At 66.2% G+C, this 57,348-nt stretch carries 53 protein-coding genes and 1 riboswitch (1 of these 54 running past the window's edge); of the genes, 27 read left to right on the forward strand and 26 right to left on the reverse strand.

The window, feature by feature from the left end:
* Nucleotides 1-35 precede the first annotated feature (35 nt).
* Nucleotides 36-506: a hypothetical protein gene (locus AC5W7N_RS23610; RefSeq protein ID WP_495922170.1), complete on the forward strand. Its 471-nt coding sequence runs from the start codon at nt 36-38 to the stop codon at nt 504-506.
* Here AC5W7N_RS23610 and AC5W7N_RS23615 read toward each other — a convergent pair.
* From AC5W7N_RS23615 to AC5W7N_RS23625, 3 genes are all read right to left on the reverse strand, one after another.
* A complete protein-coding gene (locus AC5W7N_RS23615; protein ID WP_462740846.1) occupies nt 503-1,039 on the reverse strand; it encodes an NUDIX domain-containing protein in 537 nt (178 codons plus the stop codon). The genes AC5W7N_RS23610 and AC5W7N_RS23615 overlap by 4 nt on opposite strands.
* 70 nt (nt 1,040-1,109) lie before the next feature.
* Nucleotides 1,110-2,345 carry a helix-turn-helix domain-containing protein gene (locus tag AC5W7N_RS23620; RefSeq protein ID WP_495922171.1) on the reverse strand — a complete coding sequence of 412 codons (1,236 nt, stop codon included), beginning with the start codon at nt 2,343-2,345 and terminating at the stop codon, nt 1,110-1,112.
* Nucleotides 2,346-2,852: 507 nt separating this feature from the next.
* Nucleotides 2,853-3,050 carry a hypothetical protein gene (locus AC5W7N_RS23625; RefSeq protein WP_495922172.1) on the reverse strand — a complete coding sequence of 66 codons (198 nt, stop codon included), beginning with the start codon at nt 3,048-3,050 and terminating at the stop codon, nt 2,853-2,855.
* On the opposite strand from AC5W7N_RS23625, the gene AC5W7N_RS23630 reads away from it, so the two are divergent.
* Both AC5W7N_RS23630 and AC5W7N_RS23635 read left to right on the forward strand, forming a co-directional pair.
* Complete coding sequence (locus AC5W7N_RS23630; protein ID WP_495922174.1) at nt 3,050-3,250, forward strand: hypothetical protein; 201 nt, start codon at nt 3,050-3,052, stop codon at nt 3,248-3,250. The two genes, AC5W7N_RS23625 and AC5W7N_RS23630, sit on opposite strands and share 1 nt — an antisense overlap.
* A gap of 170 nt (nt 3,251-3,420) precedes the next feature.
* Nucleotides 3,421-3,615 carry a hypothetical protein gene (locus AC5W7N_RS23635; RefSeq protein ID WP_495922175.1) on the forward strand — a complete coding sequence of 65 codons (195 nt, stop codon included), beginning with the start codon at nt 3,421-3,423 and terminating at the stop codon, nt 3,613-3,615.
* 209 nt (nt 3,616-3,824) lie between these two features.
* Here AC5W7N_RS23635 and AC5W7N_RS23640 read toward each other — a convergent pair whose 3' ends face one another.
* From AC5W7N_RS23640 to AC5W7N_RS23660, 5 genes are read right to left on the reverse strand one after another with little or no spacing between them, the layout of a single operon-like run.
* Nucleotides 3,825-5,375, reverse strand: a complete 1,551-nt coding sequence (locus AC5W7N_RS23640; RefSeq protein WP_495922177.1) for a serine/threonine-protein kinase — start codon at nt 5,373-5,375, stop codon at nt 3,825-3,827.
* 60 nt (nt 5,376-5,435) lie between these two features.
* Nucleotides 5,436-8,603, reverse strand: a complete 3,168-nt coding sequence (locus tag AC5W7N_RS23645) for a type I restriction endonuclease subunit R (protein WP_495922178.1) — start codon at nt 8,601-8,603, stop codon at nt 5,436-5,438.
* Between the two features lie 5 nt (nt 8,604-8,608).
* Nucleotides 8,609-9,853, reverse strand: a complete 1,245-nt coding sequence (locus AC5W7N_RS23650; RefSeq protein WP_495922180.1) for a restriction endonuclease subunit S domain-containing protein — start codon at nt 9,851-9,853, stop codon at nt 8,609-8,611.
* Nucleotides 9,850-11,841: a type I restriction-modification system subunit M gene (locus AC5W7N_RS23655; RefSeq protein ID WP_495922181.1), complete on the reverse strand. Its 1,992-nt coding sequence runs from the start codon at nt 11,839-11,841 to the stop codon at nt 9,850-9,852. The genes AC5W7N_RS23650 and AC5W7N_RS23655 overlap by 4 nt, the downstream gene beginning before the upstream one ends.
* Entirely contained in the window at nt 11,838-13,847 is a 2,010-nt protein-coding gene (locus AC5W7N_RS23660) for an N-6 DNA methylase (RefSeq protein ID WP_495922182.1), read from the reverse strand. Before AC5W7N_RS23660 ends, AC5W7N_RS23655 begins: the two co-directional genes overlap by 4 nt.
* 171 nt (nt 13,848-14,018) lie before the next feature.
* Here AC5W7N_RS23660 and AC5W7N_RS23665 point away from each other — a divergent pair, with 171 nt between their 5' ends.
* The 5 genes from AC5W7N_RS23665 (at nt 14,019) to AC5W7N_RS23685 (ending at nt 19,041) form a co-directional block, all read left to right on the forward strand.
* The gene (locus tag AC5W7N_RS23665) at nt 14,019-14,357 is read left to right on the forward strand and encodes a hypothetical protein (protein WP_495922184.1); all 339 of its coding nucleotides are present in this window, start codon (nt 14,019-14,021) and stop codon (nt 14,355-14,357) included.
* A gap of 485 nt (nt 14,358-14,842) precedes the next feature.
* On the forward strand, nt 14,843-15,217 hold the full coding sequence (locus AC5W7N_RS23670) for a DUF732 domain-containing protein (protein WP_495922186.1): 375 nt from the start codon (nt 14,843-14,845) through the stop codon (nt 15,215-15,217).
* Nucleotides 15,218-15,294: 77 nt separating this feature from the next.
* Nucleotides 15,295-15,918: a DUF4352 domain-containing protein gene (locus AC5W7N_RS23675; protein WP_163815692.1), complete on the forward strand. Its 624-nt coding sequence runs from the start codon at nt 15,295-15,297 to the stop codon at nt 15,916-15,918.
* Nucleotides 15,919-16,246: 328 nt separating this feature from the next.
* A complete protein-coding gene (locus tag AC5W7N_RS23680; protein WP_495922188.1) occupies nt 16,247-18,664 on the forward strand; it encodes an ATP-binding protein in 2,418 nt (805 codons plus the stop codon).
* Nucleotides 18,649-19,041 (forward strand): hypothetical protein, encoded by a 393-nt coding sequence (locus tag AC5W7N_RS23685; protein ID WP_495922190.1) that lies wholly within the window; start codon nt 18,649-18,651, stop codon nt 19,039-19,041. Before AC5W7N_RS23680 ends, AC5W7N_RS23685 begins: the two co-directional genes overlap by 16 nt.
* A 245-nt stretch (nt 19,042-19,286) precedes the next feature.
* Here AC5W7N_RS23685 and AC5W7N_RS23690 read toward each other — a convergent pair whose 3' ends face one another.
* Entirely contained in the window at nt 19,287-20,258 is a 972-nt protein-coding gene (locus tag AC5W7N_RS23690; RefSeq protein WP_495922192.1) for a restriction endonuclease subunit S, read from the reverse strand.
* Nucleotides 20,259-20,826: 568 nt separating this feature from the next.
* On the opposite strand from AC5W7N_RS23690, the gene AC5W7N_RS23695 reads away from it, so the two are divergent.
* From AC5W7N_RS23695 to AC5W7N_RS23725, 7 genes are all read left to right on the forward strand, one after another.
* The gene (locus AC5W7N_RS23695; RefSeq protein ID WP_194989745.1) at nt 20,827-21,408 is read left to right on the forward strand and encodes a dihydrofolate reductase family protein; all 582 of its coding nucleotides are present in this window, start codon (nt 20,827-20,829) and stop codon (nt 21,406-21,408) included.
* Nucleotides 21,405-21,818 (forward strand): VOC family protein, encoded by a 414-nt coding sequence (locus tag AC5W7N_RS23700; protein ID WP_194989746.1) that lies wholly within the window; start codon nt 21,405-21,407, stop codon nt 21,816-21,818. Before AC5W7N_RS23695 ends, AC5W7N_RS23700 begins: the two co-directional genes overlap by 4 nt.
* A gap of 194 nt (nt 21,819-22,012) precedes the next feature.
* On the forward strand, nt 22,013-22,495 hold the full coding sequence (locus tag AC5W7N_RS23705) for a hypothetical protein (RefSeq protein WP_194989747.1): 483 nt from the start codon (nt 22,013-22,015) through the stop codon (nt 22,493-22,495).
* A 45-nt stretch (nt 22,496-22,540) separates the two neighbouring features.
* Nucleotides 22,541-22,885 carry an LSm family protein gene (locus tag AC5W7N_RS23710; RefSeq protein WP_232052021.1) on the forward strand — a complete coding sequence of 115 codons (345 nt, stop codon included), beginning with the start codon at nt 22,541-22,543 and terminating at the stop codon, nt 22,883-22,885.
* Between the two features lie 143 nt (nt 22,886-23,028).
* A complete protein-coding gene (locus AC5W7N_RS23715) occupies nt 23,029-23,370 on the forward strand; it encodes a hypothetical protein (protein ID WP_194989748.1) in 342 nt (113 codons plus the stop codon).
* Nucleotides 23,371-23,714: 344 nt separating this feature from the next.
* Entirely contained in the window at nt 23,715-23,852 is a 138-nt protein-coding gene (locus AC5W7N_RS23720) for a hypothetical protein (RefSeq protein ID WP_411156436.1), read from the forward strand.
* Nucleotides 23,853-23,947: 95 nt separating this feature from the next.
* Complete coding sequence (locus tag AC5W7N_RS23725) at nt 23,948-25,615, forward strand: bifunctional metallophosphatase/5'-nucleotidase (RefSeq protein WP_228806058.1); 1,668 nt, start codon at nt 23,948-23,950, stop codon at nt 25,613-25,615.
* Nucleotides 25,616-25,743: 128 nt separating this feature from the next.
* Here the strand turns inward: AC5W7N_RS23725 and AC5W7N_RS23730 are convergent, their stop codons facing one another.
* Both AC5W7N_RS23730 and AC5W7N_RS23735 read right to left on the reverse strand, forming a co-directional pair.
* Nucleotides 25,744-26,451 (reverse strand): histidine phosphatase family protein, encoded by a 708-nt coding sequence (locus AC5W7N_RS23730; RefSeq protein ID WP_280499048.1) that lies wholly within the window; start codon nt 26,449-26,451, stop codon nt 25,744-25,746.
* A gap of 4 nt (nt 26,452-26,455) precedes the next feature.
* Nucleotides 26,456-28,801, reverse strand: coding sequence for a UvrD-helicase domain-containing protein (locus AC5W7N_RS23735; RefSeq protein WP_324191398.1), 2,346 nt, complete (start codon nt 28,799-28,801; stop codon nt 26,456-26,458).
* A 261-nt stretch (nt 28,802-29,062) separates the two neighbouring features.
* On the opposite strand from AC5W7N_RS23735, the gene AC5W7N_RS23740 reads away from it, so the two are divergent.
* From AC5W7N_RS23740 to AC5W7N_RS23755, 4 genes are all read left to right on the forward strand, one after another.
* Nucleotides 29,063-29,416, forward strand: coding sequence for an Rv3235 family protein (locus AC5W7N_RS23740; protein WP_195007264.1), 354 nt, complete (start codon nt 29,063-29,065; stop codon nt 29,414-29,416).
* A gap of 217 nt (nt 29,417-29,633) precedes the next feature.
* On the forward strand, nt 29,634-31,634 hold the full coding sequence (locus AC5W7N_RS23745; RefSeq protein WP_195007263.1) for a UvrD-helicase domain-containing protein: 2,001 nt from the start codon (nt 29,634-29,636) through the stop codon (nt 31,632-31,634).
* Between the two features lie 118 nt (nt 31,635-31,752).
* Nucleotides 31,753-33,915: an elongation factor G-like protein EF-G2 gene (locus AC5W7N_RS23750; protein WP_195007262.1), complete on the forward strand. Its 2,163-nt coding sequence runs from the start codon at nt 31,753-31,755 to the stop codon at nt 33,913-33,915.
* A gap of 172 nt (nt 33,916-34,087) precedes the next feature.
* Nucleotides 34,088-34,264: riboswitch (M-box (ykoK) riboswitch) on the forward strand.
* 184 nt (nt 34,265-34,448) lie between these two features.
* Complete coding sequence (locus tag AC5W7N_RS23755; protein WP_163815732.1) at nt 34,449-35,162, forward strand: MgtC/SapB family protein; 714 nt, start codon at nt 34,449-34,451, stop codon at nt 35,160-35,162.
* Nucleotides 35,163-35,207: 45 nt separating this feature from the next.
* Here AC5W7N_RS23755 and AC5W7N_RS23760 read toward each other — a convergent pair whose 3' ends face one another.
* Nucleotides 35,208-35,471: an ArsR/SmtB family transcription factor gene (locus AC5W7N_RS23760; protein ID WP_490725001.1), complete on the reverse strand. Its 264-nt coding sequence runs from the start codon at nt 35,469-35,471 to the stop codon at nt 35,208-35,210.
* A 122-nt stretch (nt 35,472-35,593) separates the two neighbouring features.
* Between AC5W7N_RS23760 and AC5W7N_RS23765 the strand changes: the two genes are divergently transcribed.
* The gene (locus AC5W7N_RS23765; protein ID WP_495922195.1) at nt 35,594-36,742 is read left to right on the forward strand and encodes an MFS transporter; all 1,149 of its coding nucleotides are present in this window, start codon (nt 35,594-35,596) and stop codon (nt 36,740-36,742) included.
* Nucleotides 36,743-36,965: 223 nt separating this feature from the next.
* On the opposite strand, the gene AC5W7N_RS23770 is transcribed toward AC5W7N_RS23765, so the two are convergent.
* From AC5W7N_RS23770 to AC5W7N_RS23780, 3 genes are read right to left on the reverse strand one after another with little or no spacing between them, the layout of a single operon-like run.
* On the reverse strand, nt 36,966-37,658 hold the full coding sequence (locus AC5W7N_RS23770) for an ABC transporter permease (RefSeq protein WP_163815739.1): 693 nt from the start codon (nt 37,656-37,658) through the stop codon (nt 36,966-36,968).
* Complete coding sequence (locus tag AC5W7N_RS23775) at nt 37,658-38,575, reverse strand: ABC transporter ATP-binding protein (protein ID WP_163815741.1); 918 nt, start codon at nt 38,573-38,575, stop codon at nt 37,658-37,660. The genes AC5W7N_RS23770 and AC5W7N_RS23775 overlap by 1 nt, the downstream gene beginning before the upstream one ends.
* A complete protein-coding gene (locus tag AC5W7N_RS23780) occupies nt 38,572-38,934 on the reverse strand; it encodes a GntR family transcriptional regulator (protein ID WP_036532330.1) in 363 nt (120 codons plus the stop codon). Before AC5W7N_RS23780 ends, AC5W7N_RS23775 begins: the two co-directional genes overlap by 4 nt.
* 144 nt (nt 38,935-39,078) lie before the next feature.
* Between AC5W7N_RS23780 and AC5W7N_RS23785 the strand changes: the two genes are divergently transcribed.
* Nucleotides 39,079-39,822, forward strand: a complete 744-nt coding sequence (locus AC5W7N_RS23785) for an SCO6745 family protein (protein ID WP_495924190.1) — start codon at nt 39,079-39,081, stop codon at nt 39,820-39,822.
* 170 nt (nt 39,823-39,992) lie between these two features.
* Here AC5W7N_RS23785 and AC5W7N_RS23790 read toward each other — a convergent pair whose 3' ends face one another.
* The 5 genes from AC5W7N_RS23790 to AC5W7N_RS23810 all read right to left on the reverse strand — a co-directional run bounded on the left by AC5W7N_RS23790 (nt 39,993) and on the right by AC5W7N_RS23810 (nt 44,519).
* Nucleotides 39,993-40,673 (reverse strand): class I SAM-dependent methyltransferase, encoded by a 681-nt coding sequence (locus AC5W7N_RS23790; protein ID WP_495922197.1) that lies wholly within the window; start codon nt 40,671-40,673, stop codon nt 39,993-39,995.
* Nucleotides 40,674-40,845: 172 nt separating this feature from the next.
* Nucleotides 40,846-43,320, reverse strand: coding sequence for a hypothetical protein (locus tag AC5W7N_RS23795; protein WP_495922199.1), 2,475 nt, complete (start codon nt 43,318-43,320; stop codon nt 40,846-40,848).
* Nucleotides 43,321-43,414: 94 nt separating this feature from the next.
* Complete coding sequence (locus tag AC5W7N_RS23800; RefSeq protein WP_163814213.1) at nt 43,415-43,738, reverse strand: hypothetical protein; 324 nt, start codon at nt 43,736-43,738, stop codon at nt 43,415-43,417.
* 65 nt (nt 43,739-43,803) lie between these two features.
* Entirely contained in the window at nt 43,804-44,145 is a 342-nt protein-coding gene (locus AC5W7N_RS23805; protein WP_163814212.1) for a hypothetical protein, read from the reverse strand.
* 20 nt (nt 44,146-44,165) lie between these two features.
* Nucleotides 44,166-44,519, reverse strand: coding sequence for a hypothetical protein (locus AC5W7N_RS23810; protein ID WP_280211896.1), 354 nt, complete (start codon nt 44,517-44,519; stop codon nt 44,166-44,168).
* 294 nt (nt 44,520-44,813) lie between these two features.
* On the opposite strand from AC5W7N_RS23810, the gene AC5W7N_RS23815 reads away from it, so the two are divergent.
* The gene (locus AC5W7N_RS23815) at nt 44,814-45,386 is read left to right on the forward strand and encodes a TetR/AcrR family transcriptional regulator (protein ID WP_195021129.1); all 573 of its coding nucleotides are present in this window, start codon (nt 44,814-44,816) and stop codon (nt 45,384-45,386) included.
* Here the strand turns inward: AC5W7N_RS23815 and AC5W7N_RS23820 are convergent.
* Nucleotides 45,345-45,635: a hypothetical protein gene (locus tag AC5W7N_RS23820; RefSeq protein ID WP_194991079.1), complete on the reverse strand. Its 291-nt coding sequence runs from the start codon at nt 45,633-45,635 to the stop codon at nt 45,345-45,347. The two genes, AC5W7N_RS23815 and AC5W7N_RS23820, sit on opposite strands and share 42 nt — an antisense overlap.
* A gap of 204 nt (nt 45,636-45,839) precedes the next feature.
* On the opposite strand from AC5W7N_RS23820, the gene AC5W7N_RS23825 reads away from it, so the two are divergent.
* Nucleotides 45,840-46,100, forward strand: a complete 261-nt coding sequence (locus tag AC5W7N_RS23825) for a hypothetical protein (RefSeq protein ID WP_495922202.1) — start codon at nt 45,840-45,842, stop codon at nt 46,098-46,100.
* A 7-nt stretch (nt 46,101-46,107) separates the two neighbouring features.
* On the opposite strand, the gene AC5W7N_RS23830 is transcribed toward AC5W7N_RS23825, so the two are convergent.
* Both AC5W7N_RS23830 and glnA read right to left on the reverse strand, forming a co-directional pair.
* The gene (locus tag AC5W7N_RS23830) at nt 46,108-46,575 is read right to left on the reverse strand and encodes a nitroreductase/quinone reductase family protein (protein ID WP_495922204.1); all 468 of its coding nucleotides are present in this window, start codon (nt 46,573-46,575) and stop codon (nt 46,108-46,110) included.
* Between the two features lie 254 nt (nt 46,576-46,829).
* Nucleotides 46,830-48,266 (reverse strand): type I glutamate--ammonia ligase, encoded by a 1,437-nt coding sequence (glnA, locus tag AC5W7N_RS23835; protein ID WP_163814206.1) that lies wholly within the window; start codon nt 48,264-48,266, stop codon nt 46,830-46,832.
* A gap of 252 nt (nt 48,267-48,518) precedes the next feature.
* Between glnA and AC5W7N_RS23840 the strand changes: the two genes are divergently transcribed.
* Nucleotides 48,519-49,049, forward strand: coding sequence for an RDD family protein (locus AC5W7N_RS23840; protein WP_163814205.1), 531 nt, complete (start codon nt 48,519-48,521; stop codon nt 49,047-49,049).
* A gap of 204 nt (nt 49,050-49,253) precedes the next feature.
* Here the strand turns inward: AC5W7N_RS23840 and AC5W7N_RS23845 are convergent, their stop codons facing one another.
* Nucleotides 49,254-49,988 (reverse strand): DUF4191 domain-containing protein, encoded by a 735-nt coding sequence (locus AC5W7N_RS23845; RefSeq protein WP_163814204.1) that lies wholly within the window; start codon nt 49,986-49,988, stop codon nt 49,254-49,256.
* A gap of 210 nt (nt 49,989-50,198) precedes the next feature.
* Between AC5W7N_RS23845 and AC5W7N_RS23850 the strand changes: the two genes are divergently transcribed.
* Complete coding sequence (locus AC5W7N_RS23850; RefSeq protein ID WP_495922206.1) at nt 50,199-51,845, forward strand: CocE/NonD family hydrolase; 1,647 nt, start codon at nt 50,199-50,201, stop codon at nt 51,843-51,845.
* A 200-nt stretch (nt 51,846-52,045) separates the two neighbouring features.
* On the forward strand, nt 52,046-53,482 hold the full coding sequence (locus AC5W7N_RS23855) for a M20 family peptidase (RefSeq protein WP_495922208.1): 1,437 nt from the start codon (nt 52,046-52,048) through the stop codon (nt 53,480-53,482).
* On the opposite strand, the gene AC5W7N_RS23860 is transcribed toward AC5W7N_RS23855, so the two are convergent.
* Nucleotides 53,415-54,278, reverse strand: a complete 864-nt coding sequence (locus AC5W7N_RS23860; protein ID WP_495922210.1) for a hypothetical protein — start codon at nt 54,276-54,278, stop codon at nt 53,415-53,417. The two genes, AC5W7N_RS23855 and AC5W7N_RS23860, sit on opposite strands and share 68 nt — an antisense overlap.
* A 511-nt stretch (nt 54,279-54,789) precedes the next feature.
* Here AC5W7N_RS23860 and AC5W7N_RS23865 point away from each other — a divergent pair.
* Nucleotides 54,790-55,860, forward strand: a complete 1,071-nt coding sequence (locus tag AC5W7N_RS23865) for an alpha/beta hydrolase (protein ID WP_495922212.1) — start codon at nt 54,790-54,792, stop codon at nt 55,858-55,860.
* Between the two features lie 69 nt (nt 55,861-55,929).
* Here the strand turns inward: AC5W7N_RS23865 and AC5W7N_RS23870 are convergent, their stop codons facing one another.
* A protein-coding gene (locus AC5W7N_RS23870; protein ID WP_195007260.1) for a neutral zinc metallopeptidase crosses the window boundary here: on the reverse strand, nt 55,930-57,348 show its 3' portion. It continues 21 nt past the right edge of the window; the window shows 1,419 of its 1,440 coding nt (coding positions 22-1,440); its start codon lies beyond the right edge, outside the window — the gene reads right to left on this strand; the stop codon is at nt 55,930-55,932.

The following is a 57,348-nucleotide window of genomic DNA, read 5'->3' on the forward strand; positions in this document are numbered from 1 at the left end:
ATCGCAGCGCCGAATCCGCCCTGCCCGCAGTAAGCATGCAATTCGAGTTCCGCAAGCGAATCTTCGTTATGCTGCATGCGGTCAGGAGAAGCCAACAGAGTCAAGGTCGTCAAGCCATGAAGCGTGCGTTGTGGGTCGTGCTGTTCCTGTTCGCATGGCCGTTTTTCATAGCCGTGTGGTGGTTGCGACCCGAAACGCGACCGGGCTGGGTCCGCCAGGTCGTCGGTTTCGCCCAGCAATATCCGAAACCTTGTGCATGGGCAGGTGTCGTCGTCGGCCTGATCGGCGGTATCGGCAACATCACCGCGAGCGTCGGCGCAACGCTCCTCGGTTTGGCGATCGCTGCCGGTTGCGGTTACTTGTTGCTGCGATGGCGGGCGCAGGAACGTGCCGCGGTTCATGCCGAAATCGCCTCGCGTGCAGACGCACAGCACCAGGCGTACCTCGCCGATGATGACTTCGGTCTGTACGGCACGCGGGATATGCCCCGTCTCGACAAGGACTAGCTGTGAGTGGGCCGGCCGTCGCGCAGATAGACAGCTTTGCCGGTTCGATCCGCGTGCAGTGCGGCCTCAACCCTCGTCCACAACGCGGTGCCGAGCCGCTGCCGAGCCTGACTTTCTGAGCAGAATTCGAACGCCGTAAGTTCTTCGTCCTCGATACGGAGGTCGGAAATCTGCGAATCCGTCAGGCGGAGGCCGCCGAAGACAAATTTCAGCCAGTCGTCCCACCTGCTATGTGGCGACACCCAGTCGATGCACAGTAAGTCCAGTTCGTCCGAGGATAGTTCGAGGCCCAGCTCCTCACGTAGTTCACGTAGCGCTCCGACGTCCGGCGGTTCGTTGGCCTCGACATTGCCGCCGGGCAGATCCCATCCGGGCTTGTAGTTCGGATCGACGAGCAGAATTCGCCCTTGCTGGTCGAACAGGAGTACATCAGCGCTGACCAGCTTCCGAGGCAGCATCGCGTTGCCTTCGGCGATATGGGCCGCGTAGGCATCGGGGTCACGTTCGTACAGGGGTTTCTCCACAGCACTCATGACATCATCTTCTTGCGCGACTCCGCTCAGTGATGCGATCGGAATTTCGCTAGTGCCGCCTTCGGCGGCACTACGCGCCTGCAAACCGGTCCGGTTGTTTGATCACCATCGCAGGTATCCAGGTGCGAGAACGGATGGTCTCGTGCAGATGCTCGAGAAAGGCCGACACCATCGGACTGGTGCGGTACGGCTGGAGGCTGTCGAGTAGGTCGCCGAGATGACGTACAACGACATGGGATGCCAGGTCGGAGGTTGCTGCGATAACGCCGTCCGCGATCATGCAGGCATGCTCCGGGTGCCCCTGGTCGGCGAGTACTGCCGCCAGCATGAGTTGAGAGAGCGCGCGGGAGCGCGCCCGATCGGGTGACCTCAGGTCGGTCGCCCGCTGCGCGCATTCGGCAGCACGGGCCTGATCACCGAGTTGCCTGGCGCATCGCGCAGCTTCGGCAGCGAGACTGCCGTGATCGAATCGGCTGACCCAAGGCGACAGTGGGTATGCGGCAGCGGCGTCCAGCGCGTCCGCCGCCCGCTGCAGGCATGCGCGGGTTTGGCGGGCTTCGCCCAGGGCCGCGAACCCGCGGGCCTGCATCGCGAACAACCGGGCTTTGAGTTCGGGGTTGGCCGGCGCTTTCGCCAGGAAGGACTCCGCCTCGTAGGCGTGCTGGATCGCGCGCTTCGGATTACCAAGATGCAGGTCGAGATGGCTGAGACTCGTGCGTATATGCACCGGCAACTGTCGATCGGGACCCAGCTTGGCGAACTCGCGGGCTCGCATGAACTGATGATGAGCCAGTTCGTCGTGTCCTGCGTCGTGCGCCATCCACCCGGACATCTCGATCAGTCCTGCGGCGACGACGAACAACGCGGGATCGGTATCGCCGAAAAACAAGCGCGGCCCGAGATCGGTCGTGAGGTAATGGGTCAGTTCGCGGTAGAGATGGCCACCGCCCATCCTGAGATCCGCTGACCGCAAGGAGTCGACGACGGCCATATCACGTTGCTCTGCCGGAAGACGAGCATCCAAGCGCAGCAGCCGAAACGAGCCTGCCGTCGGAGAATCCGTGGCAACGTACGGTGGCACGGACATCGAATGGGTGCGACCGGGCATCTGGAACCACAGCAGTTGATGTGGAATACCGAGCAAACCGGCCCAGTGGACGAGGCTGTCCATCTGCCGGATCGGCGGACCGTTCTCTATACGGCTGATTCGTACCTGGCTGATCCCGGCCCAGCGCGCAACGTCGGCTTGACGTACAGCGGACCCATGGTCGGGGTGGCGGCGGTAAGCCGCGATGACCTTGCCCATATGCCGTTCGGCAAGTGCCCGTTTGAGCGGTGGATGGTCCCAGAAGCCCGGTGAGAGCGTCGGCGGTTCTGACTTGCCGTCGCGGACCTTGGTCGTACAAGGACCGCAAAGCGCCGTGGAATTATCTGCGGCCAGCGGTCGACCGCACGAGCGACAGCGCCGTCGTCCGCTGCCCGATGTCGTTCCCAACATTCCCCCTGAATTCCGATGAACGTATGCGTGGGCTGCTCGTCCGCTGACTACAGCCCAGCCTACCGGCCTGAACTGGGGATATAACCCGATCCGCAACCCGCATAACCGTTTGGGCATACGGCAGCCGCGTCGAGGCGGTGAAGGTGAGAGCCATTCGACCGCAAAGGAGTACGAATGTACCTCTACCGACCGAGGCTGGCCGTTGCCCTGCTGCACAGCGAGCACAACTCGGCCGAAAACGAATCGATCACCCCACAGCGTCAAGAACGACCGAAGCTACCCACCCGGCGCGCACACAACCAGTCAATCGGCGCCCTACGACTCTGGCACACCTGCAATCTCGACCTTCTCGAACGCGTCGCCGCGGGCTTGCGCAAAATCGACGCCCCCGCGGCCTGCAGAAACACCGAACCCATTCGCGGGCGGGCACACGCCGTTCACCTGATGGCCGACCACACCAAGCACGACTGCGCCCGATTCCGGCTCGCCGCGCAGTACATCGAGGACCACCAATGACCTCACCTGGCATGTTCGGGCTGTCTATCACCGAACACCGCAGCGTGCCCACCATGACGATCGAACTCGCCCACGCGGTCATGCAGAAGCACATCGATTGCCCCATCTCGGTCTGCCCGATCAAACAGCAGGCCAAGGCACGCCTCGTCGAAGCACGTCGCATGGCGCCCGCCAACCGACCGCACATGGGCTACTGACCGGAGGAATACATGCTCGACGAAATTGCCACACAGACACCGCGCCGAGCCGAAGTCCCACCACCGAAGCACCGCCTGACGCAAGCGCCGACGCCAACCATCACGGAGCTGACTCGCTTCGCCGACGCCCTGCGCCAATGGCGACCTGCCTCCGATCGGCGGAGCCCACGATGACCGACGACAACCAATTCACCCCTGAACCCACCCGCCTGCGCTTCCTGATGGCCCGCGCCCACCGCGCCGGTTACCAGCTGATCGCCGAGGCGAGGGAGCCCGGTAGATGGGCGCTGGTCGACATCGAGGACGGCGAACGATTGTTCGAGGCAACATCGCTCGCCGAAGTCGAGCAGTTCTTGCGCGAGTGAGGTTTGCGCCGAAGTCGTACGGTTAACGCGCAAATCAAGCGCTCACGCCAATGAACCCCTCGGTCGGCCGAATCACTCGAACGGGTTAGGAGTTATCTGAGTGTGAAAACGTCGAGTCGCAGACTCCTGCGCTGGTCGTGAAGGATCTGAATTTGCCTTGTCCAACACAATTGCGGACCTACACGAGCCGACGCAGCACCGCCCACCGATCACAGCGCATCCAGCAGCTCCCCCACCTCGACCGTGAAGCTATCCTGCGGTCCTTTGATCATCCGCAGATCATCCAACAGCGCTTGCAGCATCGAGCGTGCGGCCGGCAGATCACCGATCTCGCGTTTCAGGTCGCCGATTTCGAAACGCAGGTCAAGGGCGAGGTCGGAGCCGTTGCCGTCGGCGTCGGTGACCTCGGCGAGGACCTGTTCGAGTTCGGCCAGGCCGTCCTCGATATCGCCGAGCGCCATGCGGCCGCGGGCGGCGCCGGCGCGGCATTCCAGAGCCGAGCGGCTGAAACGTCCCTCGGCGCGCTGGTAGGCCTGGGCCAGCAGGTCGAATTCGCGGCAGGCGCGGCGGTCCTCGCCGGCCAGCGCCCAGGCTGCGGCCACTTGTTTGCGCAGGGCGAGGACCTTGATGTTTTCCCGGCCGACTGCGGCGGCGGCGCTGTCGATCACGCTGCTCAGCGCGTCCGCGGCTTGGGCAAATCGTCCGCCGTCGAGCAGCTGCCAATAGCGATCCTCGGCGTCGGCGATCGCGGTCTGCATATGCCGCGCCGACATCGGCGCCGTGGGTGCCGATGGCTGTGGGCGGAGCCGGGTGGGCTCGATCTGGCCGGTCTCCAGCGGAGCGTTCGGCCGTCGGAATATCCGCGTCGGGTCGGGGAATCCGGGAAGGTACAGGTCGGTGGGGGGCACCGGCGTGCCGGGGCCGGGCAGGAACGGCAGAAGGCGTTCGTAGACCGAATAGGCATCGGCCGGGCGCGATTGCGGGTCCTTCTGCACCAGATCGAGCACGAGCCGTTCGAACTCCGCGGGAACATCGAGGCCGAGTTCCCGCAGCGGCATCGGCGGCTGTTCGGTGTGGGCGAGCATGATGGAGAATTCCGAATCAGCCTCGAACAGCGGTCGGCCGCTGATCATTTCGTGGATCAGGCAGCCGAGCGCATACAGGTCGCTGAGCGGGGTGACCCGGCGGCCGTGCACCCGCTCGGGTGCCATATAGCGCAGGGTGCCGATCTGCTGCCCGGTCACAGTCAGCCTCGGCGCCGAATTGTCGAGGATCGCCGCGATACCGAAGTCGATGACTTTCACCGCACCGTCGCGGGTGATCAGCACATTCCCGGGTTTGAGATCGCGATGCACCACGGGTAGCGCATGTGCGTAGGAGAGCACGGTAGCGATTTGGGCGGCCACCGACGCCACCCAGGACAGTGGTAGCGGATGGTCGGGATCGATGTAGTTCTGCAACGGAACGCCGTCGATGAGTTCCATCACCAGGTAAACCGTCTCGAACGACGCGTCCAGCACCGCATCGAACACCTGCGGCACACCGTGGTGGCGGATGCGGGCGGTGACGCGGGCTTCGCGGCGGAAGCGTTCGGTGAACTCCTCGGCCTGCTCGGCCGTCACCACCTGGTCGACGCGAATGGTCTTCACCGCGACTTCCCGGTCCAGCACGATGTCGTAGCCACGCCACACCGAGCCCATGCCGCCGGAGGAGATCTGTTCGGTGAGCTCGTATCGGTTATCGATCCGCCGCACCCGCATAGGTCGTTCCCCTGTTCCCCTACACCACGATCAGTACGCGCCGCCGCCCCGGACAACCGGTCACGCTACGCCGTCCAGACCGTGCTGTCGCCGGATCATCCGCCAGGCGGCGCGGCTGGCATGCCGGTTGAGCGTTTCCTTGAACGCCGGCTCGGAACTGCTGAAGTACTTGTTGCCGAGGTCGGCGACGGTGTCGAAATGTTCCATCATCTTGTCCTGGAACACCTCGACGAATTTGCCCTGGAATTCGTCTTCGCTGCGGTTGGCGACGGCGGCCAGCTGCACCCCGGGATCGGCCAGTGCCTCCTGGTACGGCTTGGCCAGGTCGCCTTCGTCGAATTCGGTGCCGAACCGTTCGTTGAGTTGCTCGATCAGCTCCGAGAGCAGCGATTTCTCCGGCTCCTTCGGCGCGGCAGCGTTCTCGCCGAACCCGGGCAGTGTGGCCGGACCTTCCGGTGCCAGCCCGAGATCGAGGTCCCCGATGTGCTGAACCCTGACGTGGCTGAGATCCACCTGCCCCACATCCACACCGCCGTCGGCGCGACGCGGCAGCACGTTCAGCAGATGCTTGCCGTACAGATGCAGCAGTTCGAGCTCGGCATCCTGATACGGCACGATCTGGGCGAGGAACCCGTACTTGCGCACGTAATCGCGCAGCTCGATCCGGAACTGTTCGGCCAGCTCCACATCCGATTCCTCATCGCTATGCAGCAGCGCGCTGAACCGGTCGACCGCGGGCTGAAGGTGCCGATACAGCTCCGCGTGCAGCTTCTGCCACTTGGCCTGCGATCCGGCCGCCTGCTGTTCGGCGACCAGGTATGCCTCCGCGAACGACCGCATCTCCGATTCGATCAGGATCGGTGCGGCCATCACCTTGGTCTGTGCCAGATACAGCAGGTTCGGGTCGGTCGGCATCGTCTCGGCCAGCTCGTAGTACGGCCGGAACGATTCCTGGATGTCCTCACCGTCATTGGCGAAATCGAGCACGGCGAGATCGGCCTGGGTTTTCAGCTCATGGGTGCGGTTGAGCCGCGACAAGGTCTGCACCGCGGCGATACCGTGCAGCTTCTTGTTCACGTACATGGTGGTGAGCAGCGGCTGATCGAAACCGGTCTGGTATTTCTCGGCGACCACCAGGATCCGGTACTCCTGCTGCCCGGCACCGCCCGAACGGGTGGCGAGGTCGTCGGCGCGGGTGTAGGCGAAGGCCTTCGGCAGCTGGGATTCCGGCAAACCGCCGTTCTCCTTGGATTCGGTGGTCTCCTCACCCTCGTAGTCGAGGGCACCCGAGAATGCCACCAGCACACCGATATCCGGATACTTCTTGTCGTAACCGATATCGGCCAGGTGTCGTTTGATCGCCCGCGCCATCGCGACGGCGCTCTTACGGGAATCGGTGACAACCATCGCCTTGGCCCGGCCGCCCAGCAGATCCCGGGTGTGTTCGACGAAGTGCTCCACGATCACCTGCGCTTGCTGCACAACCGTGGAGGGATGGGTGAGTGCGAACCGGGCCAGCATCGTCTTGGCCTTGGATTCGGGGACCTCACGGTCGGAGGGGTTCTCGTTGACGAGGCGGTAGAACGTCTTGTAGGTGACGTAGTTGCGCAGCGGGTCGAGGATGAAGCCTTCCTCGATGGCCTGGCGCATCGAATAGGTGTGGAAGGGGCGATACCGGTCGCCGTCCAAGGTGCCGAACGATTCGAGGGTCTTGGCCTTGGGCGTTGCCGTGAAGGCGAAGTACGACAGATTCGGCGCCTGCGCGCGTTCGGCCGCCTTACGGTCGAGACGCTGTTCCAGCTTCAGCTCCGTCGCGCCGTTGTCCTCGTCGTCGGCATCCAGGCCGAGATCGCGCAAGGCCGCGCGGACCGCGGTCGCGGCATCACCGGACTGTGACGAATGCGCCTCGTCCACGATGATCGCGAACTTCCCGCCACGCAGCTCGGTGGGATTGCGGCGCAGGAAATCCAGCAGCGCCGGGAAAGTGTGCAGGGTGACGGTGATGATCTTGCCGGATTCCTGGGTGAGCGCATTGGCCAGCTGCTCGGATTTCGCCCCCTGCTTATCGTCGATCTTGACGACCAGCCCATGCACCCGCTCGAAACTGCCGACGGTCTCGCGCAGCTGACTGTCCAGATTGCGCCGGTCGGTAATGATGATGATCTTGTCGAACACCGGAGTGCCAGGCTGCAGCCCGGCCGCCGGATCGAGCAGCGCAGGGTCAGCAGCGGTGTGCAGATCGGTGAGCCGGTGCGCGAGCCAGCCGATGGTGTTCGACTTACCCGAGCCGGCCGAGGCCATCACCAGATAGTTGTGCCCCGCACCATGTGTGGCCGCATGCGCGGTGAGCTTCTTGACCACATCCCACTGGTGGTAGCGCGGGAAGATGATCGTCCGGTTGCCCCGCCCGCCCGGGCCTTTCGACTCGTGCGTATGCACGAACCGTTCCAGCAGATCGAGCCAGTTGTCCGGATGCCAGATCTGATCCCACAGGTAGGCGGTCGCATGTTTGCCCTCGACCGTCGGCGCCGGATTGCCCGCACCGCCGGCTTTCCCCGGGCCCTCGGAACCGGTATTGAACGGCAGAAACCGCGTCTTCTTGCCTTTCAGCTGGGTCGCCACGAACACCAAGTGCGGATCGACCGCGAAGTTCGCGATCACCCGCCGGGTGAAGATCAGCTCACTGGGATCGCGTTCGTTGCGATACTGCTCTTTCGCATGCTCCACCGTCTGCCCGGTGAGCGGATTCTTCAACTCCGCCGTAGCCACCGGAATCCCATTGAGTAACAAGGCGAGATCGAGCCGATGCTTGGCATCGGCCTGCTTCGTCGCATACGGCAGCTCCCGCACCACGGTGAGCCGATTCTTGCTGTAGTCATGCAGATCATCCGCCGAAGTCACCAGATTCGGCTTGAAATACGCCAGCCTGATCCGCACCCCACGATCCTTCACCCCCGACCGCAGCGTCTCGATCAGCCCCTTCACCCCGATCTGCTGATCCACCGCCTTCGCGAACCCCAGCTCGGCGGCATGCTGGTCACCACCGTAGAAGGAGACCAACTCATCCCACTCCTGTTGCTGAGTCGCGCCGATGAAGGCGAGCAATTCGCCCAGATCCATGCCGAGCTCGGGCTTGTACTCGTGCGGATTGCCCTGGTACCAGCCGTTTTCGTGCATGGCTGCGACGATGGAATCGCCGAAGGTGAGTTCGTCATGGACTGGGCTCATTGCGGTTATACCCCCTGGGTTGTGTTTCGGCCGCTGGCGGTTGTTACGTCGAACTGGCCGGTTACGGCGGCGGTGATGAGGGCCTGGCGGCGTTCGGAGAGCAGCGCGTTAGATCGTTCGATCGCGCGGGATGTCCGGTGCGCGACCTCGGCTCTACGGCTCAGTTCGCCAGCAACAGACCGCTGAATGTTACTCGGCACCAATGGAACTTCAATCGCCAGAATGTCCTCCGATCGGAGCTTGATCGTCTGGCCTGACTGTCCTCGGAGAAGTAGCTGTACCTGCCCGCGTACCGGCCGACTAGCGAGGGCTGCCGTCACAAACTGAGGATCCCAGCGATGATCGAGGCGCAAACGGTATAACAGATCGCTGAGAAGAAGCTTCCGCCCGCCTGTCGCAGCGAGGGCAGCAACGCCAACATGCGCAGGCGACCCGCTGCCTCGTGTCAGGAGAATGTCGCCGTCCCTAACTTCATATCTGAGAGATGGCGAAATCCCGGCGGGTAGGCGCTTATGCTCCTCTGGCCTAAACCTTCCGGTGCTCACTGCACTGGTCTTGAGGACCGCCCATTCATCAATCTGAGCCTCTGCGTCGTCACACTGTGGGCTCCAACCCTGCTCAATCGATGCCGACACCCTTCGCAATGCAATACGGCCAAACTCGACAAACAACGCCTCAACTACATTTGCCAAGTCGGACTCGATCCGTTCCTGTACGCAATGCTTCTGCCGGTCCCTGGCGACCTGGAGTCGGTCGATGCGAGAGGTTTCGGCGTCGAGGAAGTCGGCGATGCGGCGCTGCTCAATTAAATCTGGAATGAGGGGAGCCAGCCGCAGCACATCTTCGGGAGCAACCCGCTGATGACTACGAGTTACCGACTGCACTTGCGAATCGAGCTCCTGCCGTACGGTTTCAGATTGCAAATAGTAGGCGAGGTAATCTGGGCAAAGGCCTGCTTGTGCGCGCAGCCCGATAAATTCTGTCGACGATACCATGGGGTATTCTGATTTCCGCACATGGACAACACGACTCTTCCGCGGGTTGAGCTTGCTGATCAGCACTTCTCCACCGTCAAGCAGGAGCTTGACAGAGCGGATCCCGTCCGAATTCTCCAGCTGCCCAGTACCAATCGAATCAATCGCTGGGATGCTGTAGTGCACGACCTTCGGCCCAAGGTCCGAGGGTTCAACGACGCGACGCACTTCGTTAGCGATGGACCATAGCGGCTTTCGTTGCCAAGATCGGTTCATTTGGTCACCTCCCCCAACAACTCCTGAATCTCCGCCTCCAACGCCTTCAACTCCGAGTCGATCTCTTCCAACGGCCTTGGCGGCGTGTACACGTAGAAGTGGCGGGTGAACGGGATCTCGTACCCGATCTTGGTCTTGCTGTGGTCGATCCACGCATCCGGCACGTGCGGGAGCACTTCGCGGGCGAGGTAGTCGTTGACGTCTTCTTCCAGCGGAACGTTCTCGTAATCCCGCAGTTCGGTGTCGGGTTCGGGGGAACCTTTGACGAGCTGGACCTCCCCTTCGGGATCGCGCACGCAGAGAGCGTCACGGAAGGCCTTGGCGAATGGGGCGCCAGTGGGCCAGGGTTCGCCGGCGCCCGCTACCGCGTCCTTGAGGGCGGTGATAGCGTCCGCCTTGGTTTTCCAGGTGGAGCCGACAAGGGGGCGGAGCAGATCACTGAAGACAGCGGTGTCGGCATACTGTTTGCGGACGGGAGCCGAGGCGGCGAGTTGGTCGAGAGCTTCCTCGGTGAGTTCGAAACGCACGCGCAGCGGGCGTTCGACGGTGATGCGCTGGTAGCCGAAATCACTGTTGGCGAAGACCTTCACCTTGCTGTGCAGGGGGTGGTCTGGGTCGGCGGCCACGTCGAGGGCGTCGCGGTAGAGGCGCGTGATCTCGGCGATCTGGTCTTTGCCGACGAGTTTGCGCTTATCGCCCAGGGATTTCCGCATCTTCTGCCAGTAATCGCGCGCATCCAGCAGCACCACCTTGCCTTGATGCTCGGGTGATTTGCGGTTGGTGAGGATCCAGAAGTAGGTGGAGATGCCAGTGTTGTAGAACAGCTGATCCGGCAGCGCGACGATCGCCTCGAGCCAGTCGTTTTCGATGATCCACCGGCGGATATTGGATTCGCCGGATTCGGCGGCGCCGGTGAACAGCGGCGAACCATTGAAGACGATGGCGATGCGGCTGCCGCCGCCATCGGGGCCGACGGGCTTCATCTTCGAGATCATGTGTTGCAGGAACAGCAGAGACCCGTCATTGATCCGGGGCAGGCCGGCACCGAAGCGGCCCGCATCGCCGAGGGTCTTGTGCTCCCATTCGACGGCGTCCTTGACCTTCTTCCACTCCACCCCGAACGGCGGATTGGCGAGCAGATAATCGGCGCGCAGATGCTTGTGCCCGTCGTCGCTGAACGAATTGCCGAAGACGATGTTATCGGGGTCCTGATCCTTGATCATCAGATCCGACCGGCAGATGGCCCACGATTCGGGGTTCAGCTCCTGGCCGTAAACCTCCACCCGCGCATGCGGATTCAGTTCCTTGATGTGTTCCTCGGCCGCGCTGAGCATGCCACCGGTACCGCAGGCGGGGTCGAGCACCTTGCGGGTGACACCGGGCGTACCCACCAGATCGATATCCGGTGCGATCAGCAGGTTCACCATGAGCTCGATGACCTCGCGCGGCGTGAAGTGCTCACCGGCGGTTTCATTCGACTGTTCCGCGAATCGCCGGATCAGCTCCTCGAACACATAACCCATATTGTGGTTGGACACCAACGCGGGACGCAGGTCCAGATCGGCGAACTTGCCAATCACCTGATACAGCAGACCGGCACCGTCGAGACGCTTGATCTGCTGCGCGAACTCGTACTTCTCCAGCACTTCCCGCGCGTTGTCGGAGAACCCGCCGACGTAGTTGGTCATGTTCTTCGCCACCTGCCCCGGATCGGACAGGATCGACTTCAAAGTCAGCGGCGTGACGTTGTAGAAGCGAACCCCCGACGCCTTCTTCAGGAACGGATCCAGGTCAAGGTCGCTACCCTTGCGCGCCTCCACCACCGCGAGCACCTTCTCCCGCGTCGGCTCCAGCACACACTCCAGCCTCCGCAGCACGGTGAACGGCAGGATCACCTTGCCGTAGTCGGACTGCTTGTAATCCCCACGCAGCAGATCAGCGACCGACCATGCGTGATTGGCCAGTTCGGTGTGCTTGTTGGTGTTCACTTCCTACCTTTCCGAGATGTCGGTTCCGCGGCGGCGGAGTGGTCGTGCGGTTCGAGCGCGCCGACGGTGAGGCCGGCGGTGACGAGTTCGGTCAGTCTGCCCGCGGTGTCGTCGGCGCGGCGGGCGGCTGTGCGTAAACGATGTAGCTGACGGAAGGCGGCACCGTAGCGCTGTTGCTGCTCGAGCGGCAGCAGCGGGATGCGCAGGCGGCTGGGGATCACGCGGATCGTGGTCGCGCCGACCATGGCCGCGGTGTTGTCGGGTCCGGTGGCGAATCCGGCGAGGAACCACGGGTCGACGCGGGTCGGGTCCGGGCGCAGCAGGAAGACACTCGGCCCGAGCACGGCGCCCGCGTCTGCGGTACCCGCGACCCTGGCGCCGAGCCGGCCATCGCGGGTGGCGCGCAATTGCGGGATCACCACATCGCCCGGTTCGATCACCACCACCGAACCGGCCCAGTCCGTATCGACCACTGCTGACGGGGCGGCACCGGTGGCCAGATCGCGGCCGGTGAGCACCGGCCTGCCGAGATCGGCTTCGGCCACCGGCTCGGCGTCCTCACGCGACCGGTAGGCGAGCACCCGCAGTGCGCCGCCCTTGTCGAGATCGGCAACGGTCGCGGTACGCCACGGCTTCTCTTCGGCAGCGGAGAGTTCGGGCAGCTCATCGAACGCACCACGCAGCGCCGAGATCTCACCCGACAGTTCGAGCACGGTGGATTCGACGGCATCCACCGTCCGGCCGGCGTCGACCGCGGCACGGACGTACCGCCCGGGAGTCAGGTCGACGTCTTCGTCGAGCACGTCCATCACACGCACCACAGCCGCTACATCGGCGGCAGCGGCGGATCTGATATCACCGCGATCGAAGGCGCGCCACGCCTCGAGGGTGGTGTCGGACAGATCCCGCCACGCGCTCGGATGCCCCACCGCGGCACCGCGCCCGGACACATCGATGAACAGCACGTCATCGGCACCGGAGCCGTCCGGGCCACGCAACACCCACAGTTGCAACCCCAGCTGCCGTGGCGGCGCAGCACCCGCCGGTAGTCCGATGACCGCGCGAAGCGCGCCCTGACGCAGCAGCTCACCCCGAATGCGGCGGCCCGTAGGGCGTGAGGCGACGGCGGGCGGCAGCAGCAGCACACCGGTCCCACCTGGCCGCAGGTGCGCCAAAGCGTGCTGCACCCATGCCAGCTCCGATTCCCCACGTGGTGGCACGCCGTACTTCCAGCGCGGGTCCAGAGCCAGCTCATCGGCACCCCAATCACGCTGCTGATAGGGCGGATTGCACAACACAGCGTCTACTTCGACTCCGGGGAACGCATCGCCGGTAAGGCTGTCGCCGGTGCGAACGGCGCTCTCGGTGTCCGGGGCGTTCACCAACAACAAGATCGCGGCTCGCTGCGCCTGGACGGGCAGTATGTCCTGGCCGAAGCAGGCGCGGGCCCCGGCGCGGGATGCCGCGACCAGCAGGCTGCCGCTCCCGCAGGCCGGATCCAGCACCCGGTCCATGGATGCCCCCGCCGAGGGACGGGCGAGCTCGGCCATGAGGTCGCCGACCCCGTCCGGAGTGAGGTAGACACCCGTCGTCGGGGCTTCCTCCAATCCGCGCTCGGCCAGCGCCTCCACCGTCTGCGCCACACCCGCATCGGCCACCGCCGCACGGATCGCCCGTACTACCTCGGAATCGGTGTTCCCGCGTGTCGAGGCGCCGGCTCTTGCCGTGGCAGCGAGCTCGTCCATGAGCCAGGGGATGTCCGACGGCGCGACCTGCGCGCGCAGCAGAGTGCGCAGTTCCCGAAGGGGTGACTCCGCGGACTCCACGCCGTGCTCACGCAACCAATCCCGGACATCACCGAGGTCGAACACCGGCCGCGATTCGCTACCGCCCGCGGGAGGCGGGAAGTCGGGGTGCCGCCGGCGCCAGTTGCTGACGGTCGCTCGGGTGACACCGGCCAGCCGGGATATCTCCGCGGCGGTGACCAGTGGGGCGGTCTCTGACATACGCCTCCTCTCGTGTGTGGATAGCTTTGCCTATCGTCACGTTAAAGTCAATCACGAAACTAATGATTGACAATGTTTTCACAGTCTGCGTATTGTTGCGTTGCGTCAGCGGGGACAGTCCGGTTTGTCACACCGTTCAGCCCGATCAGCTTGTGTCACAGGAGGTTTGCCATGCGTCATCACCGCGATCAGCTCACCGATCGTGCACACGGCCGGGGCGCACGGCGCCGGCTCACCACGCGCGGCCACCGGCCCCTGCGCCTGCGGCACGGAGACGACCTGCGCGATCTGCCTCCGCTACCGCGCCGATCCCGATGCGAGACGACCGGCAAGATCCGCTACTTCGACCCCGAGACCGCGGAGCTGGCGCTGGCCGGAATCGATCACCGCGATCCCCGGCGGCGCGAACGGCGCACCTATCGCTGCCACCACTGCGCTGGATGGCACCTGACCAGCCAGCCACTCGACAACAGCCATATCCCTACCGCCGGCGCGACGCCGGCGGACTGACCCAGGAGAACCCGTGTTCACTCGACTCACCGCCACCGCCCTCACCGCTTCCGCCGCAGCCGCCCTCGTCGCCGGTCTCGGCGCCGGCACCGCCTAGGCCGAAACGCATATCCGCCACTACTCCGGCTACGACGCCGAATGGGCGTGCAACGCCGATAAGGCTGCCCTGGGGAGCGTCCCCGGATCTGTGGTGTTGTGCGATCGGCTCAACGGCGGCCGGTACCGGCTCTCCGTCGTACCCCATGCCGAGATTCCGCTGCACATGCTGACGCTGATGGCGCCCGGCAGCTTCGACGGTCTCTCATGATCCGCTGACACGTCCCTGACGGCAAGCCGCCGCCAGACCGCCGACCGCAAACCCAGGATGGTTCGCGGTCCGATCACCACTGCCCAGATGAGGCAACCTTGCGCGCCGACCATCACCGGTCCGGGCGCGAAACCTTCTGACCGAAACCCTTTCCACTAGAATAGATTCGAGGTTCGCCATGCGCACACTCGCGCATTCCTTCGCCCTCCTGACCATCACCGCCGCCCTCGTCACGGGCGGCGCACAGGCTGCCACCGCCGCGCCCATCGACTCCGGCTCCGCCAGCGGTAGCGCCGGCTCCGGCAGCTCCGGCCCGCAGCGCAGCGCGGCCGACCGGCAGTTCCTGCGCGAAAGCTACTACGACGACGAGAGCTACAACGTCCAGGACGCCGCCATCGGCCTCGCGCACAGCCAGTGCGGATACCTGGACGCGTACGGAAATTCGGCGACCAACCGCATCTACCTGGCCGAAAGCTCCAGGGACGCCGTCGAATACCCCTACATCTTCCTGCATGCCGCGATCGACGCGTACTGCCCCTGGCACCGCATCTGACAGCTCGCCCGCTTCCCTGAACCACCGTCACCACGCGCCGGCAAACCCGCCGGGGCACACCCTCCCCAGGAGTCTCGATGACCTACCAGACCGGCCCCCAGCCCTACCCGCACCCGTTCCAGCCGCCGCAGCCGCCCAAGCGCAAGATGCCTGTCTGGCCGTGGATTCTGATCGGCGCCGTCATCCTGCTGTGCGGCGGATGTTTCGGAATCGTCGGCATCGCGGCGAACAACTCGTCCGATAGCGACGCGACCTTCACCACCGCCGCGAGCCCGGAACCGGGCAAACCCGCCGAAGCGAAGTCGGACACCGCACCCGCCGGCGCCTCGGTCCGCGACGGCAAGTTCGAATTCACCGTCACCGCAGTGGATCCTCCGGTATCGACCGTCGGCGACAACCCTTACATGCGAAAGACCGCACAGGGCGAATACATCCTCGTACACGTCACCGTGACGAACATCGGTGACCGGCCGCAAACCTACTTCAGCAGCAACCAGAAGCTGTTCGACGATCAGGGCCGCCGGTACGAGAACGACACCATGGCCGAAATCAACGTCAACGACCACCTCTCCACGCCGATCAACCCGGGCAATTCGGTCGAGGTCACCATCGTCTTCGACGTTCCTGTCGGGACAGTGCCCGCATCGCTCGAGCTGCACGATTCGATGTTCTCGGGTGGGGCGAAAGTCGCACTGCGATGACTCCGGATGGCCTGCCAGGCCACCCCCGCCTCGGGTAGCCCAGCTCCGACTGCAGACGGTTGTGCTCGTCGCTGAAGCCGCGGGCACACGGGTTGCCGGGTTGTCGCCAGAATCTTGTCGACAGCACGATTCAACTGTTTCGCCATATATATCACCCGGTCTATGCCACGGATGCCCTCGAAGTTGCCGCGAGCGGAATCTGTCTCGACGTTTGCCGAGACCACACACTCGGCTGGGAGATCCCGGTTAGGATCGGGGCGGCTCACGATTGACGCCTCTCTGGCCTCCAGCACGTCGAGGCCTTCTCACACGATCAGGGGGATCGTTGATGCAAGAACTGTCATCTGTCACCAGTACATCCGATTCGTCCACCCGACGTCTCACCGATCTCGTCGCCGCGGCGCTGGCAGCCGACACCACAGTGCCCGCCACGGTCGCAGAGACTGTCCTCGCGTCTTTCCCGGAGAGCGCCGGCCCCGCGACGAGCGGTACGGGTGACACGCTGGCCGGGATGTTCGTCCGATCGATCACGGTCAGCGGCTTTCGGGGGATCGGGCCACAAGCCCGGCTCCCCATTCAGCCCTCACTCGGCCTGACTCTCGTGGTAGGCCGAAATGGGTGTGGCAAGTCCAGTTTCGCGGAGGCTGCCGAGTTCGCGATCACCGGCGATAACAAGCGCTGGGCGAATAAATCCAAGATCTGGAAAGACGGCTGGCGCAACCTGCACGAAGGCACGACACCGTACATCGCTGTCGAGTTGCAGACCGAATGCCCGGACAACCCGCTGACCATCAGCGGAAGCTGGGGCCCAGGCACCGCCCTGGAGGCTGGTCAATGGATATCCCAGCGCAAGGCGGGTGATGCGGGCCCGCTGGACCGTTCGCGACTCGCGCAACCTCTCGAACTGTATCGCCCGTTCCTTTCCTACAGTGAGCTGGGATCTCTCATCGACGGGACACCGAGCAGCATGTACGACGCGCTGCACAGCCTGCTCGGCCTGGACGACCTCACGACCGCGTTGGCGACCTTGCAACGCAGACGCCTCGATCTCGACAAAGCGATCAAGGAAACCAAGCGCGGCAAGGAAACTCTGCTCGCGGAACTCTCGATCCTCGAGGACGAGCGCGCGCGAACGGTCGAACAACAGCTGCAGGCGCGCCAGGTCGATCTCGAGGCGCTCTCGCGTGTTGTGCTCGGGGCCGAGGAATCGTCGGGAGCGGGTGCATCGCTGTCAGCGGTAACCGCCGTCGAGCTGCCATCGGAAGAAACCGTCGAAGCTGCTCTCACCCGGCTCACCGCCGCGACCACCCACCTCCTCGGCGTCGCGACTGCCGATGCCGAAACAAGCTCGCGGATGCTCGACATCCTCATACTCGCATCCGAATTCGCCGAGGATGCCGACTGCCGGTGCCCGGTGTGCGGTGAGGGCGAACTCGACGAGCAGTGGCGGGACTCCACACGGCAGACGATCTCCGACATCCGCGCTCGCAGGATAGAGCTCGCCGAGGCGAAGAAGGAACACGAGGAGGCGTTAGCTCACGTCCGCGAGCTGATCCGACCGCTTCCCGCGCCCCTGTCGAACTGCCCGATAGACTCGACGGCCGCTGTCCTCGCGTGGCGGGAGTGGGCCGAGCTCGAGGGCAGCGAGCCCACCTCGCTGCCCTCCCGAATGCCCGCCCGCCATCGGCGGGCGCGTGCCGAGTTGGCCGCGCTACAGGCGCGCGCGCGGACCGAACTGGCCAGACTCGATGACGTCTGGGCACCGCTGGCCCGGCAGATCGCTGCCTGGGTCGAGATGGCGACGGCCTGTGCCGGCGCCCCTGACGAGCTGAGAACAGTCAAAGCCGCGGAGAGCTGGCTCAAGAACGCGGCCGGGACCCTGCGCAATGAGCGCATGCGGCCGCTGACCGAGCTCTCACAGCGGGTCTGGACAACACTGCGACAGCAGAGCAATGTTGAGCTCGGCGACGTGGTACTGGAGGGGACGGCGCAGACTCGGCGAGTCAATCTCGACGTCACCGTCGACGGCGTTGCCGGCGCGGCGCTGGGGGTCATGAGCCAGGGTGAACTGCACGCGCTCGGACTGTCGTTGTTCCTGCCGCGGGCCACCGCTGAGCAAAGCCCATTCCGGTTCCTCATGATCGATGACCCCGTGCAATCGATGGACCCCGCGAAGGTCGACGGCTTGGCGCGGGTGCTCGCCGACGTCGCCCGCACAAGGCAGGTCATCGTCTTCACTCACGACTTGCGCCTTCCAGAAGCCGTGCGGCGCTTGCAGATTCCCGCGACAGTACTCGACGTGCAGCGGCGGGAACGATCCGTTGTCGAAGTTCGGGTGTCGATCGACCCGGTTCGGCGTTACATCGACGACGCTCGCGCGCTGAGTCTCACCCGCAACCTTCCCCGCGCGGAGGCCGACGAGATGATCGCACTGTGCTGCCGGCTCGCGATCGAATCAGCAGCCACCACCAAGGTCAGACGTGTCCTCGGCGAGCACGGATTCCGCCAATCCGACATCACCGAGCAGCTCGACAGGGCCGAGCGCACCGTACAGAAGCTGGCACTGGCGGTGTTCTATGACCGGACCAGGGAATCCGAGGTGCTCACTCACCTCGACAAAGAACTGGCACCCTGGGCGTCCGAAGTTGTCCGGACCTGCAATAGCGGCGCCCACGGCAGCACTCGGGACGAACTCGGTGATCTCGTCAACCGCGCGGAGAGGATCGCCAAGTGGATCAATCGCTGACTGCCGTCCATTCTCGTCTGCATACCGCGGACATACTCATCACCGACGCGGGTTCCGACGTCGGCGGGATGTGGCCGCGAGCCGCGGCCTGGATGCTGCGGATCGCGATCGAACAGGCCATCCTCGAGTTGTGGCGGGCCGTGTCGCCGCAGATGGAGCGTGTGACCGTGCGGGCACAGCTGCTGGTCCTGCCCAAATACATCGGCGAGGAAGCCGCAGCCGAAGCCCGTCTGCTGTGGTCGGAGCTGTCGGCGACAGCTCACCACAACGATTTCGAACTGGCACCGGCGGTTCATGAACTACGCCGCTGGCAGGAAGCCGCGCACCGTGTGGCCGATGCTGTCGATACGGCCATAGCAGCCCGCAAGGTGCAATAGACGACGCACGCAACCCACGGAACTGGGGCTCCGGGTCGGCGCCGGCCCGCGCGAGACCTATGGCACACGGGCTCCGACGGCCTACCCTGCCGGCTGGCACCCCGACCCGCAGCGCGTCGCCAGTTGGCCGTGGTGGAGCGGGAAGGCGTGGACCGACTACACCGGTTGACACCTGGCGCCTCGCCGTCGCCACCGGCGATCCATCCCGGACGTCGACATTGGTCCACGCCGGGATAGCCCGCCGATCACCGCGTCGCCATAGCCTCCAGCCGCCCGTCCAGCAGCCCATCCGACAGCGCGGCGTGCAGCCCTTTCATGGCCGACATCATGCCGCCGAGGTCTTCGATGGTGTCGTTCAGTTCCCGCAGCAGGGTTGCGATGCGTTGTTGTTCCTCGATCGGCGGGACGGCGATCTCGATGCGGCCGAGCGCTTGGCTGCCGATCGAGGGAATCGACCTCACGGCCGCCTGCTTCTCCACCCTCGCCGAGGACCACACCAGGTACTCGAAGAGGTATGCCGGATCTACCTTTTCGGAGTCTGGCCGTAGGCGCGTGACGTTCGGGTTCAGCAGCCACCCACGCTCTTCCGCGGTCACCAGGGCGTAATGGCCGACCGTCCCGGTCCGGACGCACACGATGTCGTTCTCGGCGGTCCGGTATGGCTCGAGTTTGGCCGGCACCGGGCCGGTTTTACCGAGGTCGGATTTCTTGAAGCGCCGCGTGCCGATGTTTTTCGGCCTGATCACCGTGACTGTTCCCGAGTCGGTGATCCTCATCAGCGGACCGTAGCTTCCCGATGGTCCCGGCTGGATCGTGCATACCTCGGATAGTGGTCGCCGCTGCCAGCCCGCCGGCAGGCCACTGCCTTCCAGGGCAAGTTTGCCGAACCGGAGTCGCGACCACTTCCCCAGGTCGATGCTCGCCAGGCGCTCAGCGATCTCTTCCTGGTGCTCTTCTGCCCGCGACCGGTACGTCTCGGCCTCCGAGGGTGCGGAGATCAGGTATTCCTCCGGTATCAGCGAATAGTCCGCGGCCGCTACGGCTTCAGCGGAGACAAGCACCGCACGCCCGCCGGAGGGGAGGTCCGCCACACCCTTCCCGGCAATGGATTGCGGATCGCGGACCAGTTCGGCGATCCGCTCACCATGATCGAGCTGGGGCAGCGCACCGGTGTGCCGACGGGTGATCATCGGCAGTGCGTCGACGAACAGGATCACAACTGAAAATGGAGGAAGCTCCGACACCGTGTTGGTGCGGATCGCGGGGAAAGGTTGTTGAGCCGCGGAATATCGCCGATGCAAAGAGTTCCGGTCCCGGAACACGAAACCGACCCTGGCCGCGATACTGATCCAGTGGGCGTGGTCTCGCTCACTGGACCACTCGGCTGGGCCGTCCGGGAGTCCGACACCGACTAGCAGCACCGTGTCTGCGCCGCAGGAGCCCCGTGCGTGCACTGTCGGACGGCAGCCCACGGGCCGCTTACTCTTCGCCTGCATCTCCTGAACAGCTCGCCGACGCAAACGGACCACTCGATGCCTGCTCCGATATAACCTTTTTCTCCGATCAAGATTCGGCAGGTGATCTCTCCGCCGTCAGCGTTGTTCGTGGCGGTCATGGAGACATACTTGCCGAGGCCGTCGATCGTCACGTCCGTACTCCCCGGGATGCCGTAACGAGCTCGATTCACGCCGAAGCGATGAGTTCGGCCGCTGCGCGGAGTCTGCCTATGTGACACCCCGTGCACCGGAAGGCGAGCATCCTCACCTCGGAGGAGATGGAGGCCAGATGAGCAATCCGATTCGGCTGTATATGACGATGTCGCTCGACGGCTATATCGCCGGTCCGGACGATCGTCCGGGCCAGGAGCTCGGGCGGGGTGGGGGACGGCTCTTCAATTGGCTCGACGACCGGGAGTCCGAGGGGCCCAGCGGGCTGGTTTATCGCGAGGCGATGGAGACCGGTGCGGTGATTTCCGGGCGTCGGACCTTCGAACTCGCGGGACGTTGGCAAGGGGATCATCACGATGGTGTGCCGATCTTCGTCCTCACCCATCATGTCGATGACGGGGACGTGCCGCCCGGGCATGCGCGGTTCGTCACCGACGTCGACGAATGTGCTCGTCAGGCGCGCGCGGCCGCTGGGGGCCGGGCGGTGATGGTCCATGGGGCGGGTGCGGCCCAGGCGCTGCTGCGGGCCGGGCAGATCGACGAGATGGAGATCCATCTGGTTCCGGTTCTCCTCGGGGGCGGCCGGAGGCTGTTCGATCAACTAGGTGACCGCGTCGAACTCGAACTCGTCCGGCGGCTCGAGGACCGCGACGTCACGCACCTCCGCTATCGGGTGCGCCGATCCGAGGAGGGCGAGTGAAAACGCTCTTCGTCGCCTTTCGCGTCACCGACCTGGATCGCTCGCTCGATTTCTACACCGCGCTCGGCTACGTCGAGCTCGGCCGGGTCGATAGTGGCGGCGGGACTCTCCTCGCGCTACTCCAGTTCCCCGGCGAGCCGGCTGCCTCGCTCGAACTGGTCCACCGCCCCGCCGATGGACGCGTCGACGTGGGCAGCGGTGTCGATCACCTCGCGATCCAGGTGGACACACTTGCCGGCACTCTGGAGCGGCTGACCCGCGTCGGCCTGGAGCCAGGGCCCATCGAGTACCCGGGTGGGCCTGACGGCCCGAAGACGTCGTGGCTCACCGACCCCGATGGCTACCGGATCGAGCTGGTGGAGTGGCCGCCCGGCCACCACGGCGGGATAACGTCCGCCGACTTCTCCTGAACGGTGCGGTGGGCGGGCCATGCGCTCGGTCATCGCGAGACCAGGTGCCGTCCTCGAGCGGACCGCGTTGTGTGTGCCGCTGAGCCTTCCGCTTCCGGGCGGACGGCACGCGACACACCACGCACTCGTTCCACACGCACCCCCGCGCGGATCCGGTCATACTCCCCCTTCCCCTCGTCCCGCATCATGAACCCATGTCGGAATTGAAATGGGACGACGTCAAGAACTTCTTCGACCCCGCTGTCATGGGCGCACTGCCGGACGTCTACGTGCACGACACGACCGTCGAGGACTGGCAGGCCGTGTTCGATCTGGTTCGGTCCAGTGGGTGGGAGTGGGAGTTTCGGGAGGGGGACGAGGTCAGGGCGTTGCCTTCGGCTGCCGAGGTGTTGGGGCGGGGCGACGATGACGAGGTGGTGAGTCTGCGGGTTCGGGTGGCGCCGGAGTTGGAGGCGATATTTCGGCCGTGGGATGAGACGCAGGTGGAGTTCGATGTCGACTTGCGGGAGTTGCAGGGGCAGGTGGGGGTCGATGTGTTGTGCGGGTTCCTGGGCGCTGTCGGGCGGCTGTTGGGGAAGAAAGTGGTGATGGAGGCCGAGGGGGATTTCGGGCATCCGGTGCTCGGGTATTCGCCCGAACAGGATCGGGTGGTGGTGCTGGCGGAGCCGGAGAGCTGAGCGGTTGGGCCACCAGGCAGGTGATTGCGGACCTACACTGGGCGGGTGTTTGTTCGACGGCTGATCGCAGCGTCCATGTTCGCCACTCTGACCGCGTTCGGCGCGGGTGCCTGCACCATGCAGGGTGATGGATACAAGAGCGAGTGCAAGGTCGAGGGCTGCGTCATCACCTTCGAGCGCGGAGTCGACGCCGAGGCGAACGTGCTCGGGCTGAAGGTCAAGGTGGTCTCGGTGGAGGGGAACATGGTCACCCTCTCGGTCGGCGGGCAGGAAGTGTCTGTGCCGGTCGGTGAATCGGGGTCCGCCGAGGGCAACACGGTGACGGTGCGTGAGGTGACCGACAGCCAGGTGGTGGTCGAGATTTCCTCCGGGTTGCAGCCCGGCGGCTGATGCGACGGCGAGCGCTACGCCGAATCGTTTCCGCTCATGCCTGCCTGGTTGGCGAGCATCGGCGAGAAGGCCGGGATCATGCCGATCGTGTCATCCCCGGCGCGACCGGTGTCCCCATGGGGCTTCCGAAGACGCTCCAACGGGTGGCCGAGTCAGTGGCGGCGGCTCGTCAGCTCTACCCCGAGGCGCCGCGACCGGTCTCCCCGGACCCCTACACCCTCGATTCCGTACGGTCGGTGATCCCGTTCACGGTGACCCGTGAACACCCCGCCTGGGCAGGAATCCGCTCGGCCGAAGCGGCTTTGGCCGGCCAGATCTACGGGCAGCAACATCAGGCGCTGCAAGCCGACCTCGAGGCCGGACTTGTCGACGACCTGGTAGCGAAGCTGTTGCATATGCGCGTGCCCAACGGCATGGCATCGACGGTCGCACCGTGGACCGATACCGTGCCCATGCTGCCCCCCGGGCCCACAATGTGTCGCTGACCAACGTCGACACCGGGGGCACGTTCGTGGCGCCCTGGGACGTGCTCGCACGCGAAGTCCCACTCGAACCGGTGGCAGGCCTTTACCCGGAGGCGTTACTAGGTCGAATTCCATCCTGGCGCAGAGACAATGGCGCGCCTGACTGCGGCATCCGCAGCAAGGCTGGCCTGATCGCACTCGACCCGACATGAGAGAATCAACGGCGTTTCACAAGTGAATGGAGCAAGATGAGAATCGCCGCTGTTCTCGGTACGTCCGCTGTTGCTGTCGGGCTGGCCCTGTCGGTTCCGGTGCAGGCTTCGGCGCAGCCGGGGTCCGGATGCCACGAATCCTACGATCCGTGTGTGCCGATCACGTCCGATGTGGACTGTGCCGGTGGGAGTGGGAACGGGCCGGAGTACACCGGGCGGGTGCGGGTGATCGGGCCGGACGAGTACGACCTCGACCGCGACGGGAATGGGATCGGCTGCGAGAACAGCTGATTCCGGTCGCCGGGATCCGGGCGGGCTGCCCGGATCCCGCAGAATTCACCCCTCCGTCGCATTCCGGCTCACCTGATCTGGCACCGTCGGCACGCATGAGCGTCTGTCATCGCATCGTCGCCCTCTGCGCCGGACTGCTCAGCGTGAGCCTGCTTGCCGGATGCACCTCCGAGCCGCCTACGCCCGAAACGGCCCCACTCGTCTCGACGGACGATCTGCCCGAGGCCAAGCCCGGCGAGGTGCATCTGTTCGGATTCAATGACCTGCACGGGCATCTGCAACCGCCGGAAGGTTCGAATGGGCAGATCGCCGGGCACGAGGCGGGTGGGGCCGCCTACCTGGCGACGCATCTGGCGCGGCTGCGCACGGCCTACCCGGAGAGCGCAGTGCTGCTGGCCGGTGACAACTTCGGTGCCAGTCCGTTGGTGTCGTCGCTGTTCCACGACGAGCCGACGGTGCAGTATCTGAATGCGCTGCTACCTGCGGCGTCGGCCGTCGGGAACCATGAACTCGATGACGGTGTGCTGGAGCTGGCCCGGATGCAGCAGGGTGGGTGCGCGCTCGACGGGTGCTCGCCCGGAGCGCCGTTCACGGGGGCGGAGTTTTCCTACCTCGCGGCGAATATGACGAACAGCGAGGGGAAGCTGCCGCCCGGGCTTCGGCCGTGGACGATGATCGAGGCGGGTGGGCACAAGATCGGTGTGATCGGTGTCGTGACACCAGAAACCGCGCAGATCGTTTTCCCGGAGGGCATTCGCGGATACAGCTTCAGCGATCCGGCAGACGCGATCAACCGGCACGTACCGGACATGCTCAGCGCGGGCGCCGAGGTCATCGTCGGGTTGGTGCACGACGGCGGGAAACAGCAGGTGCCCGACGCCGACTACAACGGATGCGCGAACATCACACCGAACGTGCCCGAGCTGGCCCGGCGCACCGATCCGGCGGTGCGCGTGCTGTTCACCGCCCACAGTCATCAGTCCTATGTGTGCGAATTCGACGGCAAGATCGTGACGCAGGCGGCCTCGTATGGTCGGCTGATCACCGACGTCACGCTGCGCTTCGGTAACGGTGGCGTGGACGTTCGGGCCGTCAACCGGGTGGTGACCCGGGACGTAGCGCCGGATCCGGCCACGGTCGAGCTGATCGACTTCCTCGCCGCCGAAGCCGCGCCGAGGGCCGAGCGGGTGGTGGGAACCGCGGCCGAACCCTTGCCGAAATCGGCTGCACCGGGCGCGGAATCGCCGTTGGGCGATGTGATCGCCGATGCCATGCTCGACACGACGGCCGGACCCGCGCAGGCGGTGGCGGCGTTCATGAATCCGGGTGGGGTGCGCGCCGATATCGGGGCGGGTCCGATTACGTTCGGCAGCATCTACCAGTCGCAGCCGTTCGGCAATCAGGTGGTGACCGTCAGCCTGACCGGTCGTCAGATCGTCGAGCTGCTCGAACAACAGTGGAGCAAGCCGGATAAGCCGATCGTCCTGTCGGTGGCGGGCATCTCCTACGCCTATGACGATGCGGCGCCGATGGGCAACAAGGTCGATAGAAGCAGCATCCGAATCGGCGGAGAGCCGGTGAACGAGGTTGCGGTGTATCGGGTGACGACGAACAACTTCCTCGCCTCCGGTGGTGATGGGTTCAGTGTGTTCACCCGCGGGACCGATCTGACCGTTGGGCCGATGGATCTCGATGCGCTGGAGGCTTACCTGAGCGCACGCGGACCGGTCGCACCTCCGGCTGTCCGAGTGGAGCAGCGCTGATCTTGGTTGCTGCCCACCCGCACGGGCCGCCCACGAAGACCACGTCGACGCCAGCGCGATCACCAGGCACGACCGCGACCGAATGGACCAGCACAGATGATGCCGGTCGCGGCTCGAACCGCGTCCGATCAGGCGATGCCCTCGTTCACACTGGCACCCCAGCGGACGAGCTTCAGCCGCCCTTGATCCTGAATCCACTGGGAAACTGAAGCATTCGGCACCGGCGGCAGTTCCTCGGGCAGCTCCGACCCCGGACCTGCGAAGATGCGACGCAGCGCGGCGATGGTCGCATCGTGGGCGACGATCAGGATGTGGGCTCGGGCGGCGGGGCGTTCGAGGTCGTTGATGAGATCGCGCACCCGCAGGGTGACGTCGGCGAGCGATTCGCCACCTGGCGGCCGGTAGAACCAATCCCCCAGGCGCGCTCGGCGTTCGGCTTCTTCGGGAGCGTCGCGCCGAATCGCGGCGGGTGACCACAGCTCCAGCGCGCCCATTTCGCGGTCCCGCAGGCGTTCGTCGACCACTACGACCGGATCGTCGCCGCAGCCGTGCGCGGCCTGCTCCATCGCCGCCCACGTGTGTCGCGTGCGCAGATATGGCGAGCAGAGAACAATCCGGGGACGGTCGCCGCCGAGCCGGGACCACCACACGCCGAGTGCCGCAGCCTGCTGCCGGCCCAGCGCGGACAGTTCGATGGTCCGATCCGGGACGCGAGGGCGGGTGTCGGCGTCGGGACGTTCGGCGGCGGCGTTCACGGTGCTCTGGCCGTGTCTGATCGCCCAGACACCGGCGATCTCGGTCGGCCGGGGAAGCGGGTAGGCGATCGCTTCATCCACCGTGTCAGTCTGTCAGATGCGCAACCCATAGATAGTCGCGTGGACGACTCACCGCCACCAATCGCTGGCGGGCGAGCAGTTCCGCGCGGTCGCGGGCGCCGCCGGTGAGGTGGGCGGTATCGAATGGCTTGTCCGCGATGTGGAAGACGGCGGCGAAATCCATGCCCTTGGCCCGATAGACGGTGCCGACCTTGATGCAGTCGAGTTGCGTGCCGTCGTATTCTTCGAGCGAAAGCACCGGGAAGTTGGCCTGTTCCAGGACTTCTTGGAAGTGCGCCGCATCCTTTCTGGTGTTGACGATGACGGCGATATCGGTGACGGCCAGACCCGAGTCCTTGATCGCGCGGACCAGCACCGTGTCGATATCGGCGCGGCCGACGAAACGCTCGCTGGCATCGCCGCCGGGCAGCACCGAGTCGCTGTCACGCAGCACGAATCCGCGACCACCGTCCAGATCGTCGACACTGTTTCCTGCCTCGATCTGCTGGGTGTAGCGCAGGATCGCTTCGCGGTTGCGATAGTTCCGCCGCAGTATGCGCCCGCGCCCCAGCAGTGGAATTCCGGCATCGGAGATGCGCCAGCCACCCGCATAGACCTGCTGCTGCCCGTCGCCGACCATGAGCAGGTTCGCGTCCGGGCCACCGCCGGCGATCTGGTGGACCAGGCGCAGCTGCATCAAGGTGAAATCCTGGACCTCGTCGACGACGACCATCGCGTAATCTTCGGTGCCGTCCAACGGCCTGGCCCGCAATTCATCGATCGCCTTGCGGATGATGTCGTTGAAATCGTCGGCGCCACGATTGGCCATGCGTGCCTGATACGGGCGATACAGGTGCTCCCACACGTAGTCTCGACGGCTGCCGTGGAGTTGAATGCCGTCGCGGCCGGTGCGTTTGATCGCTTTGTACGCATCGCGAGTCTCCAGGCCACGGCCTTTGATCGTGCGATCCAGCTCGTCTTGCCAATACTGGTAATCGGTGCCCTCGATCCGGCCCAGCACCTCGCGCGCCCGGCTCCAGGCGCGGGCGAAGGCATCTTCTCTGATGGTGGAGTCGAGGTAGTAGGGGACTTCGCGGCGTTTCAAGAACTCGATCGTCCACGCGTGCAGGCCGATGAACTTTGCCCGGCCGCGCGCGTGCGGGGCCAGATGAGCAAAGCTCTGCTCGTGATAGGCGGGCAGTGTCTTGACGAAGCTGGTGAACAGCAGCCGGCCAGGATTGTGTTTGGCGAAATGCGCCATCCGATGCAGCGCGACGACCGATTTCCCGGTGCCCGCCGGGCCGCTGAATCGGGCCGGGCCGGTGAAATTCGCGTGCACCAGGGCGAGCTGTTCCGGGTCGAGGAACGTCATCCACTCGCGGAAAGGGCGGGTCAACCCGTTCGCCCTCGCATCCTCTGCCAGCGACGATTCGCCGAACAGACCGTCGGATGCCACCGCGTCGGCAGCGGGCGCGGATTCGGTGGAAATGCGTTGATACCAGGTCAATCGGTCCGACACCGTCAAGGCGATGTCGCGGGCACGGCGCTTCGACAGCTTGGTCTCGCCCGCGATGAGTGTTTCGCGAATGGTCGATTCATCGACCGCGAGAAACTGATCGTGCGGTTCCACCCGAGCCGCCGAGGTCATCAGCAGCATGATGTCGAGCATGTGCGGGACGAACTGTTCACGCCCGAACAGCAGGCCCGCGAAGGCCTCCTCGGCATGTTTGCGGACCCGGGCCAGGTAAGCGCGCGAGGGCACGACATCGGTGAACACCAAGGCGTACACACCCGTACGGCCGATCGCGAACCCTGATGCTCGCCCCTCGTTGTCGCCGGCGCGATCGACCAATAGATGCCAATCGCGTTCGGACAACGGAACCGAAAGAAACCGCCGCTGCGCCGCCGTGAGCCGCGGCAGATCAGCGAGTTCGCGCTCGACCCACCGGCGCCTGCGCTCACGAGCAATGTCGGTCATGAGTGATCCCCTGCTTTCGGATGATGTTTGCATCCGAGGAGGAAGTTTACCGGAACATTGTTGCTTCAACAGTGAATTCTGCTCGTTGCCAACATAATTGGTGAATGTTCTTGCAGATGTCGTTGCATTTGCTTCGCACGGTTCGCCAGCCGGATCAGTGCGTGATCCACGCGAGTCGGCGACTGCGCCGGTGTCGGCACACCGGCTGATGGTCCGGCGCCGCGCACCTCCCGACACCGCACCGGCAGCCCGCTGGCCACCCGCCGTCCGCAGCCGCAGATCAACAAGGCGATTCCGCACCCGGCAGCACGCTCGACACGACACGCCGTCGACTTCCGAAAACGCCGTTCCGACAGGGCGTGTGCGACGGATCCCGGGCGAAACCTGGCGCACGGAATTCCACGAATGCCATGCTGCTCACAGCCGATCGCGATCCGGCGATCATCTGCGAGGGGGATATCGATGGATGAGTTCCGCATCGAACTGCTGCCTATTCCCATGTACGAACCTCCGTCGCGGCCGTACACGCCGCGCGGTTCGCGGAATCCGCTACCGGAAGGCCATGAGGCCGTGCCGTGCCGGAGTCGCTTACGCCCTCGGACGGCGCAGGCCCCCCATCGAGAACCCGCAGGAATCCGCCGGGCGGCGTGCTCGGTGGCGAGGTCGAATCACGGCGGTGAGGCGTTGGAACAGGCACGGCTGGCCGCCGAACGATCGCTGCGGGTGGCACTGGAAGTACTCGACCATCGACGGCCCGTCTCGCAACTGTCGGGCATTGCCGATGAACGCACGGTCGCGGCGGTCGGCACCTTGGTGCGGGCCGACCTCGTGCCGAGCAGGGAACTCGGCGCCGCCGTCCTGGCGGGGCTACATGTGGAGATGGTCGACGAGCAGACGGCGGAGATCTGCGCCCGCTATCTGCGCGGTTCGCGCCGGCTTGCGCTAGCGGCACGGATCGAGCGATCGGGTACCCGAGATTGGCACCTGACCGCGCTGCGGTTGAGCTGACCACGCCGGGCGCGGATCGGTCCCGCGGACGGCGGCGGGCATGGCATCGAAGGGCGTGGTGATCATGGCGTCGCCGGCACCGCAGCGGCGCGGGAATCGTACGGTCGAGCCGCTCCGTGGATTGGTTACGTTCTGGTCTCCGGCATCGAAACCCGCACGGCCGCAAGGGATCAACCGTACCGTTGATTGCTGGAAGTCGAGCAGCAAGGGGGTCGCGATGACCAACAGCGATTCGAGACGGACCAGGGTGTATCAGACCCTTCGGCAGATTCCGGACCTCACCCCGCGGCATCGGAACTTCTTGAGCGTGCCGTTGATCGACGACGCCTGGCATGTGCTCCTACACCGAGACTTGCCCCATCATCCGGCGAACGAGGCTGCCGCGATCGTGGTCGGCAGCCGCGGCGTGCACCTGCTGATCTTCGTCGAGCCAGGACGGCGGTTCCACCGCACCGACGACATCGCCCGCACGGCACGGCCGTTCGTCGCGGGGCTGCACAATGATCGGCATTACCTCGTCGCACAACGCATGCGCACGATCCTGCTGTTGCCCGACGGCGTCGCGGTAGCGGGTTCCGGACGCGACATTCCGACGCGGCCTGCCGACTTCGCCGCGACCTTGTCGCGGCTGGACAGGGATTTCAGCCCAGCACGAGCGCGGGCGATCGCGGACGAAATCGAGTCAAGGGCGGCGTCGAACTACCGGCGGATACGCATCGAAGCACCAGAGCCGAATCCCACCGAATCGGCACTGCTCGACCGCTCGGAGCTGGTGGCGCAACAGCGGGCGCGCGCCGCCAACCGCCCACTCGACGAGTGGACGACCTTTCGCGACCCGGAACTGATCGATCTGATCAATCGGACGTTCGGCGGCCCGGCACGGATCAGTGGTCCGGCGGGCACCGGGAAAACGGTGGTAGCGCTGCATCGGATGGCCCGCCATCTTCGGCACAACAGCGGGCCGGTGCTGTACACAACCTTCGTCACCACCCTTGCGGCTTGTCAGCGCACATATTTTCGACGCCTCGCGCCCGTGGTTCGCGATCGGGCCGAATTCGCCGGACTGCACGCATGGGCGAGACAGCTGATAGACAACCGCGGCGGCCATATCGAGATCGAGCCCACTCGGACCGATGACGCCTTCCAGCAAGCCTGGCGCCACGCCGGGACGACCCTCGCCGCCATCGATGCCCGCGCCGATTACTGGCGAACCGAAATCGATCGGGTCATCAAGGGTCGCGGCATCCCGGACCTCCCGCACTACTGGGAACACGACCGCACCGGACGCAGCGGCCCCGATCTGAATCGCGACCAACGCGAACTCGTCTGGAACGAGCTCTATCTCCCGTACTGCGACATCCTGCGTCGACAGCGGCTCGGCGACTTCAACGACATGATCACCCTTGCGCTCGAGATGCTGACCGAGAAGCCGTACGAGAAGCCCTACGGGATGGTCGTCGTCGACGAGATCCAGGACATCACCCTCAACGGGCTCCGCCTGGCCCACGCCATCGCCGGCGGCGGTGCGGACGCACCACTGCTACTCGTCGGCGACGGCCAGCAACAGGTGTACGAGGGCGGCTGCCGACCGGCCGATGCCGGTATCGACGTGCGCGGACGCACGGCGGTGCTCCGGGTGAACTACCGCAACAGAGAAGCGGTCTACCGCCGGGCCGTGACGGTCAACGCGGTGAACGCCCTCGGCCGGTTCGACGGGTTGCCCGGATGCGCACTCAACGAGGCGCGCTTCGTGCTACCCGGCGGCGCGACCGTCGACTGGCAGGGCTCGGTCGATGAGCTCGACGCCGCCCTGCTCGCCGCCATCCGTCGACGCTCGGCCCCGCTCGGTGAACTCGCCGTCATCACGACGACCCGCCAACTAGCCGCCACGGTTGTCGACGGATTGCGGAAGGCAGGCATCGGCGCGACCGCGCTGGAGGACTACCGCGGCGAGCGCACGGACAAGATCAAAGTGGGCACCGTTCACCGGGCGAAGGGCCTCGAGTTCAGGGGAATCTTCTACGTCACCGAACCACCCCGGCCGTTGACACCCGGTTCCCCGGGAGCCGATCGGCAACGGGCCGAGCTCTGGGACCGCCAGACAATGGTCGCCATCACCCGGGCGCGTGACTTCGCCTGGGTCGGGTTCCTCGCTCGCACGCCGGACCGGCGCGACCACGGCTGGGATCGGGTGAACCGTGCGACGACGATCGGCTAGAGGTGCACGCGACCTCGGGCGATTCCGCTTCCGAACTGTTCGTCGAACCGTGGACGCGAGTACCTCGGCGGTGGGAAGCTCGATATAACCGCGTGTCGATTCCCGAGGACGGTGAGTCATGGTGGACAGAGCGAACGGGGTGGGGCGGCCGGAGGCCATCCGGAATGTGGTGCTGGTCGGGGGTAGCGGGTCCGGGAAAACGACATTGGTGGAGGCGTTGGCGCTGGCCACCGGGTCGGTGAACCGGGCGGGGCGGGTGGAGGACGGTACCTCGCTGTCGGATTACGACGAGATCGAACAACGTCAGCACCGCTCAGTGCAGTTGTCGGTGGTGCCGGTGCAGTGGGAGGGGGTGAAGATCAACCTGATCGATACACCGGGGTATGCGGATTTCGTCGGCGAACTGCGCGCCGGGTTGCGGGCGGCGGATGCGGCGTTGTTCGTGGTGTCGGCAGCCGAAGGGGTGGAAGGAGTCGCCGGATCGACCCGGGCTCTGTGGGAGGAATGCGCGAGCGTCGGGATGCCGCGGGCCATCGTGCTGACGCATCTGGATACCGCTCGCGCCGACTTCGAGGAGATGACAAGGACCTGTCAGGCGCTGCTCGGCGGCGAATCGGCGGAGAATGTGCTGCCACTGCATCTGCCCGTGTACGGACCCGCCGCCGCCGACGGCCATCGGCCGGCGACCGGATTGATGGAGTTGCTGGAACAGCGGATCGCCGACTATTCGACCGGCCGGCGCACCTGGAAGGAACCCTCCGATGCGGAGCTGGCGATGATCGGACCGGCCAGGGACCGGCTGATCGAGGGCATCATCGCCGAAAGCGAAGACGAAACCCTGATGGAGCGGTACCTCGGCGGCGAGACGATCGAGCTGAGCACGCTGATCAGAGACCTGGAGCGCGCGGTGGTGCGCGGCAGCTTCCACCCCGTTCTGTTCGCGGCGCCCGCCGCCGAGGAGGGGTTACAAGGGCTCGGCACCCTGGAAATGCTCGAGCTGATGACCGCCGGGTTCCCCACCCCCGCCGAACACGAGGTGTCGGCGGTGCATCTGGCGAACGGCTCGAAACCCACTCCCCTGCACTGTGATCCGTCCGGCGAGCTGGCGGCCGAGGTCATCCGGACCTCGTCGGATCCATACGTCGGCCGGGTCTCGCTGGTGCGGGTGTTCTCCGGCACCCTGCACGCCGACGACACCGTGCACATCTGCGGGCACGGCTCGGGCACCGACCACGACGCCGACGAACGCGTCGGCGGGATCACCGCCCCGTTCGGTAAGCAGCAACGCCCGCTGCGCGAGGCCGTCGCCGGTGACATCGCCTATGTCACCAAGCTCGGTCACGCCGAAACCGGCGACACCCTGTCCGGTACCGGCTCGCCGCTGCTGATCGAACCGTGGCAGATGCCGGAACCCCTGCTGCCCATCGCGATTCGCGCGCACAGCAAGGCCGATGAGGACAAGCTGTCGCAGAGCCTGTCGCGGCTGGTGGCCGAGGATCCGGCGATCCGGGTGGAGAACAACGACCGCACCCACCAGCTGGTGCTGTGGTGCCTGGGTGAGGCGCATCGTGACGTCGCGCTGGAACGGTTGCGCACCCGGTTCGGTGTGCAGGTCGATACCGAAGAACACAAGGTCGCGCTGCGGGAAACCTTCGGCGGCAAGGCAACCGGGCGCGGCAGGCATGTGAAGCAGTCCGGCGGGCACGGGCAGTACGCGGTGTGTGAGATCGAGGTCGAGCCGCTGCCGGAGGGATCGGGGATCGAGTTCGTCGACAAGGTGGTCGGCGGGGCGGTGCCCCGGCAGTTCATCAGCTCGGTGGAGAAGGGCGTGCGCGCGCAGGCCGCGCGTGGTGTCGCCACGGGATACCCGCTGGTCGATGTGCGGGTGACGTTGCTCGACGGTAAGGCGCATTCGGTCGATTCCTCCGATGCCGCATTCCAGACCGCCGGTGCGCTCGCGCTGCGCGAGGCGGCGGCAGGCGGCCGGATCGATCTGCTCGAACCGATCGCGGAGGTTCGGGTCAAGGTGCCCGACGACTACCTCGGGGCCGCGCTCACCGACCTCTCGGTGCGCCGCGCTCGCATCCTCGGCACCGAACCGGCCGAGACGGGGCGCACGCTGATCCGCGCGGAGGTTCCCGAACTCGAACTGTCCCGGTATGCGGTGGATCTGCGCTCGCTGACCCACGGCGTCGCGCACTTCAGCCGCGACTACCTACGTCATGACCCGATGCCCGCGCAGCTGGCGGAGCGGGTGCGGAAGGAATCGGTGTCGGCCTGACGCCTCCGCACTCGCTACGGCGTTTCGGTCGATGAACCAGCGCGCCGACAAGCCGCAGGATGTGCCGGCGCACATCGTGCCGAAGGGTCACCGCTCGAGCGATTCGACCGCTGTGATGGCGGTCCCCAATGGGTTGCGGACACGGTGCCCGGGGTGTTTACTTTTCGGCGCTAGGTGCCATCGTTCGCTGAGGCTCCTTCACGGAAACAGGCCGGCGACCCCGAACGTCGAGAGACGCCCCGGGTCAGGACAGGCTTCCCCGGCTTAAGGGGTGGCCCCGACCGGCTCCCACCGCCCGCAGGTGGGTTCACGCCGTGGAGTGCCAAAGGTCTGACGAGGAGTGGTACCCACCGGTGATCGACGCCGGTCCACTCCCTCGGCGCAGGAAGGGAGGTGGATGTCGTGTCCGACGGCAGTCATATACGCCGTGCCATCACACAGTCACCACGCCAGCTTCACCGCCGCGTCCTCGGCTGACTCCGCCGATCCGCCCGCCGGTGCGAGGTGGCGCGCCGAGCGGAAGAGGTTCTGCCATGACCACCTTCGATATGCTGCTGCGTCTCGGGACCGGAGTCGGGCTGGGTGCCCTGATCGGGATCGAACGCCAATACCGTGCCCGCATGGCCGGGCTGCGCACCAACGCGCTGGTCGCCGGCGGTGCGACCCTGTTCGTGCTGTTGTCCGCCCATGGTTTCCACGGTGAGGTCGCCGACCCGACGCGGGTCGCGGCACAGATCGTCTCCGGGATCGGGTTCCTCGGTGCGGGCGTCATCATCCGCGACGGGCTCAACGTGCGCGGGCTCAACACCGCCGCGACCCTGTGGTGCGCCGCCGCCGTCGGGGCGCTCGCCGGGGCGGGCATGTATCTCACCGCCGCGGCCGGAACACTCGCGGTGGTCGGGGTGAACATCGCATTGCGTGCGGCCGGCCGGGCCGTCGATCGCCGGCCGGAGGCCGGAGCCGAACGCCCGGTGCGGTACGTGTTCACCGCTGTCACCGACGACGCCAATGAACCGCAGGTGCGGGCACTACTGGTCCAGTCGTTGACCCGTACCGATTTCCGCCTGGTCGCGGTGGCGAGCGCCAACGGCGAAACCAGCGGTCAGGTGATGGTGCGGGCCGACCTGGTCGGCGATCAGCGTGATGACCGGGAAATGGAGTCGGCGGTGAGCCGGCTGAGCCTCGAACCAGCGGTCACCAGCGTCGGCTGGCGGATCGCCGGGATGGCGTCGGAAGTACCCGCGTGACCTCGCGGCACGCCCGCGGCGACCACGGCGGACACTCTGTTCTGCTCACTCATCGCCCGTCGCGGCGATGAGATCGAGCAGCCCCGGGAACCGCTCGTTGAGATCCTCCGTGCGCAGGCGGCTGCGCCGTTCGAGCCCGTACTGCCGTTGATGGATCACACCGGCCTCGCGCAGGGCCTTGAAGTGGTGGGTGAGGCTCGACTTGGGGCGGTCGAAGCCGAACCAGCCGCACGGATGGTCGAAGTCGTCGGACTCGAGCAGGAGCTTGCGGGCGATAGTCATCCGCAGCGGCTCCGACAGTGCGCCCATGACGCGTTCGAGGCGGATCTCGGCCGCCGCCGGCTCCGGCAGCAGCGGGGGCAGTCGCGGCTACGGCCGAACCGGTCGGATCGAGATGGCACCTCGCGCACGCGGCCTGGGCGGTAACGGCGGTGTTCGCGCTGTCGAACTCCCCGACGCCGCTCTACGTGCACTGGCAGCACGAGATGCGGTCCTCCCCGGCGACGCTCACGGTGGTGTTCGCCGCCTACATCGCGGGCCTGGTGGCCGCGCTTCTCGTCGCCGGGCGGGCAGCGGATAGCTTCGGCCGCAAGCGTGTCGTCATCCCCGGGATCCTGATCGCACTGGTGTCGGCGAGGCTGTTCATGGTCGCCCACACGGTCACGGAGCTGATCGTGGCCAGGCTGCTGGTCGGGGTTGCCGTCGGGATCGTGGTGTCCGCGGGCATGGCCGCGGTGGTGGATCTGGGTGGCGAACAGCGGCGCGGGCAGACGTCGATGCTCGCGTCGATCGCGATGGTCTTCGGTGCCGGACTCGGGCCGCTGCTCGGCGGCGCGATCTATCAGACCGCCGATTCGCCCGTGCTGCCGGTGTTCACGGTGAACATCGCGCTGCTGATCGTGGCGCTGATCGGCTATGTGCGGCTTCCGCTGGCACAGCCCGCGCAGCAACCGCACGCGACCGCATCCGCAGGCACGGCAGGTTTCCCGTGGCCCCGCCTGCCCCGTGTCCCCAACCGGAACCGCATCCATATCGCGAGCGGCGCAGCCGTTTTCGCCCCCGGGCTGACCGCTACGTCTTTCGTGCTGTCGCTCGGGCCGTCACTGCTGATCCTCGCGGTGGGCAATACGTCACCGCTACTGGCGGGCGGAGCGGCGAGCCTGATGTTCCTCGCTGCGACCGGGTCCCAACTCGCGCTCACCCGGTTCACCGTGGAGCGCTTGTTCGCGCTCGGCGCCGCGAGCACAGTATTCGCCATGCTGGCCGTCATCCTGACCGTCCTCACGAAGAGCCCGGCCTTGTTCATCGCCGCCGCCGTCCTCGCCGGCACCGGCCAGGGCCTGGGACAACTGGGCGGCCTGCGTCTCATCGCCCAGCACGTCGAGTCGCAACGGCGCGCCGAAGCCAACGCTGCGCTCAATATCTGCGCATACCTTCCGGCCGCGGTTCTCACCGTTGGCACCGGATACGCGGTCAGCGAATGGGGTATGCCCGCTGCGGCGACGGCACTCGCGGGCGTCCTCGGCACGCTCGGCCTCGCACTGGGATTTGCCGCTCACCAATGGAATTCGCAGGCATGAGCACGCGGAGTCGCGCCCGGCACCGGCCGATCGAGATTCGGGCAGACCGAAGGAGAGAGTTGCCGGTATGCAAAGGCGGCGAACCTGACCCCGGGCTCGGCCGCCGCTCAGAACGCCGTCGGCAGGCACATCGAAACAGCTGCGGGCCCGGGCGGAGAAGCTCGTCACAGAACATGGATCGGCCTCGTCCGGTGCACCCGGACGAGGCCGATCGCACCCATCGCTACGCGGTCGCGCGGCGGATCGTCGCCCACGCCCCACCGGTGCACACCACCGCGAGCGTCGCGGGCAGCAGCACCATGGGGACCACGCGTGGGGTATCGGCGAACCAATGGCCCACCTCGGGCCACCAGCCCTGCCAGGTGATCACGATCGCCGCCAGACCCAGACCCAGCAGTAACGCGAGCAGAAAGGTGTACACACCGGAGACTCGCCAGCGCTGATAGAGCGCGCCGATCAGCAGACCCGCGCCGGCGATCAGCGCGAGGATCGCCAGATAGGTGCCGAGCTGGAGCACGGGATTGCCGGTGAACTGGCCTGGGACATCGAACATCACCATGTTCACGCCCCAGCCGTCGGTGGATTCCTCGATCAGCCCGAGCCCCCACAACACCACCCCGGTGCCGAGGATCTGCGCGGCGGCAACGAGCAGGGTCGCGGCGAAATAGTCACGCCGGGTGACGCTCATGCCCAGCGCGAACGGGAAGGTCTGGGTCATGGCGGTCAGATAGAACGCGAGCACGATGCCGAAGGCGGCCGAGACGCTGCCGGTGACATTGCCTTCCTCGGCGTCGAGCAGCAAGAAGATCACCCACGGAATCAGGAACGCCACCAGCAGGATCCCGGCAGGCCACGCGATCAGCACCGGCCAGGCGACGGTGTGGATCCGCGATACGGAGACGGCTCGGCGCAGCATTACTGATCCTTTCCGCGCAGGTTGGTGGTTTCGACGATGAGCTGCTGCAACGAGACCGGCTCGACCAGCAGCCCCAGCGATTTGGCGTGCGCGATGTCATCGGCCCTGCGGTCGGTCCGCAGCATCACCCTGGCCTGGTTGCCGAGCGATTCGCGGCGCAGTTCGGGGCGTCCGGCAAGCAATGAGTCGACGTCGGCGAGGGGGCCGGACACAGTCATGGCGGTGTCGCGTAGATCGTCGGCGGGGGCGTCGACCACGAGTCGGCCCTTGTCGATCAACAGCACATGCTCGAGCAGGTCGGCGACCTCGTCGATGAGATGGGTGGACAGCACCACGGTGCGTGGGTGTTCGGCGTAATCGGCGAGCAGCCGGTCGTAGAACAGCTGGCGGGCGACGGCGTCGAGGCCGAGATACGGCTCGTCGAAGAACGTCAGCGGGGCGCGAGATGCGAGGCCTATGGTGACCCCGAGCGCGGAGGTCATGCCGCGGGAGAGCTTCTTGACCTTGCGGTCGGTCGGTAGATCGAAGTCGCGCAACAATTCTCGCGCGAAATCCTCATCCCAATCCCGCAGCAGATGACGGGCCGCCGAGAGCACATGCTTGACCTTGTAATCGGCCGGATAGGCCTGGCTTTCCTTGATGAAGGAGATTCCGCGCAGCACCTCGGTGTTCTCGTGCGGGGTGTGGCCGAATACCCGCACCTCGCCCGCGGTCTGGAAGGCCTGACCGGTCATCACCTGCATGAGCGTGGTCTTGCCCGCGCCGTTACGGCCCAGCAAACCGTAGATGGTGTTCGCACGCAGGTCGAGGGTGACATCCTCGAGTGCGGTGACGGCACCGAACCGCTTGGTCAGCCCCCGCGTGGATGCGACGACATCGGTGTCGAGCACGGCCGGTTCGATGGTCGCGGCGCTCATCGTGTCCCCTCTCGATGGTCGAGCATGGCTTTCAGTTCGTCGATGCCCATGCCGAGCTTGTCCGCCTCGGCGATCAGCGGGTCGATGAACTGTTCGGCGAACCGTTCCCGTCGGCGCAACCGCAAGGCATTGCGCGCGCCGGCTGTGACGAACATTCCGATCCCTCGCTTCTTGTACAGAATCCCGTCCGCCACCAGCTGATTCAGCCCCTTGGCCGCGGTCGCCGGGTTGATCCGATGGAAGGCGGCGAGCTCGTTCGACGATGGCGCCTGCGACTCCTCGGGCAGCGATCCGTCTACGATCGAGTTCTCGATCATCTCCGCGATCTGCAGAAAGAGCGGCCTGCCGTCTTCGAGCACGATCACCTTCCTCGGTTGAGTGGTTCATTACTCATGTAATGAACCATAGAGGCACGTGCGTCAGAGCGCAAGGCAGGGTCTTCCGTACGGTGTACAAAACCCATAAGGTGGCAGGTGATGTCAGTCCAGCGGAAGGAACCCGACATGTCGGTCGGCGCGGCGGTGAACCCCTACATTCAGCAACTCGGCGGAGGATTCATGTTCTCCAGGGAGGGAAAGGAATACGCGGCAGAAACCGGAGTCGACACCTTCTTCGGCCCCTACACCCGCGGGCGCGGCGGCGTGCTCGGCGACGTGGACGCCGAGGTGGTCACCGCGGCATTCGGATTCTTCCCGGCCCATTCGATTCGCACGGCCTGGGAATCGGTGCAGATGCCCGCCGCGAAAGCCGCGGAACGTTACGCACGCGTCTGCCAGGATTTCGGCCGGCGCAAACTCGCCGGGTTCGAGCAGGCCGGCCGGCTCGCGGAACTGCTCGAAGCCGTTGCCGCGGCCGCGGATCCGGCCGGGGTCCCCCTGTTCGCCGGCTGGCGGGCGATGCCGCTGCCCGCCGACGCCCCGGCGCGCGTGCAGCAGCTCACCCACGTGTTGCGGGAATTGCGCGGCGGCCTGCACCTGATCGCCGTGCGCGCCTCGGGAATCACGCCGCTGCAGGCCGTGCTGATCTCCGGCTCCCCCATCAACGACGGCCCCGGCCAAGCGCGCTGGTACGGCTGGCCGGAGCCGTTCAAGGAGATCACCGACGATATTCGTGCGCGCTGGCAGCGGGCCGAAGCGGTGACCGACGAACTCATCGCGCCCGCGTTCGCGGTGCTCGACGAGGGTGAGCAGGCGGAGCTCACCGAGCTCGTCGCCGCCGCGCACGCCAAGGTTTTCGCGCGGCAGTGAGCGAACGGGGGTAAGTCGCGGTGCCGGCAAAACGGCCGGCACCGGCGCACATATCCTGCGCAGTCAGTCCTAGGCGTTCGCAGCGCATGCTTCGCCGTTCGACCCGGCATGTCTCGACAGCTCACCTGCTGTGACGCAACAGGACTCACGGCAACGCCCGAGAAGTGTCATCACCGCGCGGGCTTGGTGGCGATCAGCAACCCGGTCGCATAGCGGTTCACCCGGAAACGCGGGTCATCAAAACCGGCCGAACGCACGGCGTCGGTGTACCGGCGGATATCGACATCGGCGAACGGGTCGGTGTGGCCGCCCTTGCCGGTCAGGCGCATGATCCGGGTGAACACGATGCGCAACCACGGCGAGGGATGGGCATCGGCGAGCAGGAGGCGGCCGCCGGGACGCAGGACCCGATACATCTCGTCGATGGCCGTGGCACGGTGCCGCTCGGGGATGTGGTGCATGACGAAAGTACAGGTGATGACGTCGAATTCGGCGTCCGCGAAGTCCAGGTGCTGTGCGGCGGAGAGCCGGTAGTGGTGGTTGGGCGCCGGATCATGGGTGCGGTTGTGCTCGATGGCCGTGCGGGAGGGGTCGACGCCGGTGACCGATCCGGTCGGCCCGACGAGCTCCCCGAGCGCACGCACCAGTTTTCCCGGACCGCAACCGATGTCGAGCGCATGGCTGCCGGGTGTGGCTCCGCTGGCTGCGGCCAGTTCACGGATGAGTTCTCGGTGGCGACCGAGAAAGAACGCGGCAGTGAACATGTTGTAGCGGCGGAGATCGGCGATGACGAGGCCGGTCTCCGCCTCGTCGACGAACATGGCACCGGTGGACCGTGTGTTTCCTGACATGAACCCATGGTCGGAATTTCCTCCCGCCACGACCAGAATCACAATGCGCGGATCTGTCCGTTTCCGCACAGAAGCCCCGAATCCGTCTATCGGCGAACGAGCCGGGCGGGCTCATTCGCCGATGGACCTCATCTACTGCGTGGCAGCGAGGAATGCGACTACGGGTGGCACCTCAAAGCCACCGCGTATCAGGGGTCTCCTCTGGACCGCCTTCGTGTGCCGGTGTCACACCGTCCTGCTCATGACCCTCGGCGGCCGACGAGCGACGCTCGTCGTTCCGGTCATCGAATCGCCCGATCCCGCCTGGTACCCCGGCACCGGGAGAATCGTCGGCTCTGTCGGTCGAGTAGGAACTGGTGGCTCCGAAATCGGCTGGAGACGAACCGCCGAACGTGGGAAGACCGTCGAAATTCGCTATCGGTAGCACAGGTGGTGCGCCGAACCCGCCCGGCGCGGTCACCGCACCAGGCGCGGGCTGCTGCTGAGCCGGCACATCACCCGTGGACCACGGGGTGGGTTGGGGTCGGTCGGCACCCGGATTGTGAGGCGCATCATCCCGGCCGGTCAGCCAGTCGGCCGGATCGAAGCGACCAGCGCCATCGATACCTCGTGTGACGGTATCCGTGATCTGGGAAACCATGTCCCCCATATCGCCCCGGTTTCCGGGCAGACCGTGATCGTCCAGACTCGGAAGCAACCCATCGATACCGGGAAGAACGCTGTCCAGACCGGGAAGCGGACCATCGAGATCCGGCAGGAGACCTTCGCCGAACCCAGAACCCGGCAGCCCTCCCTCACCCAGCCCCGGCAGATCGGGGCGAGGCAAGACGCTTCCCCCGTTCGGAGGCACCTGCGGCGTCTGCACCGGGGGTGATGTCGGCTGGGGTGGCGCGGTCACCTGCGCTGGTGGCGTTGTCGGTGTAGGTGGAGCTGTGGGTGTGGTCGGTGTCGGGGTTGGAGTTCCCGGAGTGGTCGGTGTCGGGGTCGGAGTTCCCGGAGTCGTCGGTGTCGGGGTCGGAGTTCCCGGAGTCGTCGGTGTCGGGGTCGGAGTTCCCGGAGTCGTCGGTGTCGGGGTCGGAGTTCCCGGAGTCGTCGGTGTCGGGGTCGGAGTTCCCGGAGTCGTCGGCGTGGGGGTCGGAGTTCCCGGAGTCGTCGGCGTCGGGGTTGGAGTCGGAGTCGATCCGTTGCCGCCACCGCTGTTGCCGCCACCGCTGTTGCCGCCGCCACTGTTGCCGCCGCCACTGTTGCCGCCGCCGTTGCCGCCCTTTCCGTCCTCGTCGCCCTTTCCGTCCCCCTTACCGTCGCCGTCGCCCTTTCCGTCCCCCTTACCGTCGCCGTCGCCCTTTCCGTCCCCCTTACCGTCGCCGTCGCCCTTTCCGTCCCCCTTACCGTCGCCGTCGCCTTTCCCGTCCCCCTTACCGTCGCCGTCGCCTTTCCCGTCCCCCTTACCGTCGCCGTCGCCTTTCCCGTCCCCCTTACCGTCGCCGTCGCCCTTACCGTCCTTGGGCGGTTCTTTATGGCCTGCGGCCGACTCGTCGACATAGGCGACGAGCAAATCCGTGCATTTCTGGACCGAACCACTCATGATGCCGTACAGCGGATACTCTTCCAAAATACTTTGGATACCCGCAGCAGTACTGCCCTTCTCGCCTTTGACACCTTTGGACAGTTGCTTGGCGATCGCCTCGTTCGCGGTCTCGACATTGTCGTACATCTTCTTGTAAGTGGCGACATTGTCGTTCGTCAGCTTTTCCGCCAACTTCTTCAGATGCTTGTCGTATTCCTTGAATTCGTCGTACTTCTTGCCGATCTTCTTGTTCACATCCTGGTAGCCCTTGTTGGCCTCTCCCGCCCCCTCCAGAGGCTTCACATAGGAAGTGTCGAAGAATTCGTCCTTCAGGGTGGTACCACCCTTTTTATTCTTGCCCTCGACGAGGAACTTCGGAATCTCCGGGTTCTTCGAGCCCATCTGATGCCCGATGTGCTTCAGCTTCAAGTTCATGAAATCCACCCAGCGGCCGAGCGCCGGCGATGGCTTTTCCCCACCCTTGGGAAGCTTGAACTCGAGTGGGTAGTTCTTCGGACTGGTACCGGCTTTCAGGCCCTGGTGCGGCTTGCCCCATACCGCGATCGTGCCCGTATCGGCTTCGGGATTGTATTTATCCCAGCTTTTCGGGATTCCTCCCTTGATCGCAGCTATCCGACCATCGTTGGTGAGCACGAAGTAGTCCGGCTCATGACCGTCGTCGTTTTCCCAGTCTTTGCCTTCTGAGGCCGGGCCGTCAAATGTCGAGTTGCTGGTTTTCGTTGCCCATACATTGACATCTTCTGTCCTTTCCTGCTTACCCCCCATGCCGTTGAGCTCGGTGGTCTTCTGGCCCACCAGGTTCAGCCGGGTGGCGCCCTGCTGCCCGAACCACCCGCCTTCTTCATCAAACTTTATCCGGGTGCCGTTCTTCCCCTCCGACAACTGGTTGACGATCTTTCCGGTCGAGACCTCTTCGACGACCGCATTACCGTCCTTGACCCCGAAACGGTATTCACCATTCTGGGAGTACAGCCACCGATTCTTGTCTCCTCCGAGCTCGTCGCCTTTAGAGAGGACACCCGCAGTGATGTCGTCCTTTGTCGGCTTGTTACCAGCCACCAGCACAGCCCCTTTTTGCTTATCGCACCAGACCGCTTCGAGTCAGGAGCATTCGATCTATTTCGCGCACCGTGCAGGCACGGGCATGGCGCAGTTACACCTCGGGTCCGGCGCGACGCACCCGGGCGCCACCATCAATATCTTGGCCATCGATACTCACCGCGGTGACATCGAGATAATCGCCGGAGAGATTTCGATCGTCCCCGACGCCGGTATAATTCTTCCTGCGTTCATTTATCGCCTGCATCCACAGGCCGCGCGCCTGGTTGGCCGCCTTCCCGAACATCTCTTCGAAATCGCGCTCCCAGTCGGGATCCCCTTCGGCCTTCGCATAGGCGGGTTCAGCGGCCGCGCGCTCCATGTTGGCCTGTTTGCGCGTCTCGGGCGAACTGTGATGCAGAGCCATCTCGACGAACACTCTCCTCGTGTTGTGCCGGGCTACCGTTCGATGTCATGGCGACCATCCGGGTCACTTCGTCGCAATCAGCAGTCCGAACCGAATTCATCTCTCAATTTCCGTTGGAATTCGGACTCCGTCGGGAGCCCCAACGTGTCGGCGGTGTAGGGCGCCGCTCCGGCCTCCAGTAGTTCCGCGCGGCGGCCGACCTGTGACTTCAGGTAGGCCAAGCGGGCCACCCGCAGGATCTCGCGGGACAACCAGTAGTCGCTGTTCGACCACACTTCGTCGCCGAGGTGCACACCGGCGACCATGCCGCTGCGGTCGCACGCCACACCAACCGAGAAGTCCGGGTTGAACACTTCGTACAGGATGTTCTGCGCAAGGGGTACCGCGCCGGGCTCACCGAGCTCATCCACGTTCGTCATCCAGGTTTCCCACCTGCCGGTCAGTCCGATTCGCCGGGCACTCGCCCGGGAAGCTCGGGCGGCCGCATCTCGTCCACCGCGATCCCATGTTGGCGAATGGCATCCAGGGCGCTTTCGCGGATAGCGGCCATGATGTCGGCCACGAGCTCCTGTGGGTTGGCTGTACTCGCGATGGTTCCCGGAGCTATGTACAGGTCCGTCAGCCGCCCGAGCCCGTCGACCTCCGGGATGACGCGGCCGGACGGCGAGGGGCGGCGGGCACGGATGCCGTCGATCCGTTCGAGCATCGCATCCATGGCGTGGACCGCCGCTCGTCCACCTTCGAGCGCCGCCTCGGTATCGGGATGCATCCCGAGATCCCAGTTCTCCGACACTGTCACCACCCGGGCGGCAGGTGCCCATCGGCGGTCACGCCGCCGCGAGACCGTGACGCCGCCGGTCGTGCGGAGACGTCGCTCGGCCTATGGATCGTTTGCGCAGGCTGGACACCGTCGAGCCCCATCCGCACACCGCCTCCTCCTGCACTGGTATTTCCCCAACTTTTCACACTCGCGCAGGGTTTTTCATCGTTGGGAAGGCCCGGCCGTTGGGACGATGCCGCCGCAACGCAGCATCCACTACGACTGTGCCGATATCGTCGTAGCCTGCCGCCGACGAAAGAATCCAGCATGGCCGAATCCCCCGATCGCCGGGTGCGCCGCACCCGCGATCTGCTGCATCGCGCGTTGATCGAGCTGATGATCGAACGCGGGTATGAGCGGGTGACGGTCACCGACGTGATCGACCGCGCCGATGTCGGCCGGTCCACCTTCTACGCGCATTATCGGGACAAGGACGATCTGCTGGTGGTGAGTTGCACCGAGTTCTTGCGCCGGGAGATCGCGCGAGTGCGCGCGGTGCCCGGGGCGCCGCTGGCCCCGCTGCGCGTGATGTTCCAGCTGGCCGCGGATTATCCGGATGTCTACCAGCCGCTGATCGGCCCGAAGAGCAGCGCGACGGTGCTGCGCGCCTACCAGCAGTCGGTCCGTAGCATCCTGGCCGAACAGCTCGCGGGGCGGCTCGACATGGACGACGGCGAGTTCTCCGACACCGTCGCATTCCTGTCCTGGGGTGTGATCGGGCTGCTCGGATCGGTTATCGATCCGCGGGCGCCGACTCCGCCGTCGACCGCGTGGCGGCGGTTCGAAGCCCTGTGCACGTCAGGTCTGGGCAGCCGCTTGGGACGAACCAGCCTGCGGTGACGTTTTGGAGCGCGCACCGTGCGACGGCACACGCCGGTGCATGGTGCGGCGGCACCTGCCGTCGGGACGCACCCAGACGGCCTCGCCGTCACGAATGGTGAAAACTCCGACCGGGCGCACCCCGGTGCCGAACCGGCCATAGCGGTGCGCGACGGTGATGATCGTGGCGCCGTCGGCGGTCTCGAAGGGTTCACCGTAGATGGGTGTGCCGTCGAGGGCCGCCTGGCCGAGTCGCTCGCCGATCGCCATCGCTTCGATCCCTTCCCGCTGCTCGCCGAGGCCAACACGCGGTTGGCCGATCGGGCGTCTGTTCCCGAGTAGTGTGCGGCACCCGATGCCGCCGCGCACGGCATTCGGTTCAGGACCTCCCGCGTAGGCAGCCGGAACCCGGGTATGCGACCGGCGAGGCGGCAGAAGGTCGCCGGAGGGAACGGAGCTGTTCAGGAGGTTGACATGGGTGCACGTCGAGTGGTCGCGTCCGTCGGGTTCGCGGCCGCCATGACGCTGGCGGGTGCAGGAGTGGCGGCGGCCCAGCCGGCGGCGCCGGAGCCGGAATCGCCGTTGACGCAGTACGTGGAGATGTTGCCGCCGGCGCCGCCGGAGTGCGCGGCCATCTGGGAGCCGATCGAGGATCGGATCGAGGATATGGTGCCGCCGCAGGCCGAACCCGCGTTCGACGCTTTCGACGACTGGTGCGAGGGCCCCACCGACTGAGTGGCGATCAGCGTGCGGTGAGCCGGAGGACCGGGTAGATCCGCTTGGACTTCTTCTGATATTTCCCGATGCGGGGCTCCTCGGCGACGATGCGCTTCCAGGCTTCCTCGCGGTCGGTGCCGTCCAGCGTCTGCGCGATGACGTCGACGGTGCCCTCGCCGGGGAGTTCGATGGAAACCCGCTCGGGATGCGCCGTCAGGTTGGCGTACCAGTCGGGGTTCACGCTGCCGCCGCCGGAGGCCACGATCAGCCTGGCGTCGCCGTCGCCGAACCAGGCGAGGGGCGTCTCGCGCTGCTCCCCGCTGCGGCGGCCGACCGTGTGCAGAATCAGCACATTCATGCCCATCACCTTGCCGCTGCCCTTACGGCGCATCTTCGCGGCGGTGCGGGCGTTCATCTTCTTCTGGAACCACCGCGACAGCGGCCCCGGCGTCCCGGGCTTGCGCTTGCCACCCACCTGCTGATCGCCTGCCATCGCCTGACCTCTCATTCCTCGGCCCCGGACGCCGCGCGGATCCGTGCGCGACGCGAACTTGGTATCACGCTAACCAGCGCCGCCCACGCGCCGCTTCTCGATTCCTGATCGCCTCACCGACGGTTACCCCATCCGAGACAACCGACGCGATGGCGATCCGGCCGCGGGATCGAGGACGGTCTCACTCCCCCAACGGGACGAGCCCTCCCGCACCGAAGGGCGGGAGGGCTCGAAACGTCTTGCGTTACTTCGATTTACACGTCGAAGTAGAGCTCGAACTCGTAGGGGTGCGGGCGCAGGTTCACCGGGGCGATTTCCTGCTCGCGCTTGATGTTGATCCAGGTCTCGATCAGGTCCTCGGTGAAGACGTTGCCTTCGGTGAGGTAGTCGTGATCGGCCTCGAGCCGGTCGATGACCGTGGCCAGGCTGGTGGGGGCCTGCGGGATGTTCTTGGCCTCCTCCGGCGGGAGCTCGTAGAGGTCCTTGTCGACCGGGGCCAGCGGCTCGATCTTGCGCTTGATGCCGTCCAGGCCGGCCATCATCATGGCGGCGAAGGCCAGGTACGGGTTACCCGAGGAGTCCGGCGCGCGGAACTCGATGCGCTTGGCCTTCGGGTTGTTGCCGGTGACCGGGATGCGGACCGCGGCGGAGCGGTTGCGCTGCGAGTACACCAGGTTGATCGGGGCCTCGTAACCCGGGACCAGGCGGTGGTAGGAGTTCACGGTCGGGTTGGTGAACGCCAGCAGCGACGGCGCGTGGTGCAGGATGCCGCCGATGTAGTGGCGGGCCAGATCCGACAGGCCGCCGTAACCGGACTCGTCGTGGAACAGCGGCTTGCCGTCCTTCCACAGCGACTGGTGCACGTGCATGCCCGAGCCGTTGTCACCGAAGAGCGGCTTCGGCATGAAGGTGACGGTCTTGCCTTCCTGCCACGCGGTGTTCTTGACGATGTACTTGAACAGCTGCAGGTCGTCGGCCGCCGAGAGCAGGGTGTTGAACTTGTAGTTGATCTCGGCCTGGCCGGCGGTGCCGACCTCGTGGTGGCCGCGCTCGAGCTCGAAACCGGCCTGCTGCAGGTTGGTCGAGATCTTGTCGCGCAGGTCGACGTAGTGGTCGTACGGCGCGACGGGGAAGTAGCCGCCCTTGTTGCGGACCTTGTAGCCGCGGTTGAGGGTGCCGTCCGGGTTGAACTCCGCGCCGGTGTTCCAGGAACCGGAGACCGACTCGATCTCGTAGAACGCGCCGTTCATGGCCGAGTCGTAACGGATGGAGTCGAAGATGTAGAACTCCGCCTCGGCGCCGAAGTACGCGGTGTCGGCGATACCGGTCGAGCGCAGGTACTCCTCCGCCTTACGCGCGATGTTGCGCGGGTCGCGGGAGTAGGCCTCGCGGGTGAACGGGTCGTGCACGAAGAAGTTCAGGTTCAGCGTCTTGGCGGCGCGGAACGGATCCAGCTGCGCGGTGCTGTAGTCGGGCAGCAGCAGCATGTCCGACTCGTCGATCGACTGGAAACCACGCACGGAGGAACCGTCGAACGCCAGCCCTTCCTCGGCCAGGTCGGCGGTGAACGCCTTCGCCGGGATGGAGAAGTGCTGCTGAACACCGGGAAGATCGCTGAAGCGGATGTCGACGTATTCGACGTCCTCATCGGCGATGTATTTGATGACCTCGTCGGCCGTGCTGAACGTCACTTAGTTCTCCTTACGGATTGTTTCCCAGGCCAGTGTCGATTGCATGGGCGTCGCGACCAGACGGTATGGACGCGGTGTTTCCCGGCAGTCAAGGTTGTGTTTCGCCAGTGTTACACGTGCTACCGAACGGGTGGCATGTGCCACCCATGCTCTGACGGTGACGTCATTCTGCCATTCGTGACCTGGGCCAACGGCGTGAGCACCGGTTATGCGGTCGCGGGTGGCCGACCGCATAGACCTATCCTGGAAGCCATGGCACGCATCACCGGATCCTGGCTCTCCGGACCGACAGCGGATCCGGGCGATCCGGCAACTCCCGAGTTTCGCGGCGAACACATCGGATTGCCGCGCGAGGGCGCGGGCTCTCTGGTGGGCATGGGCCGGCGCATCGCGGCACTGATGGTCGACTGGGTCATTGCGATGGGCATCGCGGCGCTGATCGTGCGGCCGGACCCGCAGCAGATCATCGCCGAGGCGGACGTGCCTGCCGGCAAGCAGCCGCCGACCAACTTCGAGGCCGTGGTGAGCGCGCTGAGCACGCCCACATGGATGGTGTGGGTGGTCGTCGGCATCCTCGCGGTGACCCTGTTCGGGTTCACACCCGGCCAGTACTTCCTTCGACTACGCGTGATCCGCGTCGACGCCCCGGTGCGGGTGGGCTTCGTGCGCGCCCTCGGCAGGCAACTGCTGCTCATCTTCGTGGTGCCCGCGCTGTTCACCGATGCCGACGGGCGCGGTATGCACGATCGGGCGACGGGTACGGCGGTCGTGCGTTCGCGCTGACCTCCCGTCCGGAGTCGGTGGTGCTGTTCGGCGGTGCCGCGGCGTTGTGGGCGGTGGGCCTGCCGCAGTGGGGGCTGGGGTTCGCCGCGACCCTGGTGATCTATCACGTCATCGCGTATGACCGGATTCGTTGGCTGAGCACCCCGCTACGCCAAGGGCCGGTGCCCGCGATCCGGACACCGGCCCTTGCCGAGAATTGTGGGCTCAGCGGCGCCGGATGGTGCGCTGCACGCCGCGCATCTTCGCGCCCGCCGGCATCGGGCCCTTCGGCAGGGCCGGGCCGCTGCGGGCGCTGAGGGCGGCGAGGCGGCCTTCGATGAGGTCGATGCGCTTGGCGTCGATATTGCGGGGCAGCTTGGTGAGGTAGCGCTGGAGTTCCTTGAGCGGAACCTGGCCCTCCTCGTTGCCGACGATGACGTCGTAGATCGGGGTGTCGCCGACGAGGCGGGCGGTGCGCTTCTTCTCCTGCGCCAGCAGCGACTTCAACCGTTGCGGCGAGCCCTCGGCGACGAAGATCACCCCGGGTAGGCCGACCACGCGATGCACCGCATCGAGCTGGGTGGTGGCGGCGACGCCGTTGCTGACCCGCCATTTGCCCTGCAGGTTGTCCAGCACCCAGGCCGCCGCACCCGCCTGACCTTCGGCTTTGCTGTACACCGACCGCTGCACCCGGCGACCGAAGATGATGAACGCGACGAGCACACCGAGCAGGATGCCCAGCGGCAGCAGGAACCATTGCAGGCCGAAGATCAGCCCGATCAGGAAGAACACCACGGTGATGCCGACCAGCGCGCCGATCATCAGCGGCAACAGCAGCTTGTCTTCCTTGCGCTGCATCTGGAAGGCCTGCCACAGCTGCTGGCGGCGCTCCTTCGACTGCTGTTTGCGGGCCGCTTTCGCCGCGGCCTTCGCTTCCTTGGTGGGCTTACCTGCTGGCATGTCTCTCAGGATAGTGCCCGTGGGTGAGCGTTCCCGCCACGGGACGACCGGCGACAAACCACGACGACGGCACCCCGGTTCCGGGGGCTGGACGTTCGTCCGGCGACCCGATACTTCTTAGGTGCGCTGCCGACGTAGTCCGTCGCCGGCCCGCGCGTGGGCTGGAACGGATGCGGAGGTAGTCGAGCGGTGCCTGATCGACCGGTTCTGGTGCGTGCACTCTTGCTCGTCGTCGGCGTGCTGATGGTGGTGACCGCGGCCGTGCCGATGACCGCGAGCGCGCGGCCGGAGGTGCCGCACGAATGGCGTGAGGCCTATATCGACGCACCCGACGGCACCCGGCTGCACGCCGACATCCTGCGCCCGGCCGGTCTGGCCGACGATGAACGCACGCCGGTGATCCTCACCGTCAGCCCGTATCGCGCGCATTCGGCGTACCTGAGCGAGCCGCGGCTCGAGGGCGGGCCGTCGGTGGAGAACCTGACGCCCGAGCTGTTCCTGAACGCCGGCTACACCTACGTCATCGTGGACCTGCGCGGATTCGGCGGATCGTCGGGCTGCCCGGATTTCGGCGGACCGGGTGAGCGAGCCGACGTGGCCACCGCGGTGGAATGGGCGGCGAGCCAGCCGTGGTCGAGTGGCAAGGTCGGCATGTGGGGCGCCTCCTACGAGGCGTGGACCGGATTGATGGGGCTGGCGACCAAGCCGAAGGGCCTGGCGGCGGTCGCGGCGTTCGAGCCGGTGGTCGACCCGTACACCTACCTGTACATGGAGGGCGTGTCGTGGAAGTTCTCCGGTAAACCCGTCACCGAGGACGGGGTGCGGCCCGCCGACCTCGCCGGTTTCGAACACGTGCTGATCGCCTCTACCCCGCCGCACCCCGGCGACTCACCCGAGTACCAGGCCAACGCACTGCAACTGCCGATGCAGTGCTACGCCCGCTACCTCCAGGACATCACCGACCACAACGGCGACACCGCGTTCTGGCGCGATCGCGATCTGGTCGCCAAGCTGGGCGGCACCACCACTCCGCTGTTCCTCGGGCAGGGGTTCCTCGACTACAACACCCGCGCCTACCGCGTCCTCGACCTGTGGAACAACCTCGGCCCGGGCGACCACAAGGCATGGTTCGGGCAGTGGGGACACCAGACCTGCCACGAGAAGTGCGCGACCCCGCATTTTGACACCGAACTGCTGGCGTTCTTCGACAAGCATGTGGCCGGGCGCGACGTGCAGATTCCGGGACCGCGGGTCACCGTCGGGCAGTTCGACGGACGGTGGCGCGGTGAGACGCAATGGCCGGCCGCCGACACCGTGCGCGTCCCGGTCGAGCTGCGCACCGGGCGCTATACCGATCGCGGATTGCTGCCGGGACCGGACCGAGAGATCTGGTCGGTGACCGAGCCCTTCGACCGTGCGGTGCATCTGTCGGGAATCCCGACGGCGACGTTGTCGCTGGCCGGGCCGCCGAACGCGACGGTGGCGGTGGAGCTGTTCGATATCGCGCCGGACAACAACGCCGTCGTCATCACCCGCGGGATCGCGCCGGTGAGCCAGACCGCGCAGGTGCGGCTGCTGGCCCAGGATTGGCCCATCGCGGCCGGACATCGGCTCGGCGCGCGCATCACCGATGTGGTGGACGACGTCTGGTCGCACTCCCCCGCCTTCGCCGAGGTCACCGTCACGGCGGCGCGACTCGAGGTGCCCGTCCTGACCCAGCCGCGCACGGCCGATCTGCCCGGCGGTATCGGCGAGGCCATCCCGAAGTGGCATCGCAAGAAGACCCGCACCCTCGATGCCGGGGTGGTGAACAATGCAGTGGTGCCGATGAAACTGCCCACTGCGCCCACCCGATGAGCGGGGCCGCCCGCAACGAGCCCGACGAAGGCGCCCCGGTCGGTGCCGCCGATAGGTCCGTGCCCGCCGCTGGACCACGTGAGCCAGGCGCGGGCGGGTCGGCGTCCGACGGCACGGTAGCCGGGGAGCGGCCCGATCGGGGCGAGCCGGTTGATCCGACCACCGGCGGTCGAATGGTCGGGGCGGATGTCGAATCCTCCGTGCCCGCCACATCGGAGGCTCGGGCGCTGGCCGCTGCCGGCAGCGATCCCTTCGGCCGGTCGCACCCGATCGACGGCGTCGATGACGCGACGGCGGAGCGGCTGGCAGCGGCGCTGCGGTGTGCGACCGTGTCGCGGGAGGATCCGGCCGAGATCGACGATGCGGCGTTCGCGCTGTTGGCCGAGCACCTGGAGCGGTCGTTCCCGCGAGTGCATGCCGAGCTGGAACTGGAATTGTTCGGGCACAGCAGGCTCTACACCTGGCCCGGGACGGATCCGTCGCGGACGGCGGCGATCCTGCTCGCGCATCAGGATGTCGTTCCGGCCGATGATCAACCGCATTGGACGCATCCGCCGTTCATGGGTGTCGTCGATGAGCAGTACATTTGGGGGCGCGGCGCGATCGACGACAAGAGCCGGGTGATGGCGATCCTCGAGGCCGTCGAATCAGCCCTCGCCGCGGGGATGCGGCCGGCGCAGACGGTGTATCTGGCGTTCGGGCACGACGAAGAGGTCTTCGGCGACGACGGCGCTGTCCGTATGGCGCAGGCGCTGCGCGAGCGGGGTGTGCGGGCGGAACTGCTGCTCGATGAAGGCGGGGTGATCACCGAAGGCGTCGCCGATGGCGTCGCCCGGCCGGTGGCCTCGATCATGGTGGGCGAGAAGGGATACGCGACCGTCCGGCTGTCGGTGAACGATGTCGGCGGGCACTCGTCGATGCCGGGGAAACAGACGGCGGTCGGGCGCATCGCGCGGGCGGTGGGGCGGCTGCAGGATCGGCCGATGCCGCTGCGATTGACACCGGTCATCACCGACATGCTGAGCCGTCTGCGCGCGGCCATGCCACCGGCCCGGCGCAAGGTGCTCGGCATGGCAGGGGTCGCCGGGCCCGTGATCACCCGGGTGCTGGCCGCCAGACCGCAGACCGAGGCGATGGTGCGGACCACGACGGCGCCGACCGTCATCCGCGGCGGGGTGAAAGCCAACGTGCTGCCCCAGCACGCCGAGGCGCTGATCAACTTCCGGATCCTGCCCGGCGACTCGGTGCACGGAGTGCTGGAACACTGCCGCCGCGTCGTCGGCGATGACGGCGTGCGGATCGAGCTGGTCGGCATGTCATCGGAGCCGTCTCGGGTCGCCACTGCCGGCCCGGCTTTCGACCGGATCGCCCGCCTGGCCAGCGAGGTGGTGCCCGGTATCGTCGTCACCACCGGCCTGGTCCCCGGCGCCACCGACTCGCGCCACTACGACGATCTGGCCCGCACCCGCTGCAACTTCGCCCCTGTCGTCTTCGACCGGACCGATCTCGAACGCATCCATGGAACCGATGAACGGATCTCCCGCGTCAACTACGCTCGCCTCATCGCATTCAACCGGCGGCTGATCGACCAGCTCGCCGACCCGGCGCCACGCCCCACCCGAGGAACCGACATATGAGCCAAGCCGCCGAGCCGGACAAGCACTCCGCCTCCAGCACAACCGATTCCGCGACGACCGACACCGGAAACGGTGCCGCGAAGACCCCGGCAAAGGCCGCGGCCAAGAAGGCCACCACGCGGGCCTCACGCGCCACCAAGAGCACATCCTCCGGCGCCGCGTCTGGCGCGGCAGCCAAGAAGGCCGGAACGGCGGCGAAGAAGGCCGGCACAGCGGCCGAGAAGACCGGCACAGCAGCGGCGGCGAAGAACACCGGCACGGCGGCGAAGAACACCGGCACGGCGGCGAAGAAGGCCGGCACGGCTGCCAAGACCGCCGCGAAGGCGACAGCGCGCGGCGCGGCGAAGGGCGCTGCGGCCACATCCGCCGCGACCAAGAACACGGCCGACTCCGAGGTGACAAGCGCGGGCACGCCCGCTTCCGGCACCGCCGATTCCACCGCCGCCCCGGCGAAGAAGCGGCCCGCGAAGAAGGCCGCGCCGAAACCGGCGACCACGGCCTCCGCCGACGCTGCCACCACCGAGTCGACGCCCGAAGCCGCCACCGGCACCACCGGCGACCGTCCCGCGAAGAAGACGGCCGCGAGCACGCGCGCCCGCAAGACCACTTCGACCAGCCCGGCATCGCGCCCGGCTGCGAAGAAGTCCGCTACCAAGGCGGCCGCATCGAGCTCTGCTACCGCGGACACCGACGCCGCACCCACGAACACGCAAGACGCAGGCAGCTCCGAACCGCTGGGCGCTGCCGCGAATACAAAGGCATCGAGCTCCGCACCGGACTCCGCCACCGCAGTCACCGATGCCACCACCAACACGCAAGAAGCAGGCGGTACCGAACCGGCCACCGCCGCAGCAGGACCGGCCACCGACGACGCTTCCGAGGCCAGCTCCGCCGTCGCTGCTTCAGCCGAGACCAGCGCGGGTTCGGGCAGGATCGGCGTCGATTCAGGCGAGACCGACGTAGTTCCGGCCGAGTCCGACGCAGTATCGGCCGAGACCGACGCACCTTCGGCCGAGACCGACACGGCTCCGAGCGCACCCGACGCAGATTCGGCCGAGACGAGCGCAGCCCCGGGCGAGACCAACACAGCATCGGCCGACACCGACGCACCTTCGGCCGAGACCGACACGGCTCCGAGCGCACCCGACGCAGCTCCGCGCGAGACCGATGCAGCTCCGGGCGAGACCGGTGCAGCATCGGCCGACACCGACGCGGTTCCGGTCGCTTCCAGTGCGAATTCGGGCGAGTCGAGCACAGTTTCGGCCGAGACCAGCACGGTTCCGACCGCATCCAGCGCGGATGCGGCCGTGTCCAGCGCAGATTCGACCGCGACCACCAGCGAAGCTTCGGGTGACGCGAACGGCGACGACGCGGAACCCGCCGCGGGCATCGCCGTGTCCGACGACACCGCGGCATCCGGCGCCGCGACGGCACTCGACAGCGAGTCGACCGGCGCAGAGAACCCGCCGGAGAGCGCGGACGCAGCCGGCGCGAGCTCAACTGCGTCCGCGACAGATAGCGCCGCCTCGACCTCCGGCGAACAGCCCCACGCCGATTCCGGCTCCTTCATCGGGCACGGTGCCCGGATCGAGTGGCGGGCCTGGCTGCCCGAAGGCGGGGCGCGCGGGGTGATCGTGCTGGTGCACGGTGTCGCCGAGCATGCCGGGCGGTATGAGCATGTGGGGCGTCGGCTGGCCGATGCCGGGTTCGCGGTGTACGCGCTGGATCATCCGGGGCACGGGAATTCCGGTGGGGCGCGGGCGAATATCGGGTCGATGGATGCGGCGGCCGATAATGTGGCGACGTTGCTCGCGATGGCGCGGCGGGAGTTCCCCGCGGTGCCCGCGTTCCTGCTCGGACATTCGATGGGCAGCCTGATCGTGCTGTTCCTGGTGACGCGGGCGCCGATCGAGGTGGACGGTGTCGTGGTGTCGGCGCCGCCGCTCGACATCCCGGTGGGCAATCCGATTCAGCGGCTGCTGGCACCGGTGCTCACCAAGCTCACACCGAATCTCGGTGTGCTGAAACTGGATTCGTCCGATATCAGCCGCGATCCGAAGGTCGTCGCCGCCTACGACAGCGACCCACTGGTGTTCCGTGGCAAGCTCCCCGCGCGGACCGCCACCGAAATACTCAACGCCGCAATCGCCGTCAAGGGTCGCCTGCGGAAGCTCACCGCACCGACGCTCGCGATGCACGGCACCGCCGACACCATTGCCGCGCCGTCGAGCACCGATCTCATCGAAAAGGGCGCGGGCGCCGAGGATCTCACCGTGCGCCGCTACGACGGCCTGTACCACGAGATCTTCAACGAGCCCGAGCAGGACCAGGTGCTCACCGACGTCGTGGACTGGTTGGAAGCACACCTCGGCACGTAGGCCGGCCCGCACAGCAGAAGGCGCCGAGGTCGACAACCCGACCTCGGCGCCTTCGCTGCTCGGACTACCTCAGTTGTACTTGTTGGCGCAGGCCGCCTCGCCCTCGAGCACACCCAGACGGAACGCCTCGAGCCGCAGATACCCGCTCTCCACGGTCTCGCCGTTGACGTCGCTGGCCGCCAGACCGTCGGAGAGAAGACCGGAAATGGCCTCGTCCAGATCACCGGCCGAGAGCTGAACTTCACGGCCCGGCTTGCTCAGTTCGGTGGTGATCGCACCGGACAGGCAGGAGGTGCGCAGGCCGGCGGTGTCCGCGCCCTCCAGCGACAGGCCCCGTGCCTTCTGCACGGCGAGGGTGTAGCGGGAGATGAAGACGACGTAGGCGTTGTAGTCGCCGCTGACGATCGCCGAGAGCGGTTTGTCCTCGTCCTCCAGCGGGCCCGCGCGTTCGGCGAGCGCCGGGATGTCGGTGCCGATGGAGTTGGCGTCCGGGCAGTAGGACACCGGCTGGGTGACGGTCACTCCGGAGCAGCTCGACGCCACACCCGAGTAGTCGTACTGCGGAGCGGCATCCGACGGCAGCGCCTCGGCCGCGGCATTGGCGACGCTGACCAGCGATTCCTGATCGACCGGCAGCTGACGTTCGCCGTGGTCGTCTTCGAAGGTGATCGGCAGGCCCGCACGGCGCTGTTCGATCTCGTCTTCATTGATCGCCTTGCAGGCTTCGGCGCCGCTGGTGTAACCCATCTGCACCGCGGTCACCCGCTCGAACGCCGAACCGTGCACGTTGTCCGGGTCGTCCGGGTCGCGGTCGCGCACCGCGACGGTCGCGCCGAGCACACCGTTGAGGCCGTCGGTGGTGTTCATCGTGAAGTACTGGGAATCGCCCTCGGCGACGTAGCGCAGGTACACACCGGCCAGGCAGTCGGCCTGCTGTTCGCGCACCAGCCCGGGGGTGCGCCGGTCGGAGATCTTGGCCTGGCCTTGCAGGGCGTGGCCGTACTCGTGGGCCAGCACCATGACCACCGACATGTCGCCGAACTCTTTGACCAGCTCAGGGAGCAGCACGCCGCGGTCCCAGCCGATCGAATGGTCGGAGCCGCAGTAGGCGGCATTGACCATTTGATAGGTGTCGATGGTGCAGAACTCGACCGCCTCGGATTTCGGTGCCAACGCGGACCAGGAGATCAGCTGCTGCACCGGCTCGAAGGTGCCGGGAAAGGTCTTGCTGTACTCCTTTTTCCAGAATTCCTGCACGTCGTAGACGGCGTTGAGGGCGAGTTGGTCCATCGGCCCGCCGTCACCGTTCTCGGCCTGGATCGGCGCGTCCGGGGCGTCGGGGCGCGGCCCGCTCGGACCGGTGCTCGACGTGGCACCCGCGATCTGCCACGGGTTTTCCTGCCCCGGACCCGACTGCGCTGCCTCGGCCGATTCCGAACAGCCGGTGAGCACCAACGCGGCGCACGCCGCGATGGCGGCGGCAAAGCG

It is taken from the genome of Nocardia sp. CDC519 (genome assembly GCF_059509835.1).

Bases quoted from the DNA above. Each gene is read 5' to 3' on its own strand.
- AC5W7N_RS23610 (WP_495922170.1), top strand. From the start codon at position 36: ATGCAATTCGAGTTCCGCAAGCGAATCTTCGTTATGCTGCATGCGGTC.
- AC5W7N_RS23615 (WP_462740846.1), bottom strand. From the start codon at position 1,039: ATGAGTGCTGTGGAGAAACCCCTGTACGAACGTGACCCCGATGCCTAC.
- AC5W7N_RS23620 (WP_495922171.1), bottom strand. From the start codon at position 2,345: ATGGGCAAGGTCATCGCGGCTTACCGCCGCCACCCCGACCATGGGTCC.
- AC5W7N_RS23630 (WP_495922174.1), top strand. From the start codon at position 3,050: ATGACCTCACCTGGCATGTTCGGGCTGTCTATCACCGAACACCGCAGC.
- AC5W7N_RS23635 (WP_495922175.1), top strand. From the start codon at position 3,421: ATGACCGACGACAACCAATTCACCCCTGAACCCACCCGCCTGCGCTTC.
- AC5W7N_RS23640 (WP_495922177.1), bottom strand. From the start codon at position 5,375: ATGCGGGTGCGGCGGATCGATAACCGATACGAGCTCACCGAACAGATC.
- AC5W7N_RS23645 (WP_495922178.1), bottom strand. From the start codon at position 8,603: ATGAGCCCAGTCCATGACGAACTCACCTTCGGCGATTCCATCGTCGCA.
- AC5W7N_RS23650 (WP_495922180.1), bottom strand. From the start codon at position 9,853: ATGAACCGATCTTGGCAACGAAAGCCGCTATGGTCCATCGCTAACGAA.
- AC5W7N_RS23660 (WP_495922182.1), bottom strand. From the start codon at position 13,847: ATGTCAGAGACCGCCCCACTGGTCACCGCCGCGGAGATATCCCGGCTG.
- AC5W7N_RS23665 (WP_495922184.1), top strand. From the start codon at position 14,019: ATGCGTCATCACCGCGATCAGCTCACCGATCGTGCACACGGCCGGGGC.
- AC5W7N_RS23670 (WP_495922186.1), top strand. From the start codon at position 14,843: ATGCGCACACTCGCGCATTCCTTCGCCCTCCTGACCATCACCGCCGCC.
- AC5W7N_RS23675 (WP_163815692.1), top strand. From the start codon at position 15,295: ATGACCTACCAGACCGGCCCCCAGCCCTACCCGCACCCGTTCCAGCCG.
- AC5W7N_RS23680 (WP_495922188.1), top strand. From the start codon at position 16,247: ATGCAAGAACTGTCATCTGTCACCAGTACATCCGATTCGTCCACCCGA.
- AC5W7N_RS23695 (WP_194989745.1), top strand. From the start codon at position 20,827: ATGAGCAATCCGATTCGGCTGTATATGACGATGTCGCTCGACGGCTAT.
- AC5W7N_RS23705 (WP_194989747.1), top strand. From the start codon at position 22,013: ATGTCGGAATTGAAATGGGACGACGTCAAGAACTTCTTCGACCCCGCT.
- AC5W7N_RS23725 (WP_228806058.1), top strand. From the start codon at position 23,948: ATGAGCGTCTGTCATCGCATCGTCGCCCTCTGCGCCGGACTGCTCAGC.
- AC5W7N_RS23745 (WP_195007263.1), top strand. From the start codon at position 29,634: ATGACCAACAGCGATTCGAGACGGACCAGGGTGTATCAGACCCTTCGG.
- AC5W7N_RS23750 (WP_195007262.1), top strand. From the start codon at position 31,753: ATGGTGGACAGAGCGAACGGGGTGGGGCGGCCGGAGGCCATCCGGAAT.
- AC5W7N_RS23755 (WP_163815732.1), top strand. From the start codon at position 34,449: ATGACCACCTTCGATATGCTGCTGCGTCTCGGGACCGGAGTCGGGCTG.
- AC5W7N_RS23760 (WP_490725001.1), bottom strand. From the start codon at position 35,471: ATGGGCGCACTGTCGGAGCCGCTGCGGATGACTATCGCCCGCAAGCTC.
- AC5W7N_RS23770 (WP_163815739.1), bottom strand. From the start codon at position 37,658: ATGCTGCGCCGAGCCGTCTCCGTATCGCGGATCCACACCGTCGCCTGG.
- AC5W7N_RS23775 (WP_163815741.1), bottom strand. From the start codon at position 38,575: ATGAGCGCCGCGACCATCGAACCGGCCGTGCTCGACACCGATGTCGTC.
- AC5W7N_RS23785 (WP_495924190.1), top strand. From the start codon at position 39,079: ATGTCGGTCGGCGCGGCGGTGAACCCCTACATTCAGCAACTCGGCGGA.
- AC5W7N_RS23790 (WP_495922197.1), bottom strand. From the start codon at position 40,673: ATGTCAGGAAACACACGGTCCACCGGTGCCATGTTCGTCGACGAGGCG.
- AC5W7N_RS23805 (WP_163814212.1), bottom strand. From the start codon at position 44,145: ATGACGAACGTGGATGAGCTCGGTGAGCCCGGCGCGGTACCCCTTGCG.
- AC5W7N_RS23815 (WP_195021129.1), top strand. From the start codon at position 44,814: ATGGCCGAATCCCCCGATCGCCGGGTGCGCCGCACCCGCGATCTGCTG.
- AC5W7N_RS23820 (WP_194991079.1), bottom strand. From the start codon at position 45,635: ATGGCGATCGGCGAGCGACTCGGCCAGGCGGCCCTCGACGGCACACCC.
- AC5W7N_RS23825 (WP_495922202.1), top strand. From the start codon at position 45,840: ATGGGTGCACGTCGAGTGGTCGCGTCCGTCGGGTTCGCGGCCGCCATG.
- AC5W7N_RS23830 (WP_495922204.1), bottom strand. From the start codon at position 46,575: ATGGCAGGCGATCAGCAGGTGGGTGGCAAGCGCAAGCCCGGGACGCCG.
- AC5W7N_RS23840 (WP_163814205.1), top strand. From the start codon at position 48,519: ATGGCACGCATCACCGGATCCTGGCTCTCCGGACCGACAGCGGATCCG.
- AC5W7N_RS23845 (WP_163814204.1), bottom strand. From the start codon at position 49,988: ATGCCAGCAGGTAAGCCCACCAAGGAAGCGAAGGCCGCGGCGAAAGCG.